Source organism: Serratia myotis (genome assembly GCF_027474885.1).
Taxonomy (GTDB): Bacteria; Pseudomonadota; Gammaproteobacteria; order Enterobacterales; family Enterobacteriaceae; genus Serratia; species Serratia proteamaculans.
This window is the reverse complement of the sequence record NZ_CP099707.1, coordinates 4,138,665-4,196,335: the sequence shown is the minus strand read 5'-3', so window position 1 is coordinate 4,196,335 and position 57,671 is coordinate 4,138,665. Positions and strand designations below refer to the sequence as shown.

At 54.7% G+C, this 57,671-nt stretch carries 52 protein-coding genes and 1 riboswitch (2 of these 53 cut by a window edge); of the genes, 33 read left to right on the top strand and 19 right to left on the bottom strand.

The features are described 5' to 3' along the window. From NHG65_RS19765 to NHG65_RS19705, 13 genes are all read left to right on the top strand, one after another. A protein-coding gene (locus tag NHG65_RS19765; RefSeq protein ID WP_499182579.1) for an alpha-2-macroglobulin family protein crosses the window boundary here: on the top strand, positions 1 to 4,180 show its 3' portion. It extends 812 nt beyond the left edge of the window; only the last 4,180 of its 4,992 coding nucleotides appear in the window; its start codon lies off the left edge, out of view; the stop codon is at positions 4,178 to 4,180. Between the two features lie 61 nt (positions 4,181 to 4,241). Beyond that, the gene (pbpC, locus tag NHG65_RS19760; protein WP_413478455.1) at positions 4,242 to 6,566 is read left to right on the top strand and encodes a peptidoglycan glycosyltransferase PbpC; all 2,325 of its coding nucleotides are present in this window, start codon (positions 4,242 to 4,244) and stop codon (positions 6,564 to 6,566) included. Positions 6,567 to 6,747: 181 nt separating this feature from the next. Continuing rightward, complete coding sequence (gene ndk, locus NHG65_RS19755; RefSeq protein ID WP_012146321.1) at positions 6,748 to 7,173, top strand: nucleoside-diphosphate kinase; 426 nt, start codon at positions 6,748 to 6,750, stop codon at positions 7,171 to 7,173. Between the two features lie 231 nt (positions 7,174 to 7,404). Further along, positions 7,405 to 8,601, top strand: a complete 1,197-nt coding sequence (rlmN, locus tag NHG65_RS19750) for a dual-specificity RNA methyltransferase RlmN (RefSeq protein WP_085118255.1) — start codon at positions 7,405 to 7,407, stop codon at positions 8,599 to 8,601. 87 nt (positions 8,602 to 8,688) lie between these two features. After that, positions 8,689 to 9,438, top strand: coding sequence for a type IV pilus biogenesis/stability protein PilW (gene pilW / locus NHG65_RS19745; RefSeq protein ID WP_499182578.1), 750 nt, complete (start codon positions 8,689 to 8,691; stop codon positions 9,436 to 9,438). Further along, on the top strand, positions 9,428 to 10,402 hold the full coding sequence (gene rodZ, locus NHG65_RS19740; protein WP_099062666.1) for a cytoskeleton protein RodZ: 975 nt from the start codon (positions 9,428 to 9,430) through the stop codon (positions 10,400 to 10,402). The genes pilW and rodZ overlap by 11 nt, the downstream gene beginning before the upstream one ends. 47 nt (positions 10,403 to 10,449) lie before the next feature. Beyond that, positions 10,450 to 11,571, top strand: coding sequence for a flavodoxin-dependent (E)-4-hydroxy-3-methylbut-2-enyl-diphosphate synthase (gene ispG, locus NHG65_RS19735; RefSeq protein ID WP_099062665.1), 1,122 nt, complete (start codon positions 10,450 to 10,452; stop codon positions 11,569 to 11,571). 138 nt (positions 11,572 to 11,709) lie between these two features. Then, complete coding sequence (gene hisS / locus NHG65_RS19730; protein WP_099062664.1) at positions 11,710 to 12,984, top strand: histidine--tRNA ligase; 1,275 nt, start codon at positions 11,710 to 11,712, stop codon at positions 12,982 to 12,984. A 13-nt stretch (positions 12,985 to 12,997) separates the two neighbouring features. Further along, on the top strand, positions 12,998 to 13,618 hold the full coding sequence (locus NHG65_RS19725) for a YfgM family protein (protein ID WP_099062663.1): 621 nt from the start codon (positions 12,998 to 13,000) through the stop codon (positions 13,616 to 13,618). A gap of 11 nt (positions 13,619 to 13,629) precedes the next feature. Beyond that, on the top strand, positions 13,630 to 14,811 hold the full coding sequence (gene bamB, locus NHG65_RS19720) for an outer membrane protein assembly factor BamB (RefSeq protein ID WP_085118245.1): 1,182 nt from the start codon (positions 13,630 to 13,632) through the stop codon (positions 14,809 to 14,811). A gap of 130 nt (positions 14,812 to 14,941) precedes the next feature. Then, positions 14,942 to 16,426, top strand: a complete 1,485-nt coding sequence (gene der / locus NHG65_RS19715; protein WP_085118243.1) for a ribosome biogenesis GTPase Der — start codon at positions 14,942 to 14,944, stop codon at positions 16,424 to 16,426. Between the two features lie 102 nt (positions 16,427 to 16,528). Further along, positions 16,529 to 17,485 carry an AEC family transporter gene (locus NHG65_RS19710; RefSeq protein WP_099062662.1) on the top strand — a complete coding sequence of 319 codons (957 nt, stop codon included), beginning with the start codon at positions 16,529 to 16,531 and terminating at the stop codon, positions 17,483 to 17,485. A 13-nt stretch (positions 17,486 to 17,498) separates the two neighbouring features. Continuing rightward, complete coding sequence (locus NHG65_RS19705) at positions 17,499 to 17,720, top strand: zinc ribbon domain-containing protein (protein WP_099062661.1); 222 nt, start codon at positions 17,499 to 17,501, stop codon at positions 17,718 to 17,720. Between the two features lie 4 nt (positions 17,721 to 17,724). Here NHG65_RS19705 and NHG65_RS19700 read toward each other — a convergent pair whose 3' ends face one another. The 3 genes from NHG65_RS19700 to NHG65_RS19690 form a co-directional block, all read right to left on the bottom strand. Beyond that, positions 17,725 to 18,066 (bottom strand): protealysin inhibitor emfourin, encoded by a 342-nt coding sequence (locus NHG65_RS19700; protein WP_099062660.1) that lies wholly within the window; start codon positions 18,064 to 18,066, stop codon positions 17,725 to 17,727. Then, positions 18,066 to 19,091 (bottom strand): M4 family metallopeptidase, encoded by a 1,026-nt coding sequence (locus NHG65_RS19695; protein ID WP_099062659.1) that lies wholly within the window; start codon positions 19,089 to 19,091, stop codon positions 18,066 to 18,068. The genes NHG65_RS19700 and NHG65_RS19695 overlap by 1 nt, the downstream gene beginning before the upstream one ends. A gap of 82 nt (positions 19,092 to 19,173) precedes the next feature. Next, positions 19,174 to 20,256: a LacI family DNA-binding transcriptional regulator gene (locus NHG65_RS19690; protein ID WP_099062658.1), complete on the bottom strand. Its 1,083-nt coding sequence runs from the start codon at positions 20,254 to 20,256 to the stop codon at positions 19,174 to 19,176. Between the two features lie 365 nt (positions 20,257 to 20,621). Between NHG65_RS19690 and NHG65_RS19685 the strand changes: the two genes are divergently transcribed. Together NHG65_RS19685 and NHG65_RS19680 are read left to right on the top strand one after the other, a co-directional pair. Further along, positions 20,622 to 21,929: an MFS transporter gene (locus tag NHG65_RS19685; protein ID WP_085118233.1), complete on the top strand. Its 1,308-nt coding sequence runs from the start codon at positions 20,622 to 20,624 to the stop codon at positions 21,927 to 21,929. A gap of 11 nt (positions 21,930 to 21,940) precedes the next feature. Further along, positions 21,941 to 24,307, top strand: coding sequence for a glycoside hydrolase family 31 protein (locus NHG65_RS19680; protein WP_499182577.1), 2,367 nt, complete (start codon positions 21,941 to 21,943; stop codon positions 24,305 to 24,307). 6 nt (positions 24,308 to 24,313) lie between these two features. Here NHG65_RS19680 and xseA read toward each other — a convergent pair whose 3' ends face one another. Further along, the gene (gene xseA / locus NHG65_RS19675; RefSeq protein ID WP_207979606.1) at positions 24,314 to 25,690 is read right to left on the bottom strand and encodes an exodeoxyribonuclease VII large subunit; all 1,377 of its coding nucleotides are present in this window, start codon (positions 25,688 to 25,690) and stop codon (positions 24,314 to 24,316) included. Positions 25,691 to 25,860: 170 nt separating this feature from the next. On the opposite strand from xseA, the gene guaB reads away from it, so the two are divergent. The 6 genes from guaB to NHG65_RS19645 all read left to right on the top strand — a co-directional run bounded on the left by guaB (position 25,861) and on the right by NHG65_RS19645 (position 33,357). After that, positions 25,861 to 27,324, top strand: coding sequence for an IMP dehydrogenase (guaB, locus tag NHG65_RS19670; RefSeq protein WP_085118229.1), 1,464 nt, complete (start codon positions 25,861 to 25,863; stop codon positions 27,322 to 27,324). A gap of 101 nt (positions 27,325 to 27,425) precedes the next feature. Next, the gene (guaA, locus tag NHG65_RS19665) at positions 27,426 to 29,003 is read left to right on the top strand and encodes a glutamine-hydrolyzing GMP synthase (RefSeq protein ID WP_099062654.1); all 1,578 of its coding nucleotides are present in this window, start codon (positions 27,426 to 27,428) and stop codon (positions 29,001 to 29,003) included. 855 nt (positions 29,004 to 29,858) lie between these two features. Further along, the gene (locus NHG65_RS19660; protein ID WP_499182576.1) at positions 29,859 to 30,962 is read left to right on the top strand and encodes a DUF262 domain-containing protein; all 1,104 of its coding nucleotides are present in this window, start codon (positions 29,859 to 29,861) and stop codon (positions 30,960 to 30,962) included. Then, positions 30,963 to 32,069, top strand: a complete 1,107-nt coding sequence (locus NHG65_RS19655; protein ID WP_499182575.1) for a DUF3696 domain-containing protein — start codon at positions 30,963 to 30,965, stop codon at positions 32,067 to 32,069. A 41-nt stretch (positions 32,070 to 32,110) separates the two neighbouring features. Continuing rightward, positions 32,111 to 32,941 (top strand): hypothetical protein, encoded by an 831-nt coding sequence (locus NHG65_RS19650; protein ID WP_499182574.1) that lies wholly within the window; start codon positions 32,111 to 32,113, stop codon positions 32,939 to 32,941. 116 nt (positions 32,942 to 33,057) lie between these two features. Continuing rightward, positions 33,058 to 33,357, top strand: coding sequence for a GNAT family N-acetyltransferase (locus NHG65_RS19645; protein ID WP_499183498.1), 300 nt, complete (start codon positions 33,058 to 33,060; stop codon positions 33,355 to 33,357). Between the two features lie 11 nt (positions 33,358 to 33,368). Here the strand turns inward: NHG65_RS19645 and NHG65_RS19640 are convergent, their stop codons facing one another. Further along, positions 33,369 to 33,743, bottom strand: coding sequence for a winged helix-turn-helix transcriptional regulator (locus tag NHG65_RS19640; RefSeq protein WP_261259000.1), 375 nt, complete (start codon positions 33,741 to 33,743; stop codon positions 33,369 to 33,371). A 126-nt stretch (positions 33,744 to 33,869) separates the two neighbouring features. Between NHG65_RS19640 and NHG65_RS19635 the strand changes: the two genes are divergently transcribed. After that, the gene (locus tag NHG65_RS19635) at positions 33,870 to 34,703 is read left to right on the top strand and encodes an enoyl-CoA hydratase/isomerase family protein (RefSeq protein ID WP_499182573.1); all 834 of its coding nucleotides are present in this window, start codon (positions 33,870 to 33,872) and stop codon (positions 34,701 to 34,703) included. A gap of 77 nt (positions 34,704 to 34,780) precedes the next feature. Here NHG65_RS19635 and NHG65_RS19630 read toward each other — a convergent pair whose 3' ends face one another. Together NHG65_RS19630 and NHG65_RS19625 are read right to left on the bottom strand one after the other, a co-directional pair. Next, positions 34,781 to 36,562 (bottom strand): hybrid sensor histidine kinase/response regulator, encoded by a 1,782-nt coding sequence (locus NHG65_RS19630; RefSeq protein ID WP_499182572.1) that lies wholly within the window; start codon positions 36,560 to 36,562, stop codon positions 34,781 to 34,783. Beyond that, positions 36,559 to 37,191: a LuxR C-terminal-related transcriptional regulator gene (locus NHG65_RS19625; protein ID WP_499182571.1), complete on the bottom strand. Its 633-nt coding sequence runs from the start codon at positions 37,189 to 37,191 to the stop codon at positions 36,559 to 36,561. The genes NHG65_RS19630 and NHG65_RS19625 overlap by 4 nt, the downstream gene beginning before the upstream one ends. Positions 37,192 to 37,368: 177 nt before the next feature. Between NHG65_RS19625 and NHG65_RS19620 the strand changes: the two genes are divergently transcribed. Next, complete coding sequence (locus tag NHG65_RS19620; protein WP_499182570.1) at positions 37,369 to 37,683, top strand: putative periplasmic lipoprotein; 315 nt, start codon at positions 37,369 to 37,371, stop codon at positions 37,681 to 37,683. A gap of 208 nt (positions 37,684 to 37,891) precedes the next feature. After that, complete coding sequence (locus tag NHG65_RS19615) at positions 37,892 to 40,912, top strand: autotransporter outer membrane beta-barrel domain-containing protein (RefSeq protein ID WP_499182569.1); 3,021 nt, start codon at positions 37,892 to 37,894, stop codon at positions 40,910 to 40,912. Between the two features lie 20 nt (positions 40,913 to 40,932). On the opposite strand, the gene rluF is transcribed toward NHG65_RS19615, so the two are convergent. Then, the gene (gene rluF, locus NHG65_RS19610) at positions 40,933 to 41,733 is read right to left on the bottom strand and encodes a 23S rRNA pseudouridine(2604) synthase RluF (RefSeq protein WP_099062641.1); all 801 of its coding nucleotides are present in this window, start codon (positions 41,731 to 41,733) and stop codon (positions 40,933 to 40,935) included. A 217-nt stretch (positions 41,734 to 41,950) separates the two neighbouring features. Between rluF and NHG65_RS19605 the strand changes: the two genes are divergently transcribed. Continuing rightward, on the top strand, positions 41,951 to 42,259 hold the full coding sequence (locus NHG65_RS19605) for a YcgJ family protein (RefSeq protein ID WP_099062765.1): 309 nt from the start codon (positions 41,951 to 41,953) through the stop codon (positions 42,257 to 42,259). A gap of 49 nt (positions 42,260 to 42,308) precedes the next feature. After that, entirely contained in the window at positions 42,309 to 42,644 is a 336-nt protein-coding gene (locus NHG65_RS19600; protein WP_283603739.1) for a TonB family protein, read from the top strand. Positions 42,645 to 42,767: 123 nt separating this feature from the next. Here the strand turns inward: NHG65_RS19600 and NHG65_RS19595 are convergent, their stop codons facing one another. Next, complete coding sequence (locus NHG65_RS19595; protein WP_099062764.1) at positions 42,768 to 43,217, bottom strand: winged helix-turn-helix transcriptional regulator; 450 nt, start codon at positions 43,215 to 43,217, stop codon at positions 42,768 to 42,770. 95 nt (positions 43,218 to 43,312) lie between these two features. On the opposite strand from NHG65_RS19595, the gene NHG65_RS19590 reads away from it, so the two are divergent. From NHG65_RS19590 to NHG65_RS19575, 4 genes are all read left to right on the top strand, one after another. Next, positions 43,313 to 44,548 (top strand): MFS transporter, encoded by a 1,236-nt coding sequence (locus NHG65_RS19590; protein WP_499183497.1) that lies wholly within the window; start codon positions 43,313 to 43,315, stop codon positions 44,546 to 44,548. 116 nt (positions 44,549 to 44,664) lie between these two features. Further along, a complete protein-coding gene (locus NHG65_RS19585; protein WP_499182568.1) occupies positions 44,665 to 45,372 on the top strand; it encodes a GntR family transcriptional regulator in 708 nt (235 codons plus the stop codon). Between the two features lie 9 nt (positions 45,373 to 45,381). Beyond that, a complete protein-coding gene (locus NHG65_RS19580; RefSeq protein WP_499182567.1) occupies positions 45,382 to 46,359 on the top strand; it encodes a sugar phosphate isomerase/epimerase family protein in 978 nt (325 codons plus the stop codon). A gap of 108 nt (positions 46,360 to 46,467) precedes the next feature. Continuing rightward, positions 46,468 to 47,733: an MFS transporter gene (locus NHG65_RS19575; protein ID WP_413478548.1), complete on the top strand. Its 1,266-nt coding sequence runs from the start codon at positions 46,468 to 46,470 to the stop codon at positions 47,731 to 47,733. A 41-nt stretch (positions 47,734 to 47,774) separates the two neighbouring features. Here the strand turns inward: NHG65_RS19575 and NHG65_RS19570 are convergent, their stop codons facing one another. After that, positions 47,775 to 48,200 (bottom strand): GNAT family N-acetyltransferase, encoded by a 426-nt coding sequence (locus tag NHG65_RS19570; RefSeq protein ID WP_099062635.1) that lies wholly within the window; start codon positions 48,198 to 48,200, stop codon positions 47,775 to 47,777. A 68-nt stretch (positions 48,201 to 48,268) separates the two neighbouring features. After that, positions 48,269 to 48,360, top strand: a riboswitch (TPP riboswitch). A 36-nt stretch (positions 48,361 to 48,396) separates the two neighbouring features. Here NHG65_RS19570 and thiM point away from each other — a divergent pair. From thiM to NHG65_RS19555, 3 genes are all read left to right on the top strand, one after another. Further along, the gene (gene thiM / locus NHG65_RS19565) at positions 48,397 to 49,191 is read left to right on the top strand and encodes a hydroxyethylthiazole kinase (protein WP_283603733.1); all 795 of its coding nucleotides are present in this window, start codon (positions 48,397 to 48,399) and stop codon (positions 49,189 to 49,191) included. After that, the gene (gene thiD / locus NHG65_RS19560) at positions 49,188 to 49,988 is read left to right on the top strand and encodes a bifunctional hydroxymethylpyrimidine kinase/phosphomethylpyrimidine kinase (protein ID WP_099062633.1); all 801 of its coding nucleotides are present in this window, start codon (positions 49,188 to 49,190) and stop codon (positions 49,986 to 49,988) included. Before thiM ends, thiD begins: the two co-directional genes overlap by 4 nt. 86 nt (positions 49,989 to 50,074) lie before the next feature. Beyond that, positions 50,075 to 50,533, top strand: a complete 459-nt coding sequence (locus tag NHG65_RS19555) for an inhibitor of vertebrate lysozyme family protein (RefSeq protein WP_219016772.1) — start codon at positions 50,075 to 50,077, stop codon at positions 50,531 to 50,533. A gap of 42 nt (positions 50,534 to 50,575) precedes the next feature. Here NHG65_RS19555 and gutQ read toward each other — a convergent pair whose 3' ends face one another. From gutQ to NHG65_RS19510, 9 genes are all read right to left on the bottom strand, one after another. Further along, a complete protein-coding gene (gene gutQ, locus NHG65_RS19550; RefSeq protein ID WP_499182566.1) occupies positions 50,576 to 51,547 on the bottom strand; it encodes an arabinose-5-phosphate isomerase GutQ in 972 nt (323 codons plus the stop codon). After that, a complete protein-coding gene (gene srlR / locus NHG65_RS19545; protein ID WP_099062630.1) occupies positions 51,540 to 52,313 on the bottom strand; it encodes a glucitol operon DNA-binding transcriptional repressor SrlR in 774 nt (257 codons plus the stop codon). Before srlR ends, gutQ begins: the two co-directional genes overlap by 8 nt. 83 nt (positions 52,314 to 52,396) lie before the next feature. Continuing rightward, complete coding sequence (gutM, locus tag NHG65_RS19540; protein WP_129936422.1) at positions 52,397 to 52,753, bottom strand: transcriptional regulator GutM; 357 nt, start codon at positions 52,751 to 52,753, stop codon at positions 52,397 to 52,399. A 52-nt stretch (positions 52,754 to 52,805) separates the two neighbouring features. Then, positions 52,806 to 53,585, bottom strand: a complete 780-nt coding sequence (gene srlD / locus NHG65_RS19535; protein ID WP_261259033.1) for a sorbitol-6-phosphate dehydrogenase — start codon at positions 53,583 to 53,585, stop codon at positions 52,806 to 52,808. A 10-nt stretch (positions 53,586 to 53,595) separates the two neighbouring features. Next, positions 53,596 to 53,958 (bottom strand): PTS glucitol/sorbitol transporter subunit IIA, encoded by a 363-nt coding sequence (gene srlB / locus NHG65_RS19530; RefSeq protein ID WP_099062627.1) that lies wholly within the window; start codon positions 53,956 to 53,958, stop codon positions 53,596 to 53,598. 26 nt (positions 53,959 to 53,984) lie between these two features. Continuing rightward, the gene (srlE, locus tag NHG65_RS19525; RefSeq protein WP_129936420.1) at positions 53,985 to 54,965 is read right to left on the bottom strand and encodes a PTS glucitol/sorbitol transporter subunit IIB; all 981 of its coding nucleotides are present in this window, start codon (positions 54,963 to 54,965) and stop codon (positions 53,985 to 53,987) included. A 15-nt stretch (positions 54,966 to 54,980) separates the two neighbouring features. Then, positions 54,981 to 55,529 (bottom strand): PTS glucitol/sorbitol transporter subunit IIC, encoded by a 549-nt coding sequence (srlA, locus tag NHG65_RS19520; protein WP_004941528.1) that lies wholly within the window; start codon positions 55,527 to 55,529, stop codon positions 54,981 to 54,983. Between the two features lie 266 nt (positions 55,530 to 55,795). Beyond that, positions 55,796 to 56,845, bottom strand: a complete 1,050-nt coding sequence (gene fbaB, locus NHG65_RS19515) for a class I fructose-bisphosphate aldolase (protein ID WP_099062625.1) — start codon at positions 56,843 to 56,845, stop codon at positions 55,796 to 55,798. Positions 56,846 to 57,058: 213 nt separating this feature from the next. Further along, on the bottom strand, positions 57,059 to 57,671 hold the 3' portion of the coding sequence (locus NHG65_RS19510) for a GntR family transcriptional regulator (protein ID WP_129936419.1). The gene runs 74 nt beyond the window's last position; the window shows 613 of its 687 coding nt (coding positions 75–687); the start codon falls outside the window, past its right edge; it ends in the stop codon at positions 57,059 to 57,061.

Genomic DNA, 57,671 nt, shown 5'->3' with positions numbered 1-57,671 from the left:
GGGGGTTTACCTGGCGGTGATGCAACAGGCCGGGCATTACGGTTATACCAACCCGGCGACCCTGTTCACCCTCAGTGATATCGGTGTTTCGCTGCACAGCTACCACGACCGTCTGGATGTGTTTACCCAGGCGCTGGACGGCGGTGCGGCATTGGGCGCGGTGGAACTGCGCCTGCTGGATGAAAAAGGCCAAACGCTGGCCCAGGGCACCACCGATAAGCAGGGCCATGCCCAGTTAGCGAAAAGCGCCAAGGCACGGTTGCTGCTGGCCACCCAACAGGGCCAGACCAGCATGATCGATCTCTCGACGCCGGCGCTGGATTTGGCTGAGTTCGATATCGCCGGGCCGGAAGGCTACAGCAAGCAATTCTTTGCCTTCGGCCCACGTGATTTGTACCGTCCTGGCGAAACGCTGATCGTTAACGGTCTGCTGCGTGACGCCGACGGCAAGCCGCTGCCGGCCCAGCCGGTGAAGGTAGATATCGTCAAGCCGGACGATCAGGTGGCGCGCAGCTTTGTCTGGCAGCCGCAGGACGGCCTGTATCAATACCAGTATTCCATTCCCGAAGGCGGGCCGACCGGTAACTGGTCACTGCGTTTCAACCTGGGCGATAACCAGCCACGGTTGTACAGCTTCAAGGTAGAGGATTTCCTGCCGGAACGCATGGCGCTCGACATCACCGCCGAGAAAACCCCGCTGCGCCCTGACGCACAGCTGGTGTTCGACGTCAGCGGTCGCTATCTCTACGGTGCTCCGGCCTCGGGTAACCGTCTGCAGGGGCAGGTATTCCTGCGACCACAGCGTGAGGCGGTCAGCAGCCTGCCGGGCTATGAGTTCGGTTCGGTGACGGAAGAAAGCCTGTCGCGCAATATGGATGAATTCGATCAGGCACTGGATAACGCCGGTAAGGCGCAGGTGGCAGTAGACAGCAGTTGGGCTGAAGTGAAGTCCCCGTTGAAGGCCATTCTGCAGGCCAGCCTGCTGGAGTCCGGTGGCCGCCCGGTGACGCGCCGCGCGGAACAGGCGATCTGGCCGGCCGATGCACTGCCCGGCATTCGGCCGTTGTTCAGCAAACAACAGATTTATGATTACCGCAGCGACAGTTATCAGGCCCAGCCGGTGGTGGATGAAAACACCCAGGCCGGGTTTGATATCGTCTACGCCAATGCCGCCGGTGAGAAACTGGCGGTCAGCGGGCTGAAGGCCCGTCTGGTGCGTGAGCGCCGCGACTACTACTGGCAGTGGTCAGAAGGCGAAGGCTGGCAGTCGTTGTACGACAAAAAAGATCTGCCACTGGCGGAACAGACTATCGATATCGCCGCCGACGGCAGTGCCAAGGTCAGTTTCCCGGTGGAGTGGGGCGCATACCGCATTGAGGTGGTGGATCCACAGAGCAATCTGATCAGCAGCCTGCGTTTCTGGGCGGGTTACAGTTGGCAGGACAACACCAATGGCAGCGGCGCGGTGCGTCCGGACCAGGTGAAGCTGAAGCTGGACAAACCGGCCTACCAACCGGGCGAAAAAGTGAAACTGCATATCGAAGCACCGGCCGCCGGCAAGGGCTATCTGCTGGTGGAATCCAGCGATGGCCCGCTGTGGTGGCAGGAACTGGACGTACCGGCCAAGGGCATTGATGTCGAGGTGCCGATCAATCAGGAGTGGAAACGCCACGATCTGTACCTCAGCGCATTGGTGATCCGCCCGGGAGATAAGCAACAGCAGTCGACGCCGAAACGGGCGGTAGGGCTGTTGCATCTGCCGCTGGTGGATGAAGGGCGCAAACTGGCACTGACGCTGGACGCGCCGCAGCGTATGCGGCCGAACCAAATGCTGACGGTGAAAGTGAAGGCCGCCCACAGCAGCGGTAAACCGCCACAGCAAATCAACGTGCTGCTTTCCGCGGTTGACAGCGGCATCCTCAATATCACCGACTACGCAACGCCGGATCCGTATCAGGCCTTCTTTGGCCGCAAACGCTACAGCGCCGATCAGTACGATGTGTACGGTCAGTTGATTGAAGGCAAGGGGCGTTTGGCTAACCTGCGTTACGGCGGTGACGGCGATGACGAAGATGCCTTGTCGCGTGGCGGTAAAAAACCGAACACCACAGTCACCATTGTGGCCCAGCAAGCGCAGCCGGTTAAGCTGGATGCCAATGGCGAAGGCGAAATTCAGATTGCCATTCCGGACTTCAACGGCGAACTGCGACTGATGGCGCAGGCGTGGAGTAATGAAGACTTCGGCAAGGCGGAGGGCAAGACCGTTGTTGCCGCACCGGTGGTCGCGGAGCTGGCGACGCCGCGCTTCCTGGCTGGGGGCGACAGTACCCAATTGGCGCTGGATGTCAGCAACCTGTCGGGGCAGCCGCAGACATTAACGGTGAAACTGGCTTCCAGCGGGTTAGTGGCGCTGCAGGGCGCTGCTGAACAACAGATCAGCCTGGCCAACGGCGAGCGCACCACGCTGCAGATCCCGGTGCAGGCGCTGGCGGGCTTTGGTCAGGGTGAAGTTGCGCTGACCGTCAGCGGCCTGGTGCTGCCGGGGGAAACGCTCAAAGACTACCAGCACAGTTGGAAGATTGGCGTGCGACCGGCTTACCCGGCGCAGACCCGCCAGTTTGCCAACGTGATCCACGCCGGTGAAAGCTGGGGCTTACCGGCAGATGCCGCCGCCGGGCTGGTGCAGGCGACGACCGAAGGGCAACTGCTGTTGACCAGCCGTCCGCCAATCAACCTGGCGCGCTACATCAGCGAATTGTACGCCTATCCTTACGGCTGTCTGGAACAGACCACCAGCGGGCTTTACCCGTCGCTGTACACCAACCGGGCGCAGCTTAGCGCGCTGGGGATCAAATCCGGCAGCGATGAAAGTCGCCGCAACAGTATCGACGTTGGCATTGAGCATCTGCTCAGCATGCAGCGCTATAACGGTGGTTTTGGCTTGTGGAATCGCGACAGTCAGGAAGAGTTCTGGTTGACGGCCTATGCTACGGACTTCCTGTTCCGTGCCAGCGAGCAGAACTACAGCGTACCGGCGGATGCCCTGACGGCGGCCAACAACCGTCTGCAGCGTTATTTGCAGGATCGCAGCCAGATCGACGTTGCCTCCACCCAGTACCCGGATCACACCCGTTTTGCCGTGCAGGCCTATGCCGGCCTGGTGCTGGCACGTCAGCAACAGGCACCGCTTGGGGCATTGCGGCAGCTGTTTGAGCGTCGTGCCGATGCTCGATCAGGCTTGCCGCTAGTGCAGCTTGGGGTGGCGTTGAAGTTGATGGGGGATATGCCGCGTGCCAATCAGGCGATCGAGCAAGGGCTGGCGACGCAGCGTAATGCCAAAGATTACTGGCTGGAAGATTACGGCAGCCCGCTGCGTGATGACGCGATGATCCTGGCGCTGTTGACCGAAAATAATCTGCTGCCGGCCGAGCGTGACCAGCGCTTGCTGACGCTGTCTGAGCGTCTCAACGGCGAACGTTATCTGTCTACGCAGGAGAGCAATGCCCTGTTCCTGGCCGCGCGCAACCTGATCGGCAGTGCTGAAACACCATGGCAGGCGCAAACGGCGCAGGGCAAGACGCTGTCCGGCAGCCAGGCGCTGACGCAAAACCTGTCCGCTGAACAGTTGGCGGCTGGGTTGCAGCTCACCAATACCGGCAGCGGCACGCTGTACAGCCGGGTCGATCTGGTGGGCTATCCGCAACAGGCACCGCAGCCGCAGAGCAACGTGCTGAACATCCGCCGTGAATTCCTGGGGCTGGATGGTAAGCCGGTGGATCTGACCCAACTGAAAAGCGGCCAACTGATCCTGGTGCACCTGGATGTCTGGGCCGACAATCAGGTACCGGATGCGCTGGTGGTGGATCTGCTGCCGGCCGGGCTGGAGCTGGAAAACCAGAACCTGGGGGACAGCAGTGCCAGCCTGGGCGAAAGTGCCAGCAGCGTGACCGAATTGCTGCAAGACATGCAGCAGGCCGACATCAAGCATCAGGAGTTCCGTGACGATCGCTATGTGGCGGCGGTGAATATCGACGGCTACCGTCATACCACGCTGCTGTATCTGGCGCGCGCAGTCACTCCGGGTACCTATTTGGTGCCTGCGCCGCAGGTTGAGTCAATGTATGTGCCAGCCTGGCGTGCGCTGGGTGCGACACCGCAACGGCTTGAAATCGCCAAATGATCCTCCTTGCCCCGCCCCGGAGGTTTAGCCGGAGGCGGGGCAAGGGAGTGATAGTTTCCCAATGAATCGACTCCTCACCCATTTACGTCGCCGAGGCGCCCTCTGGCTGCTGGTCATTGTCCTGCTGCCCGCTTTACTGTGGTTGGCGGATCGGCTGTGGCCGCTGCCGTTGAAAGATGCCGAGATGGCGCGCGTGGTGGTGGCGGAGGACGGCACGCCGTTGTGGCGCTATGCGGACAGTGACGGCGTATGGCGCTATCCGGTCAGCCTGCAGCAGGTCTCGCCCTATTATCTGCAGGCATTGCTGACCTATGAGGATCGCTGGTTCTATCAGCACCCTGGGATTAATCCGTTGTCGCTGGCCCGTGCTGCCTGGCAGGACCTGCGCAACGGGCAGATTGTTTCCGGCGGCAGCACGCTGTCGATGCAGGTGGCGCGGCTGATAGATCCCCATCCCCGCACGCTGGGGGGGAAATTGCGACAGGTATGGCGCACCGCTCAGTTGGAATGGCATCTGTCGAAGGATCAAATCCTCGAAATCTACCTTAACCGGGCGCCGTACGGTGGCACGCTACAGGGGATCGGTGCAGCAAGCTGGACTTATCTGGGCAAGCCGCCCTCGGCGCTGACGCGGGGTGAGGCGGCGTTATTGGCCGTGTTGCCACAGGCTCCCAGCCGTTTGCGACCGGATCGCTACCCGGAACGGGCACAGGCTGCACGTGACAAAGTGCTGGAACGGCTGGCGTATTATCAGGTTTGGCCGGCGCAGCAGGTGGCTGAAATCCGTCAGGAGGCGCTGTGGTTGGCCCCGCGCCAGGTGCCACAGTTGGCCCCGTTACTGGCCAGGCGCATGACGCAAAGTAACCGCAGTCAGGTGGTAACCACCACGCTGGACGCCACGTTACAGCGGCGGCTGGAAGAACTGGCACGCGGCTGGAAGAGCCAACTGCCCGAGAAAACCTCGGTTGGTGTCTTGGTGGTTGATCACACCAATATGAAGGTACGCGCCTATCTGGGCTCATTGGATTTGAACGATAACAGCCGCTTTGGCCATGTTGACATGGTGGCCGCCTGGCGTTCGCCGGGCTCGACGCTAAAACCCTTCTTGTATGGGTTGGCGCTGGACGATGGCCTGATCCACGCTGAATCGCTGTTGCAAGACGTACCGCGTCGTTTCGGCGATTATCGACCCGGCAATTTTGATACCGGTTTCCACGGCCCGGTCAGCGCCAGTGAGGCGCTATCGCGTTCGCTTAACCTGCCAGCGGTACAGTTGCTGGAGGCCTACGGGCCAAAGCGTTTTGCCGCCAACTTGCGTAACGTGGGGGTTGAACTGCGACTGCCAGCTCACGCCGAACCGAGCCTGGCGCTGATCCTGGGCGGGGCCGGTGCCCGGCTGGATCAGTTGGTGGCCGGATTCAGCGCGCTGGCTCGTCAGGGCCGGGTGGCACCGCTGCGTTTTACGCCTCAGCAAGGAGTTTACGATCGCCAGTTAATGTCACCGGGTGCCGCCTGGATTGTGCGGCGAATACTGGCGGGAGAGGCGCGCCCACTACCGGATGATGCATTGCCCGCCAGCGTGCCGTTGGCGTGGAAGACCGGCACCAGTTACGGTTACCGCGACGCCTGGGCGATTGGCGTTAATGCCCGCTACACGATGGGTATTTGGGTGGGCCGACCGGACGGCACGCCGGTGGCCGGGCAGTTCGGCTTCGCCACGGCGGTGCCTCTGCTGAATCAGGTCAACAACCTGTTGCTGACATCTCTACGCCAGCGTGGCGAAGGCATTCCGGCCGATCCACGCCCCGCCAGCGTCAGCCGTGCGGTGATTTGCTGGCCGGGCGGCCAGCCGCTTCCAGCGGGGGACAGCAATTGCCGTCAGCGGCGTCTGAGCTGGATCCTCGACGGGACTATCCCGCCGACGCTGCCCGCGCCGGGCCAGGAAAGCCTGCTGGGCAGTCAGCCGCTGATGTGGTTGAACGCGCGTGGATTGCGGGTGGCGGCGGATTGCCCGGGGGCGACACCGCGTCGGCTGGCACTGTGGCCAACGCCGCTGGAGCCCTGGTTGCCTGCGGCGGAGCGCCGTGCTCAGCGCTTGCCGGCTATCGATCCACAGTGCCCGCCGTTGCAGCAACAAGAAGCTCCGCCGTTGTTGATGTTGGGCGTGCGTGACGGCGCGATACTGCGTCGCCTGCCTGGCAACAATGCGCTTGATTTGCGGGTCAGCACCCAGGGGGGCGGCGGACAGCGCTGGTGGTTCCTCAACGGCCAACTGGTGGGGGAAGGGGAGTCGTTGTTGCAGACGTTGACCCAACCCGGCCGTTATCAGCTCAGCGTGCTGGATGAGAGTGGTCAGGTGGCCGTGCGCGAATTTAGCCTCGATTAGGCTGAGTTTTCATAACCTGTGCTCTGGGCCGCAAAGTGAAGAATAAAGATAATGATTTTTTAATGAAATGTTGTTTTTCCCGTAGGCAAGCGTTACCAGCGCACATATAATCTGCGCCACTTGAGAAGGCCGGCACCCTGTTTACAGACCGGCCTGTTTTGGAAGTTATACAGAGGCCATCATGACCGTAGAACGTACCTTTTCCATCATTAAACCAAACGCTGTAGCTAACAACGACATCGGCGCAATCTATGCTCGCTTTGAGCGCGCCGGTTTCAAAATCATCGCATCCAAAATGCTGCGTCTGACTCGCGAACAAGCTGAAGGCTTCTACGCTGAGCACAAAGGCCGCCCATTCTTCGATGGCCTGGTCGAGTTCATGACCTCTGGCCCGATCGTGGTACAGGTTCTGGAAGCGGAAAACGCAGTACAGCGCAACCGTGACATCATGGGCGCGACCAACCCAGACAACGCACTGGCCGGCACCCTGCGTGCTGACTACGCGGACAGCTTCACTGCCAACGCCGTTCACGGTTCTGACGCAGTAGAATCTGCACAGCGCGAAATCGCGTATTTCTTTAACGAAAGTGAAATCTGCTCACGTTAATAATACCCGTCCGAATTCGGTATTCACCGGCTGAAACAATAAAAATGCCCTGAATGCCTTTCAGACGTGGAAAGCTGCTACTAAAATTTGTACAATGCCGCGCCCCTGATAAGGCTTCTTGTCAGGGGCGCGCTTTTTAGCGCCGTCACCGCAATTGATGCGGGTTGAACGACGCACTTACTTTCCACTCTTTCGCGCCGTAACGTGTAACAACGAGGCCAGAGATCAATTATGTTAGAACCCATCACGTCCGAGCACATCGTGTCTGAAAATAATTCGCTGACTACTCAATCCGTTAACGCGGAACAACCGGCTGTGGCCAAAATTAACCTGCTGGATTTAAACCGTCAGCAGTTGCGTGAGTTCTTCGCCAAAATGGGCGAAAAACCCTTCCGTGCCGATCAGGTGATGAAGTGGATGTACCACTATTGCTGCGATGATTTTGAGCAGATGACCGACATCAACAAGGTCCTGCGCAATAAATTGCAAAGCGTCGCCGAGATCCGTGCGCCAGAAGTGGCGGAAGAACAACGCTCAGCCGATGGCACCATTAAATGGGCGATCAAAGTGGGCGATCAGCAGGTCGAAACCGTATTTATCCCGGACGGCGACCGTGCGACCCTGTGTGTTTCTTCCCAGGTGGGTTGTGCACTGGAATGCAAATTCTGTTCGACCGCCCAGCAAGGCTTTAACCGCAACCTGCGCGTGTCGGAAATCATTGGCCAGGTGTGGCGTGCGGCGAAAATCATCGGCGCACTGAAAGTCACCGGCGAACGCCCGATCACCAACGTGGTGATGATGGGGATGGGTGAGCCGCTGCTCAACCTGAGCAATGTGGTACCGGCGATGGAAATCATGCTGGACGACTTCGGTTTTGGCCTGTCCAAGCGTCGTGTGACCCTGTCTACCTCCGGTGTGGTGCCGGCGCTGGACAAGTTGGGCGATATGATCGACGTTGCGCTGGCAATCTCGCTGCATGCTCCGAACGACAAGATCCGCGATGATATCGTGCCGATCAACCGTAAATACAACATCGAAACCTTCCTGGCTGCGGTGCGCCGCTACCTGGCAAAATCCAATGCCAACCAGGGCCGGGTCACGGTCGAGTACGTGATGCTGGACCATATCAATGACAGCACCGACGATGCGCACCAACTGGCTGAAGTCCTGAAAGACACGCCATGCAAGATCAACCTGATCCCATGGAACCCGTTCCCGGGGGCACCTTACGGCCGCAGCTCCAACAGCCGGGTGGATCGTTTTTCCAAAGTGTTGATGGAATACGGCTTTACGACTATTGTTCGTAAAACCCGTGGTGATGATATCGATGCCGCCTGCGGGCAACTGGCGGGTGAAGTGATCGACCGTACCAAGCGTACCCTGAAAAAGAAAATGGCCGGGGAACCTATCTCCGTACGTGCGGTCTGAACCCTATAGCATGATTTTTTTGTTATCTTACAATCTGTTATACCAACAGATTGTAAGGTGACATCAGACAAGGAAATGAATGCAGGCATGAAGCTGACTCTGTGGGGGATGTTGCTGGCAGCCGGTTTACTGGCGGGCTGTTCCGGTTCAACACCGGAAGAAAAAGACGCGCAGTCACAAGCGGGCCAAACGCGTTTGCAACTGGGTCTGGAATATCTGAAGCAGGGCGATTTACCTGCCGCGCGACAGAATCTGGAGAAGGCGGCGGAAGCTGCCCCACAGGATTACCGTACCCAATTGGGCATGGCACTCTATGAGCAGCGGATGGGTGAAAATAGCGCGGCCGAACAGCGTTATCAGCAAGCGCTCAAACTTGCGTCTGGCAATGGCACCGTGCTGAATAATTACGGTGCGTTTCTTTGCAGTTTAGGGCAGTATGTACCGGCACAACAGCAGTTTAGCGCTGCGGCAGTAGCACCGGATTACGGTCAGGTTGCCGACAGCCTGGAAAACGCAGGTTACTGTTTTCTCAAGGCCGGACAGAACGATGAAGCACGCACCTTGTTAACGCGTGCGATGAAGATCGATCCGGACAAAGGCACTCCACTGTTAGTGGAGGCAGAAAAGCAATTTGGAGAAGGGAAGCGCGCGCAGTCGCAACTTTTACTCGATAGTTATCAACATGTTCTGCCGGCTAGCGCCGACAGCTTATGGTTACAGATTCGTTTCGCCGCGTTAGCCGGGCGCCAAGATAGCGTGCAACGTTATGGCAAGCAGTTATCGCGAAGTTTTCCACAATCCAAACAGTACCAGCAGTTCTTAGCTAATGAATACTGAAGCCTCCCAAGATAAAACCGTATCAATGACGACAGGCGAACGTCTGCGTCAAGCCCGTGAACAACTCGGGTTGAGTCAACAGGCCGTTGCAGAACGCCTGTGCCTCAAAATGTCTACCGTGCGCGATATCGAAGAAGACAATCTGTCCGCAGATTTGGCTTCAACCTTCGTGCGGGGTTATATCCGTTCCTACGCCAAGCTGGTGCGTGTACCAGAGGATGAACTGCTGCCGATGCTGGCCAAGCAGGCTCCGCTGAAGGTAGCGAAAGTTGCCCCCATGCAGAGTTTCTCATTGGGCAAGCGCCGCAAAAAACGCGACGGCTGGCTGATGAGCTTCACCTGGCTGATCGTTTTCGTAGTGGTTGGCCTGACCGGCGCCTGGTGGTGGCAAAACCACAAGGCCCAGCAGGAAGAAATCGCCACTATGGCCGATCAATCCTCTGCCCAGCTTTCACAGAATAACAATGAAGGCCAATCTGTGCCGTTGACCGACAGCAATGCCGACAACAGTGCACCTTTGGCTGACAATGGTTCCACGCCGGTTGATACCGGCGTTGCTCCACAGCAGTCGCAGACTCCGGCCGTTACCGGCAGTGCAACCGCGCAACAACCTGCGGTGGTTTCACCAAGCCAGACAACGCTGCCAGAGACCACGCCTGTGGCACCTGCTGCACCCTTGCCAACCGCTGACGCGGGTGTGACTGCAGCGGCGGTTGATCCTAACGCGCTGGTCATGGAGTTCTCCGCCGACTGTTGGCTGCAGGTGAGTGATGCCAGCGGTAAAACGTTGTACAGCGGCAGCCAGAAAAGCGGCGGCAAGCTGAGCCTGGCGGGTACCGCGCCGTACAAACTGACCATTGGTGCACCGGCCGCAGTACAGATTCAATATCAAGGTAAGCCGGTTGATTTAAGCCGGTTTGTTAAGTCAAACCGTGTTGCTCGTCTGACCGTTGCCGCGCAGTAATTGCGCGGCCATTGTCGTTGAGTCAGGGCAACAATGGAGAGTAAGTAATGCATAACCAATCGCCCATCATCCGTCGAAAATCAACGCGAATTTACGTCGGCAATGTGCCTATTGGTGATGGTGCGCCGATTGCCGTGCAGTCGATGACTAACACCCGTACCACTGATGTTGAAGCCACGGTTAATCAGATCAAAGCACTGGAGCGCGTGGGTGTCGATATCGTCCGCGTTTCAGTCCCCACCATGGATGCCGCCGAGGCATTCAGGCTGATCAAGCAGCAGGTCAACGTGCCGCTGGTCGCCGATATCCACTTCGATTACCGTATCGCGCTGCAGGTTGCAGAGTATGGCGTAGACTGCTTGCGCATCAACCCGGGCAATATCGGTAACGAGTCGCGTATTCGCTCAGTGGTAGACTGCGCACGCGATAAAAACATCCCAATCCGTATCGGGGTGAATGGCGGTTCGCTGGAAAAAGACATCCAGGAAAAGTACGGCGAACCTACGCCGGAAGCGCTGCTCGAATCCGCCATGCGCCACGTTGATATCCTCGACCGCCTCAACTTCGACCAGTTTAAAGTCAGCGTTAAGGCTTCCGATGTGTTCCTGGCGGTGCAATCCTATCGTCTGCTGGCTGCACGTATCGATCAGCCGTTGCATCTGGGCATCACCGAAGCCGGTGGCGCACGCAGTGGCTCAGTGAAGTCGGCGATTGGTTTGGGGCTGCTGCTGTCGGAAGGCATCGGCGATACCCTGCGTATCTCGTTGGCAGCCGATCCGGTGGAAGAAGTGAAGGTCGGTTTCGACATTTTGAAATCGCTGCGCATCCGCGCTCGCGGTATTAACTTTATCGCGTGCCCGACCTGTTCACGTCAGGAATTTGACGTTATCGGTACGGTGAACGCGCTGGAACAGCGTCTGGAAGACATCATCACGCCGATGGACATTTCGATTATCGGCTGTGTGGTCAATGGCCCGGGCGAAGCCCTGGTTTCCACGCTGGGCGTGACCGGTGGCCACAAAAAGAGTGGTTTCTACGAAGACGGCGTGCGCCAGAGAGAACGTTTCGACAACGAGCAGATGATTGACCAGTTGGAAGCCAAAATCCGCGCCAAGGCGTCGATGCTGGATGAAAGCAATCGCATCGCGGTCAACCTGCTGGAAAAATAAGCATTATACCGATACGGCGGGCTTTTTAGCCCGCTTGTTTATGAACCCGGGAGCAGAACTCTGCATTCGCGTTGAATACGGGACGGCAAAGTCCCTATAATCGGGTTCATTTTTATAGACAACGGACAGAGAACTCACGTGGCAAAGAACATTCAAGCCATTCGCGGCATGAACGACTACCTGCCGGAAGAAACGGCATTATGGCAGCGTATTGAAGGCATCCTCAAGCAGGTGCTTAGCGGCTACGGTTACAGCGAAATCCGTTTGCCGATTGTAGAGCAGACCCCGTTATTCAAACGCGCGATCGGCGAAGTGACCGACGTCGTGGAAAAAGAAATGTATACCTTCGACGACCGCAATGGCGAAAGCCTGACGCTGCGTCCGGAAGGGACGGCTGGCTGCGTTCGCGCCGGCATCGAACATGGTCTGCTGTACAATCAGGAGCAGCGTCTGTGGTACGTCGGTCCGATGTTCCGCTACGAGCGCCCGCAAAAAGGCCGCTATCGCCAGTTCCATCAACTGGGGGCCGAAGTGTTTGGCCTGCAGGGCCCGGATATCGACGCCGAGCTGATCCTGCTGAGCGCCCGCTGGTGGAAAGCACTGGGGATCTCCGAGCACGTCAAGCTGGAGCTGAACTCCATTGGTTCACTGGAAGCACGCGCCAATTACCGCGATGCACTGGTGGCATTCCTGGAACAGCATCAAGACAAGCTGGACGAAGATTGCAAACGCCGCATGTACAGCAACCCGCTGCGCGTACTGGACTCGAAAAACCCGCAAGTGCAGGCGTTGCTGAACGACGCGCCACGGTTGTCCGAGTATCTGGATGAAGAATCCAAAGCCCACTTCGAAGGTCTGTGTGAACTTTTGGCGCAGGCGGGCATCCCATATACCATCAATGAACGCCTGGTGCGCGGTCTGGACTATTACAACCGTACGGTATTCGAATGGGTGACCACCAGTCTGGGCGCTCAGGGTACGGTGTGTGCCGGCGGGCGTTATGACGGTCTGGTCGAGCAACTGGGCGGGCGTGCAACGCCGGCAGTCGGTTTCGCCATGGGCCTGGAACGCTTGGTGCTGCTGGTTCAGGCTGTTAACCCAGAGTTTAAAGCCGCGGCGACCATTGACGTATACGTGATCTCCTCCGGTGCCGGGACTCAGAGTGCGGCCATGCAGTTGGCGGAGCGCGTGCGTGATGCGGCGCCACAGCTCAAACTGATGACCAACTACGGCGGCGGTAACTTTAAGAAGCAGATCACCCGTGCGGATAAGTGGGGCGCACGCGTCGCCTTGATCCTGGGTGAGAACGAAGTCGCAGCCCAGCAGGTCGTGGTCAAAGACCTGCGCAGTGGTGAACAAGAAACGCTGGCGCAAAGCGAAGTCGCAGTGCGTCTGGCAACGATGTTAGGTTAAGGAGAAGGACACCGTGGAAGTCTATACCACTGAAAACGAACAAGTCGACGCCGTGCGTCGGTTCTTTGCTGAAAACGGCAAAGCGCTGGCAGTGGGCGTGGTGCTCGGAATTGGTGCCCTGGTCGGCTGGCGTTACTGGCAGAGCCACGAAAACTCCAACATGATGGTTGCGTCCCAATCTTATCAGGAAGCCAGCGATCGTCTGGCTCTCGGTAAACCGGACGATGTCGCCGCTGCGGAGAAGTTTGCACAGGCCAACAGCAACAGCTACGGCGTGATGGCCTCGCTGGAGCTGGCGAAGCATTTTGTTGAGCAGAATGAGTTTGCCAAAGCGAGCCAACAACTGGTGCTGGCTCAGGGCCAGACCAAAGATGAAAACCTGCTTTCGATGATTAACCTGCGTCTGGCCCGTGTCCAGGTGCAGGAGAAAAAGCTGGATGACGCGCTGAAAACGCTGGATGGCGTGAAAGGCGAAGGCTGGGCGGCGATGGCGCAAGATACGCGCGGCGACGTGCTGTTGGCCAAAGGCGACACCAAAGGTGCGCGTGAGGCTTACAGTAAAGGCATTGAGTCTAACGCTTCTCAGGCGCTGCAGGTTCTGCTGCGCATGAAATTGAATAACTTGTCCAGCTAAGGGGAATTCCCATGCAATTGCGTAAAACACTCTTGGTCGGACTGGTTTCCGTTGCCTTGTTGAGTGGTTGCTCACTGTTCAACAGTGAAGAAGACGTGGTTACCATGTCGCCGCTGCCGAAAGTTGAAAATCAGTTCACGCCAAACAAGGCGTGGAGTACCTCGGTCGGTGACGGCGTCGGTGAGTTCTATTCTCACCTGCGTCCTGCTTTCCAGGACAACACGATTTATGCCGCCGATCGTCACGGTATCGTGAAAGCGCTGGATGCCGATAACGGTAACGAAAAGTGGAAGGTTGATCTCTCTGAGAAAACCGGCTTCTTCTCCAGCAACCTGCCGGCACTGCTGTCGGGCGGTATGGCGGTCGCGGGTGACAAGGCTTACGTTGGCAGTGAGAAAGCGGTGGTCTACGCGCTGAATACTGCAGACGGTACCGTCGCGTGGCAGACCAAAGTGGCCGGCGAAGCGATTTCACGTCCGGTGATCAGCGACGGTATGGTGCTGATCCACACCACTAACGGCCTGCTGCAGGCGTTGAACGAATCTGACGGCGCGGTGAAGTGGACGGTTAACCTGGACATGCCTTCACTGTCGTTGCGCGGTGAATCCGCACCGGCCGTTGCCTTTGGCGCAGCCATTGTCGGCGGTGATAACGGTCGTGTAAATGCGGTGCTGATGCAGCAAGGTCAGTTGATTTGGCAGCAACGTATTTCCCAGCCGAGCGGCGCGACCGAAATCGATCGTTTGAACGATGTCGACACTACGCCGGTGATTGTTGAGGGCGTTGTCTACGCATTAGGTTACAATGGCAACCTGACGGCGTTGGATCTGCGTTCCGGCCAGATCATGTGGAAGCGTGAACTGGGCTCGGTGAACGACTTTATCGTTGATGCCGGCCGCATCTACCTTATCGATCAGAACGATCGCGTGGTGGCATTGAGCACCGAAGGTGGCGTGACCGTATGGACGCAGAGCGATCTGCTGCACCGCAACCTGACCCCGCCGGTGATGTACAATGGTTTCCTGGTGACCGGTGACTCAGAAGGTTACCTGCACTGGATCAATACCACGGACGGCCGTTTTGTTGCTCAGCAAGAAGTGGATAGCTCCGGCTTCCTGTCTGCGCCAATGGTTGCTGGCGATAAGCTGGTCATCCAGGCGAAGGGCGGAAAAGTTTACGCTTTCACCCGCTAACGCCGATCGTCGCACGGATTGCCAACGGCTCCTGAGTGTTCAGGGGCCGTTTCGTATTTTTATAAGCTGCACTCCTGGTGTCTACCCATGGTGTAGTAACGCTTTGATTATTAAGTAATGAGGCTTCACAATGATACCTGTCGTCGCGCTAGTAGGGCGCCCGAATGTGGGTAAATCCACCTTGTTTAACCGTTTAACCCATACGCGCGATGCGCTGGTGGCGGATTTCCCCGGGCTAACGCGAGACCGCAAGTATGGTCGTGCTGAGGTTGAGGGTAATGAATTTATTATCGTCGATACCGGGGGCATTGACGGCACCGAAGACGGCGTTGAAACCCGCATGGCCGGTCAGTCGCTGCTGGCGATCGAAGAAGCAGACATCGTGCTGTTTATGGTCGATGCTCGCGCCGGTCTGATGCCAGCCGATCTGGGCATTGCCCAGCATCTGCGCAACCGTCAGAAAGCCACCTTCCTGGTTGCCAACAAAACCGACGGTATGGATCCCGACATGGCCACCGCCGATTTCTACTCGCTGGGCCTGGGCGACGTGCATGCGATTGCTGCTTCCCACGGTCGTGGCGTGGCGCAGTTGATCGAACACGTGCTGGTGCCGTTTGTCGGTGAAAAGCCGGAAGAAGTCGAGCTGACCGAAGAAGAGGCTAACGCCGCTTATTGGGCCGAGCAAGAAGGTGAAAACCTCGAAGGCCCGGAAGACGAGCCGGAAGATGACTTCAACCCGCAGGATTTGCCGATCAAGCTGGCTATCGTCGGTCGTCCTAACGTAGGTAAGTCCACACTGACTAACCGTATCCTCGGCGAAGATCGTGTCGTGGTTTACGACATGCCGGGCACCACCCGTGACAGCATTTATATCCCGATGGTTCGTGACGAACGCGAATATGTGCTGATCGATACCGCCGGGGTGCGTAAGCGCGGCAAGGTGACGGAAACCGTAGAGAAGTTCTCGGTAATCAAAACCCTGCAGGCGATCGAAGACGCTAACGTGGTGTTGCTGGTCGTGGATGCACGCGAAGGCATTTCCGATCAGGACCTCTCGCTGCTCGGCTTTATCCTCAATAGCGGGCGCTCACTGGTGATTGTGGTCAACAAGTGGGACGGCATGAGCGAGGAAGATCGCGATCACGTGAAAGAGATGCTCGATATGCGTCTGGGCTTTGTCGATTTCGCCCGCATTCACTTTATCTCTGCCCTGCACGGTAGCGGCGTTGGCAACTTGTTCGTCTCGGTCCTGGAAGCTTACGAGTGTGCGACCCGTCGCGTGAACACCTCGATGCTGACTAAAATCATGCAGATGGCCGCCGATGACCACCAGCCACCCTTGGTACGTGGCCGCCGCGTGAAGCTGAAATATGCGCACGCCGGTGGGTATAACCCGCCGATTGTGGTGATCCACGGCAACCAGGTGACCGATCTGTCCGATTCGTACAAACGCTACCTGATGAACTATTTCCGCCGTTCTCTGAAGGTGATGGGTACGCCAATCCGTATCCAGTTCAAAGAGGGTGAGAACCCGTTCGCCGGCAAGCGCAATCTGCTGACACCGAACCAGATGCGTAAGCGTAAACGTCTGATGAGCCACCTGAAAAAAAGCTGATAATCAGTATGAGGGGCGCGGTATCACTACCGCGCCCCTTTTTTATTGGTCCGAAATCGTTTTATTATCCGTAGATTATCGCCGTCAGCCTGAAGGAACATCATGTCCTGGGAAACCTGGAGTTTTGCATTTAACGTCACTGTCCCCAATCTGTTAATGATGTTGCTGGGCATACTGCTGCGCCACTGGCGTCTGATGGACGATCGGTTTATCGACGGTGCCACCCGGCTGGTGTTCAATCTTGCGCTGCCCTGCCTGTTGTTCTTCAGCATCGCCACCAACCATCCGCAGTTGCTGGGTAACCTGCCGCTGGTGATCTTTGGCGCTGTCGGTACCCTCGTCACCTTCCTGTTGCTGGAAGCGGCGGCTATCTGGCTGGTTAAAGATCCGCGGGAACGCGGTGTCTTCGTTCAGGGGGGCTTCCGCGCCAATACCGCCATTGTCGGCCTGGCTTACGCCATGACCGCTTACGGCAGCGAAGGAATTGCGCTGGGGTCGCTGTACCTGACGGTGACGGTGATCCTGTTTAACGTACTGTCGGTGATTACCCTGACGCGTAGCTTGCAGGGCGGGCAGGGCAAGAGGATCAGTCGCCTGTCGCTGTTGCGCAGCATCGTCACCAATCCGTTGATTATTGGTCTGGTGTGCGGCTTGGCTTATGCGCAGACCGGCCTGGGCATACCTCAGGTGATCCGGCAGACGGGCAGCTACATCTCTGCACTGTCGCTGCCGCTGGCACTGCTGTGCACCGGTGCCAGTTTGGATCTGCGCGCCATGTTCCGTTCGTCCAACGTGGCGGCGCTGTCCTCTTCGGCCAAGTTGTTTATCGTGCCAGTGATAATGACGCTGGGTGGCTGGTTATGCGGCTTTCACGGTGCGGCACTGGGGATTATCTTCCTGTTCTCGGCTACGCCAACGGCGTCTGGCAGCTATGTAATGACGCGCGCCATGGGAGGGAACGCCACGCTGGCGGCGAATATTATCGCCATCACCACCGTCGGATCGTTTTTCACTACCGCGTTGGGCATCTATTTCTTACGCTCATGGGGCGTGATTTAACCTGGGAGTGACTATGGAAGTACAGTGTCCGCAATGCGATCAAACGATGGAGTGGGTGAATGGTCACTACCATTGCGCCGCCTGTAACAGCGATTATCAACGGTTGGCTCACTGCCCGGATTGCGGGCAACCGTTGCAAGAGCTGAAGGCCTGTGGCGCGGTGGACTATCTGTGCCAGAACGGCCATGGGCTGATCTCCAAAAAGCGCGTGCTATTCAGTTATCAGCCGTTGTAAGTGTTCACTCATCGACCTGGCCGGTTTTCCACAGGTCGACTAACGCCTGTGGAGCGCTGGTTTCCGGGATCAACAGCACGATTTCACTGCGCAGGGTTTGGCTGTAATAGCTGATCTGCACGCGAAAATAGCGTTGGTCACCGCAGCCGGGGGAGTCCGGCTGACCCTCTTCCTGGGCATAGGGCAGCGTCTGGTTCAACAGTTGGTTCAGGCGCTGCCGTTGCTCTGGCGTAATGTCGGCCAGCGCAATGCGCCGCTGGCCCGCCAGTTTGGGAATAAAGGCGAAACCGCCTTCACGCGCCAGCTCAATGACCGTATCCTGATTGAGCACCGGCAAAGGTTTCATTATGCCACCCCCACCTGATGCCAGGCCTGCTGTACCTTTTGCGCTACCTTGCTGTCGAAGCGCTGTTCTGCATGCTTCACCGTGGTACGGGCAAAGGTGGCGAAATCAGCGTCCTGCGGCAGTGCCTTATCACACAGGGTGTCGTACCAGATGTAACCGGCTTTCTCCCAGGCATAGCCGCCCAGTGCAGTGGCCGCCAGATAAAAGGCGCGATTGGGGATACCGGAGTTGAGGTGGACGCCACCGTTGTCTTCTTTGGTCTGAATGTAGTCTTTCATGCTGGCCGGCTGCGGATCTTTCCCCAGCAACGGATCGTCGTAGGCGGTACCGGGAGCCGACATCGAACGCAGGCCCTTGCCGTTGATGCCTTTCGCCAACAGTCCCTCGCCAATCAGCCAGTCGGCTTTATCAGCCGTTTGCTTAAGGTGGAACTGCTTGACCAAAGAACCAAACACGTCAGACAGCGATTCATTCAGCGCCCCGGCTTGCTGGAAGTAAATTAACCCGGCTTCGCTTTCGGTAACGCCGTGCGCCAATTCATGGCCGACTACGTCGATGGCGATGGTAAAACGGTTAAAGATTTCACCATCCCCGTCGCCGAAGACCATTTGCTGGCCATTCCAAAAGGCGTTCTGGTATTCCTTGCCGTAATGCACGCTGCCGGTCAGCGGCAGGCCCTGGTTGTCCAGCGAGTTGCGTTTGAAAGCCTGCCAGAAAAAATCGTAGGTGACGCCGAGGTAGTCATAGGCTTCATCCACCGCCACGTCGTGGTTGCTGGCCTGGCCCTCATTACGCACCTGTTTGCCGGGCAGTTGAGTGCTGTTTTCGGCATCGTAAATATCGCGGATGACTTCACCACCGGTCGAGGTTTTCGCCCCGGGGGCCCGCAGTGGCTTGTTGCCGAGCAGGCTCTGAACGTGATTCAGGGTGTGCAATGCGCAGTCGCGCTGCGGTAGGCTGCCGTGCTCAATGATCCGGCGCAGCATATAAGGGGGGATGACCGATCGTGCTGTTAGGGTCGGCATAGTGGCTCTCCTTAGGCAAAAAAGTTACCCGTCATCTTTCAAGCTATAGGGTATCTATAAATATTTTGACACTAAGTGTAGCTCAGACATCGTAAAGACGATGATCGTGGGTGCTGACCGCCGGGTTGGTTTTATGGGCGCTGATGCGTTTGACCGAGGTGCGAACCGCCAGCTTGCCATGCAGCAGCAGGTTGCATGGGGGCGCATCGGCACGCAGCATGCGGCGCTGCAACAGTTGAATGGCCTCATAGCCCAGTTCGTCACGCGGTACATGTACCGAGGTGAGCGGCACGTCATGAATTTCCGCCAGATTAAAACCGTCGGTGCTCATCACCGAGATATCGCCCGGCACGTTCAACTGCAGTTTGTTGAGCGCCTTGACCGCGCCGACCGCCATATAGTCGCCACCGGCGAGAATGGCCGTGGGCAACTGTGAGCGGTGGCTGACCCGATTGATAAAGGTGGTGAGTGCCTGTTCGGCCTCTTCGCTGCCGAAGCCGGAGGTGGTGACCAGATGGCGACCGTCGTCAAAGGCGATATTGTGTCGCGCATAGGCTTGTTTAATGCCCGCCAGCCGCAACTCCATGGTGTGCCGACGCAGGCATTGCAGGTTCAGAATATGGCTGTGGCCCTGCTGGAACAGATAGTTGGCGGAGAACTCGCCAATCAGTTGATGGTCGGGCGACACGCTATCGAGCCGCATCTGACGGTCGCTGCAGTTAATCAGTACGCAGGGTTTGTTCAGGTCGGCGGCTAACTGGTGAATATGTTCGTCATCGATGCCGATAATCAGTGCCGCCTGGGTCTGCGGATCGCTCATCTTTTCCAGAAACAGCGCGCCATCGCTGTGTAATTCCTCAAGCCCGCAATAGCGAATACGGACTTCGTGCTCTGCCAGCGCAGCAGTGATGCCCTGGATCACCTTGTAGTAAAAGATATCGGTGCGCACGTCAAAGGCCCGTTGCGGGGCGAAGACCATCACGTTGTTCAACATCAGTCGGCCGCTGGAAATCCCCTGCAGGATCCCCTTCTGTTGGGCGCAGGTCAGCACCTTCTGACGTGCCTCGGCGCTGGTGTTGGCTTTGCCTGCTAATACGCGTGAAACGGTGCTGATCGACAGCCCGGTTTGGCGGGCGATTTCCTGTATTTTCAGCTTTCCGTTCATTCTGTGATCTCCTTCAAATTTGGTAATGAAAATATTTTCACGGTGTTTTTTCGGCGTACTGTCAGGCTTTGGTCGCCATTATGGCGACCTTTTATCCTGTGTATGAAAACTTTTGCAAAAAACCACGTTTCGCTCACGCTTCCGGCTGGATAGTCTGAATTGGTATGCCAACTTTATAGATTTATCAGTCCAATTAATGGGCTGAATTATAAATAAAATGAAAATAAATCAGGTGGTTGTGAAGACGATATGCCTGCTTCTGTGAGGCGCATCTCAATTTCACGGGTTCCATACCTTCACTAGCCAAACGTACCCTACCAAAAAGCGCGCTGTGTCACCGGGCAGCCGTCGTGGAGAGAAGACAGATGAGTGTTGAAATTAATCAGACGGTCGTTGACAGCGGCCGGCGTAAATTTAAATCGCTGCGCTGGTGGATGCTGGCGCTGTTTTTACTGGGCGTGACGGTCAACTACATCACTCGTAATTCGCTGGGCATCCTGGCGCCGGAGCTGAAAACCAGCCTGAACATGACGACTGAACAGTACTCCTGGGTGGTGGCGTCGTTTCAACTGGCCTATACGGTGTTTCAGCCGATCTGTGGCTGGCTGATCGACGTGATCGGCCTGAAGATGGGGTTCTTGATCTGCGCCAGCATCTGGGCGGTGGTCTGCATGATGCACGCCGGGGCAGGCACCTGGGTGCAGTTGGCGATCCTGCGCTTCTTCATGGGTGGGGCAGAAGCGGCGGCCACACCGGCCAACGCCAAGGCCATTTCCGACTGGTTCCCGAAAAAGGAACGGCCGATCGCTGCCGGCTGGGCGGGCGTCGGGTTTTCTATTGGTGCCATGCTGGCACCGCCGATCATTGTCATCGCCCATGTCTCCTTTGGCTGGCAGGGCGCTTTCCTGTTCTCCGGCGCGCTGGCGCTGGTCTGGGTCGTGCTGTGGTGGCGTTTCTATCACTCGCCGCTGCAGCACCCCAATCTGAGCCAGCAGGAGCTGGATCTGATCCGCGAAGACAACGAGCCCGAGTTACCCCGGCTGCCATTTCTCAAGTCGCTGGCGATCCTGTGCCGCAATAAAAAGTTTTATGGCATAGCCATTCCGGCATTTCTTGCTGAACCGGCCTGGGCGGTATTCAGTTTCTGGGTGCCGCTGTACCTGGCCACCGAGCGCGGCATGGATTTAAAACACATCGCCATGTTTGCCTGGCTGCCGTTTTTGGCGGCGGACATCGGCAGCGTTGCCAGCGGCTATCTCACCACGCTGTACCGCAAATGGTTTGGCTGCAGCCGCGTCAACTCGGTGGTTGCCAGTTCGGTCACCGGCGCATTCATGATGGTCTCGCTGGCGTTTGTGGCGATCACTAAAGATCCCTACCTGGCGATCGCTCTGATCTCGATCGGCGGATTTGGCCATCAGGTGATCTCCTGCATGCTCAGCGCGCTGGTGGTGGAATCGTTCGATAAAAACCAGGTGGCGACGGTCAACGGCATGCGCGGCTCCAGCGCCTGGATCGCCAGCTTCCTGTTTACGCTGTTGATCGGCGCGGTCTCCGATACCGTCGGTTTCAATCCGCTGTTTATCGCCATGGGCTTCTTCGACCTGATCGGCGCCCTGTTCCTGATTGCCTTGATCGCCGAACGCGGCGGTAAAAAAACACTTAATAGTTAAGTTGGATGCCTATGAAAACCTTGAAAAATTGGACGTTGGCCGGTCAGTATGCCGATCGCATTGAACTGTTGGTCGACGAACGTCACCTGTTTTGCCTGTACGTACTGGAAAACGACCTGTTCCGCGTGTTGATCAAACGCAACGGCGAGCTGGCGTTGGATCGCACCTGGAGCATCGCGCCGGAAAGTGACGTGCCCTGGGAAGGACGTGATCGGCTGAGCGTGGCCGGGTTCGGCCTGCCGGGCTATCAGCTGCAGCAACATGACGATCGGCTGGTGGTGGCGACGTCTGCGCTGCGCGTGACCGTGCATCAGCCGTTGTGGCTGGAGTGGGAGCATTGCAACGCCGCCGGGGAATGGCGTCCACTGGCAGCCGATCGGCCCACCAGCGCTTACCTGCTTAATCCGCACGGTGACGGCGTGGCGCATTATCAGCGCCGCCAGACTGCCGAGCGTTACTATGGCCTGGGTGAGAAGGCCGGGGATTTGGAACGCAGTGGCCGTCGCTTTGAAATGCGTAATCTGGACGCGATGGGCTACAACGCCGCCAGCACCGACCCGCTGTACAAACACATTCCGTTTACCATCACCCGCGGTGAAGAGGCCAGTTTCGGGCTGTTTTACGACAACCTGAGCAGCTGCTGGCTGGATCTGGGTAATGAGATCGACAACTACCATCTGGCTTATCGGCGCTATCAGGCGGAGGCGGGGGATCTGGATTATTACCTGTTCCTTGGGCCGAGGGTGCTGGATGTGACCAAGGCGTTCGTGCGCCTGACCGGCAAGACCCACTTTGGACCGAAATGGAGCCTGGGCTACAGCGGATCCACTATGCATTACACCGACGCGCCGGATGCCCAGCAGCAACTGCAGCAGTTTATTCAGCTCTGCCGTCAGCATGATATTCCCTGCGACTCTTTCCAGCTGTCATCGGGTTACACCTCGATTGCCAACAAGCGCTATGTGTTCAACTGGAATTACGACAAGGTGCCGCAGCCCAAGCTACTGAGCCAAGCGTTTCACGACGCCGGGCTGAAGCTGGCGGCCAACATCAAGCCCTGCCTGTTGCAAGATCACCCGCAGTATCAGCAGGCGGCGGATCAGGGGCTGTTTATCCGTGATTCTGAAAGCGACCAACCGGAGCGCTCCAGCTTTTGGGACGACGAAGGCTCGCACCTCGACTTCACCAATCCGGCGACTGTCCGCTGGTGGCAGCAGGGCGTGACGCAGCAACTGCTGGAGATGGGTATCGATTCCACCTGGAATGACAATAACGAATACGAAGTATGGGACGGTGAGGCTCGTTGCCACGGTTTCGGCCGACCGATTGCCATCAAGCATATCCGCCCGGTGATGCCGTTACTGATGATGCGTGCCTCAATGGAGGCCCAGCAACGTTTTGCTCCCGATCTGCGGCCCTATCTGATTTCGCGCTCCGGGTGTGCCGGTATGCAGCGTTATGTGCAGACCTGGAGCGGCGACAACCGCACCAGTTGGCAGACCCTGCGCTACAACATCCGCATGGGGCTGGGCATGAGTCTGTCCGGCCTGTATAACCTGGGGCATGACGTCGGCGGTTTTTCCGGTGACAAGCCGGACGCCGAACTCCTGGTGCGTTGGGTGCAAAACGGCGTGATGCATCCGCGTTTCACCATTCACTCCTGGAACGACGACGCCACGGTTAACGAACCCTGGATGTACCCGGCCGCTACCCCGGCGGTGCGCGAGGCGATTAACCTGCGCTACCGGCTGATGCCGTATTTCTACACCCTGCTGTGGCAGGCCAGTGCCGACGACGAGCCGATGCTGCGCCCAACCTTCCTCGACCATGAGCATGACGAGCAGACCCTAAGGGAAACCGACGATTTTATGATCGGCCGCGATCTGCTGGTGGCCAGCGTGGTGGAACAAGGGCAGCGCCAGCGGCCGGTGTATCTGCCGGATAACGGAGATGGCTGGTACTGCTTCTACAGCGGCCAGTGGTTCAGCGGTGGCCAGACGGTGGTGCTGGAGGCCCCGCTGGAGCGCTTGCCGTTACTGGTACGTGCCGGTGCAGGGTTGCCGCTGTCATCCCGATTGGCTCATGTTGATGTGACGACCGACGATCGGCGCGAGCTTAAACTCTATCCGCTAAAAGGCTGTGGCAGCGCTTCTGGGCTGTTATTTGAAGACGACGGGGAAAGTTATGGCTGGCAGCAGGGCGACGCGCTGTGGCTGCGCTGGGAGATGCTCAGTGACAATCAGCGCATCACGTTGAACATTACTACCGAAGGCCGCTTTAAACCGGCATGGCAAACCCTGACCTTCAGCTTGCCTGCCGGAGAAACGCGCGAGTTGTGGATCAACGGCGTGCCCGGCGAGAGTTTTACGCTGGAATAAGCGGAGTTATTCAGCCGCGCGTTTTTTGCGCGGCTTTTTGGCGACGGTGATGGTTTTCACCTCGCTTTCCACCCAGCCATCCTGCAGACGGGTTTTCAGCAGTTCACCGACCTGAGCCTGCTTGGTGGTTTTCAGCAGTTCGCCGCGCGGGGTTTGCGTCACGCTGTAGCCGCGCGCCAGCGTTGCCAGCGGGCTGACCGCTTCGAGCTGGCTACAGGCGACGCCAAAGCGCTGACGCCAGGCGTTGAGCTGACGTTCCAGCGCCTGTTGCAATCGGTATTCCTGCTGTTGCACACGTTGCTGGTAGCGATGAATGCGTGCCTGCGGCTGCATCTGCGCCAGACGCTGTTGCGCCCGCTCGCTGCGACGTGAAGACACACGCAGTTGGTTCTGCATGCCATCTTCCAACCGCCGTTGCAGTTTGAACAACAGCGTCTGCTGACGCGCCAGGCGCAGGTGCGGATGCTGTTGCTGCAAACGGTGGTTGATGCGGGTGAACTGTTGCTGGCGCTGCGCCAGATAGTAATCCATCGCCATTTCCATCCGCTGTTGCTGGGACTGCAACTGACGCAGCAGCTCCAGCTGATTGCGACTGACCAGTTCGGCAGCGGCGGAAGGGGTTGGCGCCCGCAGATCGGCGACAAAGTCGGCAATGGTGACGTCGGTTTCATGGCCGACGGCGCTGACGATCGGAATGCGGCTGGCGAATATCGCCCGCGCTACGCGTTCATCGTTGAAGCTCCACAGGTCTTCCAGCGAGCCCCCGCCACGGCCGACGATCAGCACGTCACACTCGTCCCGGCGGTTAGCCGTTTCGATGGCGCGCACAATCTGCAATGGCGCTTCTGCGCCCTGCACCGAAGTGGGATAGATAACGATAGGCAGTGAAGGATCACGCCGTTGCAGTACCTGCAACACATCGTGCAGCGCCGCACCGCTGGCAGAGGTAATGACCCCGACGCGTTTGGCCGGGCTGGGCAAGGGTTGCTTGAACTGTTGGTCGAACAGGCCTTCGGCGCTCAGGCGTTGTTTCAACTGGTCGAACTGCTGTTGCAACAGGCCGTCACCGGCAGGTTGCATGCTTTCGGCAATCAGTTGGTAGTCGCCGCGCGGTTCATACAGCGTAATGCTGGCGCGAACCAGAACCTGTTGGCCATTCTGCGGACGGAAAGTGGTGCGGCGGTTGGTGTTGCGGAACATCGCGCAACGGACCTGCGCACGATCGTCTTTCAGCGTGAAATACCAGTGGCCGGAAGAGGGTTGGGAGAAGTTGGAAATCTCTGCGGAGAGCCAAATCTGGCCCATTTCCATTTCCAGCAGCTGTCGAACCGTCTGATTCAGGCGGCTTACGGTAAAAATAGACGGCGAAACAGGTAGCGACATGTGACCCAGATCAAATTTCAAAACAAGCACTTAATTGGTCGATACTACATGGCTGAAAAAGGTAATCAAGAGTTTTTGTGAGAAAGTGCTGGAGGCAACCGATTACGCTCTGTATAATGCCGCGGCAATATTTTATCTTTTTCACAGCCCACTCTGGTGAGATATTGCCCATGCTACGTATCGCAAAAGAAGCACTGACATTCGACGACGTTCTCCTGGTTCCAGCTCACTCTACGGTTCTGCCTAATACCGCTGAGCTCGGCACCCAATTGACCAAAACTATCCACCTGAACATCCCTATGCTGTCCGCAGCTATGGATACCGTCACCGAAGCCAATCTGGCTATCGCGTTGGCGCAGGAAGGCGGTTTGGGCTTCATCCACAAAAACATGTCCATCGAGCGTCAGGCTGAAGAAGTCCGCCGCGTGAAAAAACATGAAAGCGGCGTGGTCACCGATCCACAGGCCGTGACACCGACCACCACCCTGAAAGAAGTGAAAGAACTGACCGCGCGTAACGGCTTTGCCGGCTACCCGGTAGTGACCGAAGAAAACGAACTGGTTGGTATTATTACCGGCCGTGACGTTCGCTTCGTTACCGATCTGAACCAGCCTGTTACCGCCGTGATGACGCCGAAAGAGCGCCTGGTTACGGTGAAAGAAGGTGAAGCGCGTGAAGTCGTGCTGCAGAAAATGCACGAAAAACGCGTTGAGAAAGCGCTGGTGGTCGACGATCAGTTCCATCTGCTGGGCATGATCACCGTAAAAGACTTCCAAAAAGCGGAACGCAAGCCAAACGCTTGTAAAGACGAGCACGGCCGTCTGCGCGTAGGTGCTGCCGTTGGCGCCGGTGCAGGTAACGAAGAGCGCGTTGATGCGCTGGTCGCTGCCGGTGTTGACGTCCTGCTGATTGACTCCTCACATGGCCATTCCGAAGGCGTATTGCAGCGCATTCGCGAAACCCGCGCCAAATACCCGGACCTGCAGATCGTTGGCGGTAACGTCGCGACCGCTTCAGGCGCCAAAGCACTGGCTGATGCCGGCGTTAGCGCAGTGAAAGTGGGTATCGGTCCTGGCTCCATCTGTACCACCCGTATCGTTACCGGCGTAGGCGTACCGCAGATCACCGCTATCGCTGACGCGGTTGAAGCGCTGGAAGGTACCGGTATCCCGGTTATCGCCGACGGCGGCATCCGTTTCTCCGGCGACATCGCCAAAGCTATCGCGGCAGGTGCAGCCTGTGTGATGGTCGGCTCCATGCTTGCAGGTACCGAAGAATCTCCGGGTGAAATCGAGCTGTATCAGGGCCGTTCGTTCAAATCCTATCGCGGTATGGGTTCTCTGGGCGCGATGTCCAAAGGCTCTTCCGACCGTTACTTCCAAACCGATAACGCCGCCGACAAACTGGTGCCGGAAGGTATCGAAGGCCGCGTGGCTTACAAGGGCATGCTGAAAGCGATCGTTCACCAGCAAATGGGCGGCCTGCGCTCTTGCATGGGCCTGACCGGTTGCGCCACCATCGACGAACTGCGCACCAAGGCTGAATTTGTGCGCATCAGCGGCGCCGGCATTCAGGAAAGCCACGTGCATGACGTGACCATCACCAAAGAGTCACCGAACTACCGCATGGGTTAATGCTTTAACTTCTCCTGCGGGGGAAGCCGGGGTGGGGCGTAACGCTTCACCCCGAAAACACTATTTTCGCTCTTTTTCTCTGTTGCTGGAATTCGCCTCACATGACAAAAAATATCCATAAGCATCGCATCCTTATTCTGGATTTTGGTTCGCAATATACTCAACTGGTAGCACGCCGCGTGCGCGAAATCGGCGTTTACTGTGAGCTGTGGGCCTGGGACGTTAGCGAAGAGCAAATCCGCGAATTCAATCCAAGCGGCATCATCCTGTCCGGCGGCCCGGAAAGCACCACCGAAGCCAACAGCCCGCGCGCGCCAGAATACGTGTTCACCGCCGGTGTCCCGGTGCTGGGCGTATGCTACGGCATGCAGACCATGGCGATGCAGTTGGGTGGCCAGGTAGAAGGTTCCAACGAGCGTGAATTCGGTTATGCCCAGGTGGAAATCACCACCGAAAGCGCATTGGTGCGCGACATTGAAGACGCCCTGAGCCCGGCTGGCAAACCGCTGCTGGACGTGTGGATGAGCCACGGCGACAAAGTCACCGCTATCCCGGCTGACTTCGTGACCGTTGCCAGCACCGATACCTGTCCGTTTGCCATTATGGCCAACGAAGAAAAACGCTTCTACGGCGTGCAGTTCCACCCGGAAGTGACCCACACCCGTCAGGGCCAGCGCATGCTGGAGCGTTTCGTACTGGATATCTGCCAGTGTGAAGCCCTGTGGACCCCGGCCACCATCATTGAAGATGCGGTTGAACGTATTCGCCAGCAGGTGGGTGAAGATCACGTGATCCTCGGCCTGTCCGGCGGCGTAGACTCTTCCGTTACCGCCATGCTGCTGCATCGCGCCATCGGCGAACGCCTGACCTGCGTGTTTGTCGACAACGGCCTGTTGCGCCTGAACGAAGCCGACCAGGTACTGGAAATGTTTGGCGACCACTTCGGCCTGAACATTGTTCACGTGGCGGCAGAAGATCGCTTCCTGAGCGCACTGGCCGGTGTTGACGAGCCAGAAGCCAAGCGCAAGATCATTGGTCGCGTGTTCGTTGAGCTGTTCGACGAAGAAGCCTGCAAGCAATCTGAAGTTAAATGGCTGGCGCAGGGCACCATCTACCCGGACGTGATCGAATCCGCAGCTTCTGCCACCGGCAAAGCGCACGTGATCAAGTCGCACCACAACGTGGGTGGCCTGCCGAAAGAGATGAAGCTGGGTCTGGTCGAACCGCTGAAAGAGCTGTTCAAAGACGAAGTGCGCAAAATTGGTCTGGAACTGGGCCTGCCGTACGACATGCTGTTCCGTCACCCGTTCCCGGGGCCAGGTCTGGGCGTGCGCGTGCTGGGTGAAGTGAAGAAAGAGTATTGCGACCTGCTGCGTCGCGCCGATGCCATCTTCATCGAAGAGCTGCACAAGGCCGATCTGTACAACAAGGTCAGCCAGGCATTCACCGTATTCCTGCCGGTCCGTTCGGTTGGCGTGATGGGCGATGGCCGTAAATACGACTGGGTTGTTTCACTGCGCGCAGTGGAAACCATCGACTTTATGACCGCGCATTGGGCGCACCTGCCGTACGATTTCCTCGGCCGCGTCTCCAACCGCATCATCAACGAAGTGAATGGCATTTCCCGCGTAGTTTATGACATCAGTGGCAAGCCACCGGCTACCATTGAGTGGGAATGATTTGACGTTCGACAGCAACTAGCAAAGAACATAACCAAGTCCGCGTAAAAGCGGGCTTTTTTTTGTCTTTATTGTGGCATTTTTTTGCATCGTCCAACCCTCGACTTTATGATAATTTAGGTATTACTCTAACCTATACTATATTTAGCAGTTGCTATCATGATATTTATAGAAAGTCTTTACAGGGTTAAAATAATTAATGTTTTTATAATTGTGAGCGACGCTTTATGAGTTTCAGATTTTCAATATGAACGGGTTGCATAGTGGTGGAAATGTTGAAGAGAAAATTAGTCTTTAATCTGTAAATAATCATTCTTTCAATGCTTGCGTATACACAAAATTACTGTCACATCGTTTTTTCTATGAGTGTATTCTATACGAGTTAGTGTGATATGTTTTACATTTGTCTGTATCTATTGACAGTGTCAGGAAAAATATCTGAACTTTCAGTTGAAAGTTAATTGTCGTACATCGCTATTACTGGAAGATATATAATTTTAAATTGAAAGGCGCATTCTTATCTAGAATACTACAATTATCGAAAAATTCCACATGGTTTTCGATAGACTATAATATTTAGTAGAATGGTTATGATGGGCATTGTTTTGGATTTATTTCTTGCAGAAGAATTACGAGATGGTACGCTGCTTATATATGGTAAGGCAGGCACTAAATGATGTGTTTTCCGGTATTTAAATGGTCTGTAGGTTAAGTGATTTCTAATCCAATGCTCTTCTGTTAATATTTAATGTTAATTGATGCTTTTTATTTTTAATTTTTTTCGTACGCGATTAACTATATTGTTAAGTTTTAAATTTGCTGATACACTAATTGTTAATTATAAAAGGTGATCTTATGAACTATCTTGACCTATATGAGAAAGCAGAGCAGGAGTCTCTGCTAACCTTTAATCCTGCAGACATTAATGTCAAGCAAGAGAACTATAGTTGTGACCAAATTATTGAAATGCTTCAATATAAAGAAATAAATCTAAACACTGAGTTTCAAAGATCATCGGATTTGTGGGATGATGAGCGTATGAGTAAGTTTATTGAATCGATGTTTCTTAAATTACCTATACCACCATTCTATTTCAATATAATTCATTTGGAAAATAATTCGGAAAAAATTTATTGGGAAGTTATTGATGGCTTGCAAAGACTATCTGCACTGCGGAAGTTTTGTTTTGGCGATTTAAATAATAATATGTTGAAGTTATGCGGTCTTGATTTTTATACTGAATTAAATGGTAAATGTTTTGATGAAATACCTAGGCATTTGATCAGGAACTTCAAAGCAAGCCAGTTACAATTGCATCTTGTTTATCCAAATACGCCTTTCGAAATAAAATATAGAATATTTGAAAGGATAAATACGACAAATTTAAAGCTTAAAGATCAGGAGGTTAGACATGCTCTTTATCAAGGTGGGATAATAACCTTGTTAAAAAAAGCAACATCGGATGTTGTTTTTAAAAACAATGTTAACATAAATGATACTCGAATGGATGCTCAGGAGACGGTATTGCGAGCAATTTCATTTTCCTGTTTTGGTTATGCAAGGTATCCGCAAGGAAGTAATCTTAAATTATTCTTAGATCTTTCAATTAAGGCTTTAAGCAATCTTAATGCTCATGATCTAGATATAATATATAGGCAATTTAAAGTTGATTTTGAGTTTTGCTTAAATATACTAGGTCCAGATTGTTTTAAAAATAAATCTAGCAGCCGTAGTGTCTTTAATAAAGGGCTTTTTGACTCATTAATCTATGCTGCATCAAAAGTTAATAATAGTAAAAAGAATAATATTCAGAATTACACTAAAAAAGCAATACAAGAATCGTACACTAATTGTCTGCAAAATGAACGTTTTAAAAAATCAATAAGCAATGCAACAAGTAGGCAGGATAATGTTATTTACCGATTAGAGAAAGCATCGGAAATATTTAGGGGGATATAAATGATTAATAATGTATCAATAATTAATTTCAAATCAATTCAAAGTGAAAGTATCAAGCTCTCATCTTTGAATTTGATAACGGGAGTAAATAGCTCCGGAAAATCGACTTTGCTGCAAAGTATATTAATTTTAAAGCAACTAACACCTACAAAAAAAACATTAATACTCAACGGGAGTTATGTAGAGTTGGGGGCGGTTAGTGATATATTGCATCAATTTTATGTTGATAACAAAATTGAAGTGAATTTTAGTCTGGATGAAAAAGAAATATTATCAGTCTCAATAGATAACCCTGAAAATTGTCTAAAGAAAGATCATGCACCAATAGTTTTTAGTGGAAAAAAACACACGCTAAACTCACTAACTAAACGGATGAAGTATTTATGTGCTGAAAGGATAGGGGCGGAGTTTTCATATAAAATAGATAATTATCTACCTGACCTAGGAAAGAATGGAGAGAATACGGTTTCTTTCATTCACGAAAATAGAAATAAAAAAATAACAATAAAATCATTAATTCACAAAAATGCAAAAAATGTCGAAGGTCTTGAAAGTTCACTTCTAACTAATATAAATGAATGGATGAAGGAAATTTCAACTGGAATAAACTTAGAGTTTGATTCTAACCCGAAAACTAGAAGCTCAAGCATGTCTGCGGTATATTATAGTTCTACATTATTTGATAGTGTAAGCCCAAAAAACTTTGGGTTTGGTATAAGTTACTGCCTCCCGGTAATTACTCTGATCTTATCCTCAAAAGAAAAAGATATTTTACTTATTGAAAATCCTGAGGCACATATACATCCTACAGGACAAACTAAGCTTGGCTATTTATGTGCTATTGCTGCAAGTGCTGGCGTTCAATTAATAATAGAAACACACAGTGATCATTTCTTTAATGGAATAAGATTAGCCATAAAAGAAGGTAAGATAAAAAATGAAAATGTTTTAACATATTATTTTGATAAAGAATTAAAAGGGGAATTATCAAATCAATCGCTTTGTACAAAAATAAGTACCGTGGAGCTTTGTAGTGACGGTAAAATAAAAAGTGCGCCTACGGGGTTTTTCGATGAATGGCAAAACTCATTATTTAAATTATTATGATATATCTTAACACTTTATCCATAATATCATTAGAGAGTATCTTGCTCAATCAGAACTCTCTTAAACAGTCTCTTGCATTTCTAAATTCAATTGAACAGAAGTTTTTACTTTGTGTTCCGTGTAATACCCCAGAGTTTCTTGTAGAGGAAAATATTACATTTAAGCAAGCATTAAGTTCAATTTCAGATAGTGAACTCAGAACATTGTTAATAACAGTATTGGCTAATAGTACTTGTTACCTTGGTGAATATCCTAAAAGTTATTTTCATCAGTCTAGTAATGATTTTTTTAATGCATTTGAAACTTATTTAGGAACGGAACCACCTGAAAAAATAATCCTTTCCGTATATAGTAACATTCAATGGGAAAATAATTCCGTTAGTTTAATTAATGACACTGTTGAATCATGCTTTCCAAATTGCCCATCACTAAGTTTTAATAATTTCATTGATGGAATAAATAAATGGAAAGATATTATTAAGATTTTTATATCGAAAAATGAAAAGATAGAAAGTTATCTTTGTCACGGAGTTTCAGTTAAAAAACTGATACCTAAAATTATTTATGATAAATATTTGGAGGAAATTCAAAATCCCAACCTAAAGATTCAAAACATTCGTGCCATGGCAAAGTTGGTGGCAGAGTGTTGTGAGTATCAATATTCTCACGAGATTTCACAGAGAAATAGATCAGGTTCGGTAATACGTGATATATACTATAATCAAACTAATGAATTATATATTTCAACTGACATAACTCATGGGAGGTTTGAAGTCTTAAATAGTGCTGGTATTCATATTTGTGAAGTTGATTTTGAAGGTAAGCAGACAAAACCACGCGATGTAACTGGGTTGCACAATATAATAATCTAGGGATTATTTATTGATTGGTTTTTTTTTAAACTACCAACTCAGCTGCTGACTATGCCGAAGGCAGAGATTCTCTTCGTTGGGCCATTGTAGATTCGAGTGACGGTTTGCTCGGCACGGTGGGGTTGAACGAAATATCCCGCGAGCATGGCCGGGCTGAAATTGCCTACGATCTTGACCCGCGCCACTGCGGTCGGGGGTTGGCGACTGAGGCGGCGAGTGCCGTTATTTATTGGGCGCACACTGTTCTGGGCCTTCAGCGTGTGCAGGCTACTGTCCTTGATAGCAATATATTGTCCATTGCCGTTCTGGAGCGGGTGGGCATGCAACGCGAAGGCTTGATAAGGCAATACCGTCGCGTGCGCGGGCAGGCCCGAGATTATTGGATGTACGCAGCCATTCATCGCGCAGGAAATTGAGGCTGTCAGCCTCAATTTTCACCCTGTTGGTTTTGCTCATCATATCTGCGTTGACTGTCCTGTATCGACTCCATATTTCCCAGCGTCCAATCAAATAAAATTGAGAACGGCCCCTGCAACGACTCGCCGAGAGGCGTCAGTGAATACTCGACGCCCAGCACTCGGCCATCTAAAACTCTGCGTTTTACCATGCCGTTGCGCTCAAGCTTGCGCAGTGTCTGGGTAAGCACGCGTTGAGTGACGCCATCAAGGCGACGCTTGATGGCATTGAAACGCCGTGGCTCGCGAAGCACTTCCAGCACCATCATTGACCATTTATCCGCGATCTGGTCGAGAATGATTCTGCTTGGGCAGTCAGCGCGGTAAATCGGATCGGTCTGGTTCATCGGTATCCTCCAGCATCCCTGGGATGCTTAAAGTGCGTAATTGACCCTAGGTATGCAAAGTATACCATGTGCTGAACAGCACCCAAACCCGGTGCCAATGTCCCGCAAACCACCCAGGAAATTGACATGACTGATACAGATTTCGGCAGGCTGAGTATTTCCCATGATGCTGGCGTGTCGACGATTACGATCGATAATCCGCCGGTAAATGTTCTTGATGTGTCTTTGATGTCGGAACTTAGCCGCTTTCTTGTTTCTGTTCGTGACGACCCGAATACGCGAGTGCTGGTATTCCAGAGTGCGAATCCCGATTTTTTTATTGCTCATGTCGACATGACCTTAATTGATGAACCCCATGCTTTCGATGAGCTTGCACGTGATGCTCCGGAAGGGCTTAATCCGTTCCAGGCGTTCGGTGAGCTTCTACGCGCGCAGCCACAGGTCACGATCGTCAAGCTGGCCGGGCTGGCACGCGGCGGTGGTGCCGAATTTGTTGCGGCGGCCGATATGGCGTTTGCCGCAGAAGGGCTGGCGGGACTCGCCCAATGTGAAGCGCTGATGGGGATCACCCCCGGCGGGGGGGCGACCCAGTATCTGACCAGCCGGATGACGCGCGGTCGTGCTCTTGAAGTGGTGCTTGGTGCCGAGCTTATCGATGCGGCTACGGCGGAACGTTACGGATGGATTAATCGTGCATTGCCCGCAGGCGAGCTCGATGATTTCGTCGATCGGTTGGCTCACAACATCGCAGCATTGCCTGAGGGCGTTATCGCAGCAGCCAAGCAGGCGATGCCCGCACCAGATCTGCGGGAAGGCTTTTATCGCGAACACGAAGCCTGGGCAGGGCTGTTTGAACGCCCGGCAGCAGAAAAACTCATTCGCGGTGGGCTTAAGGCGGGTGCCCAGACCCGCGACGGTGAGCGAAACCTCGAAGGCTTGATGCGCGGGCTTGAGTTCTAAAAGGGATTTCTCCCCTGAAATCTGACCCATACGGAAACGGAATTCCGGTGTGGGTTCACTGGTTTAAAGCCTCCTCACTAACAGGATGCCCACTGCGACAGCAACACATAGAGTTTTGCAGGTTCCAATGGTTTTCTTAATACCAGATAGCCCTCCTGCTCGGCCTGTTGCAAAGTGGGTGAGTTAAATTCACCGCTGACCATGGCACCGCTGATATCCGGCAGGCGGTCAAACAGGGCTTTCAAGATATCGAAGCCGCTCTCGCCAGAGCGAAGTCGTTGATCGCAGAGTACGGCGAAAGGGCGAAAGCCTTCATCGATAATGGCAAAAGCCTCCTTTGCGGAAGCGGCGCAGCGCACGGTCAGGCCCCAGGTGCTCATCAAACTCGACCAGGCCGAAGTCACCAGCGGATCATCGTCCACGACCAGGCAGGAACCGTATAGCGGCGCATAGCGAGCAGGGGTAACGGTGTTTGAGTAGGTGTTTGCGATTTCGGGTGTTTTGTCTTCCCCGGTGTACAGGGCAAAGCGCATCCAGAAACGGGATCCTTTACCCTCAACGGAGTGCATGCCGTATTTCACCTTCATCAATTTGGCGCAGCGTGCCACGACCGCCAACCCCAATCCATGGCCGGCGCTATCAATTTTCCACGCCAGTTCGGGACGATAATAGGGGGAAAAGACTTTGCCTTTTTCTTCGTCGGCAATACCAACGCCGGTATCCCATACCTCGAACAGGCATTCCCCCCTTTGCGGGCGGATCGCTATCAATACACCGCCTTTTGGCGTGTAACGCAGCGCATTTTGGATCAGGTTAATCAGTGATTGCCTGATGAGTAATTGATCGCCCACCACGAGGATTCGTCGCTTTGGCCGCCAGGTCCGCAGTGATAATTTCCGGCTATTCGCTTCTTCACGAAACAGCGTAATTACCGAATCGAGCACTGTTCCAATATCCACGTGGGTAGTGGCGGTGCTGACGTTGCCGGATTCAATCTTGCTGAGATCGAGTAAAGAATTAAACATCAGGTGCACGGAGCGCACGCTTTGCTGCAGATCCATGAGTTGCGGGGTGAGCGTGGTATCGCGGTTTTTGTGAATGATGGCTTCGATCAAAAAACCCATGGCATGCACCGGTTGGCGTAAATCATGGCTGGCGGTGGTAAGAAATTGGTTTTTATCCAGCAGGGCCTGTTCCGCTTCTTCTTTGGCCTGCCTAAATTGCTCTGCAAGGCGGGAGCTGTTCTCTTCGAGGCGGGCTTGCTGGATGAAGAATTTATGAGAGCTTAACGCGTGGCGGTAGATGGCGAATCCATAAAGCAGATTAAGCATTAATACAATAAACATGACATCGTTTAATCGCCAAATGATACCAATATTCAGCATGCCCCAGCAGGAAAAGAAAAACAGGGTAAAGGTGCTAATGATTGGCGTCAGATGTGTTGCATTTGCCGCGACGATAGCCGCTATGCTGATGTTCAATAATAAGAAGAAATCAAAATTCCCGGTCTGCGGTGTGATTACATATAATGAGGAAATGCCTAAGCCATGAACGAAAGCGACTTTATTAATATGCGGTAGCCAGCGGCGGAGAATAGCCTCTGCGTCTTTTTTCTTGGCTTCATTTTTATAGCTGCGATGCCATACTCTGATAGCCACGGCACAGCAAAGATACAAGACTATCCAGCTAGTAATGGGCCACAGGTTTTCCCCCAGTAAATAAATCCAAATAGCAAAAGGGATGCCGACAAGAGGCACTGCGCTGAAGCTAAATACCAGGCGTAGAAAGGTATTGTCCAGCAGGCGGATTTGCGCTCGTGGAGAGATCCCATCATCCTGTAAAGACTGAATTATTTTCATTCTGATGGAGCCTGTCTGCCATGAAGTAAAGTAATCGCCTCCACCCGGCTGTTAACGCCTATTTTTTTCAAGATATTACTGATGTGTTCTTTGACGGTAGGTTCGGAAATAGAGAGTTGTGTGGCAATTCTTTTATTAGGCAGGCCGCGCATCATCATGGTTAAAACGTCAATTTGTCGTGGTGTTAAATTAAAGTTATGGAAATTATTTTTGACACTGGCGCTATCCATGGAATTATCCAGAGGAAACCATTGTCGATTGTCGGTTAGTACAGAAACGGCTTTTTCAAATGATTCAGGTGGTTCGTTCTTAAGTACAAATCCGTGACCGCCTGCATCACGCACCTTTTGCCATATTTCATTATTCTCATCACCACTGACCACCAGTAAGCGCACCTGAGGATAGAGCTGTTTTATCTCTTTCAGCAATTTCAATGCCGTGCCATCGGATAACCAAAAATCGATAACGATTAAACGCGGTGCGCCATTTTCAAGAATGTGTCGATAACAATTTTCTTCGTTGGTTGCCACATGAACATGCTTAAATCGACAATGCGTATTAAGGAAATTGGCAATGCCACTTGCCACCAAAGGATGGTCATCAACAACCAGTGCATAATCCTGCCCCAAAGCTATCTCCTTTCGCCTAAGCATATCAGATGGTTCTGATGATTTTTATTATTGACCCTCCCTACTTTAGGAGGGTTTTTTCGTTTAGGAAAGAGAAATATATTATGTGGGGATTTGGATAAGATAAAACATAGAGCCATTCAGTGTTTGGATCTGTTTGGTTGAAAAGGATAATTTATGAAGAAACCATTTATCGCTTTAGCCGTTACTTTACTGGTAAGCGGCTGTTCAACATTGAAAACCGATCAGGCAATACCCTTGCTGCAGGCGGAAACGGCAAAAATGCTCGGCTTGGGTTCATCGGACGAAATTACCGTGACCAATGTTAATGGTGCTCAACCCGATGCGCTGGGCGGGCAAAAGCTTTCTTACCGCGCCACCACTGAGAAAGGACGGATCTTCGACTGCTCCTCGATGATGATGCCAGGGTTTTTAGGATCGGCAGCCACACTGAGCACGCCAAGCTGTACCCCAGTTGTTACGCATAAATAATCCACCAACATGATGCCGACAGGGATATTTGGCCTGAAGTCACAATAAGTTTGGTATCGAGACGTTAGCGCTGGGGGGCAATAAGCTGGCGTCTCGATGGCAATCAGTTTGTGCATGCGACATTACGTAGCCTACACCCTCTAATACATTGAATTTTTCATATAAATAATAACTTTGATGGCATCAGGATAATTGAGCCGGAGATAACATGAAAGATAAAATATCGCATCACTTAGCGGTAAGAAAACCGCTTTCCAAAGTTTACCTCGCACTGTTTTCTGCACCACTGATATTGATTGGACCTGCTGATATAGCCCGGGCCGATGATGCTATTTTTGATGGCGAATCCAAAGTTACAGAATCTTTGGCCTACGCCGGTAATGTTTATGTTGGCCGCAATCAAAGTGGGAACCTATTGATCGATAATGGCGAGGTTAATGCCTATAACATCAATATTGGCACCCGTTCAGACGACAAAATTTATGAAAGTCTGGTCACGGTCAGAGGACCGAACGCGGTATTGAGCGCCATCAACGATCAATATGTTCTGCGCGGCAGTTTAAATCTCGGGCAGGGAACATTGCGGGTTGAAGAGGGCGCACTGGCCAGTGCGAAAGAAATTATCGTCGGTACCACCGGCGGTTACGACAGCCATCTGAATGTTAAAGGCGCCGGCTCCAGGGTTATCAGCGACAGGCTTGGCATCGGTTTCGGGCAGGGCGCGCGTTCGACCCTGTTGATTGAGGATGGCGGGGTAGTGACCACCGTGGCCGCCGCCAGAATTGACAGCGGATTCATACCCGATGAGGCCGACAAGCTGGGACCCAAAGCCACGGTGACCGGCAATAACTCTCAGTGGAACATCACTCAGGCGCTCACCGCCAACGGCGATATGGACGTGCTGAACGGTGGGGCGGTCAATGTTGGCAGTGCGCAGATTGCCGGCGTTTCAGGCTCACGCAAAACCGCCGAGTTGTATATCGCTGGCGAGGGCTCGCGTTTTACCAGTGCCAGCAGTGTCAATGTTGGGGACTATGGTAACGGCGTGGTGTCGGTCGTTGATGGCGGCGTATTTTCCACCGGTGCTAACGAACTGCGGTTGGGTGACACAGGATCGGGCTCGAACAGGGGCGCATTAATCATCGGCAGCCGCGGCAATATGGATACTGGCACCGGCTTGACCGAACCCACGCTCGGTGCGGCGGGAGGTGCGGGGACTGTCGATGCCCAAACGGTCGTCAATCTGCGCGGTGGGTTGTTCGGTAGTTACGTTTACTTTAATCACAATTCTGACAACTACGATTTCCGCAACAAAATGATGGGTGAAGGCGAGGTTATCAACACCGCCGGGCAAACGACGCTGAGCGGTGATCTGACTCAACTCAAGGCTAACGTGAGCGCTCGCGGCGGAAAAATCATCATTGGCAGCGATATCAATACGCAGAAAGAAGACAGCCCTTTCGACGTGCAGACGCTCAGCGCCGAAAATGGCGGGACGTTGATCCTGAATGCGACAGCCGGTTCTGACGTCAACAATGGTCAGGGTTACAGCAGTGCTGCATCGATCAAGTCCGGCGGTACCTTGGGCGGCAATGGCACTTTGGGTCAGACGGAAATTCAGTCCGGTGGCCATATTTCTCCCGGTGATGGCAACATCGGCACTTTGACGCTGAAACGCTATCTGAATTTCATTGGTGAATCTTTCTACGACGTCGATATTGCCGGCGATGGCAGCAGTGACAAGCTGGTGGTCACGGGTAAAACCACTATCAGCGATCAGGCGAAGGTGCAGGTGACTGCGTTGGACCCGCAAACCAGCTATCAGACCGGCCAAAGCTACCGTATTTTAACCTCGGAAGGCGGGATCGATGGGCAGTTCGCCGAAGCGGTCTCAAAATCTGCGTTTCTGGACGTGGCGCTCAACCACAGTGCGAATGCCGTGGATCTGACCATTGCGCAGAAAGGTGGTGGTGAGAATCCGGGCGGTGAAAACCCGGGAGGCGAGAACCCAGGCGGTGAGAATCCCGGCGGAGAAAATCCAGGAGGTGAGAACCCGGGAGGTGAGAATCCTGGTGGCGAAAATCCGGGAGAAGGCAGCGGCAAGCCCGGCATTTTCCAAACGGTGGCGCAAACCGGCAATCAGTGGAATACCGCCGGCGCGCTCTCGACTCTGGCACAAGGCGGCCCTTCATTGGCCCTGTACAACTCTCTGTTGTTATTGAGTGCTCCGGAGGCGCGAGAGGCGTTCAATCAACTGTCTGGCGAGGTCTATCCTTCCATGCAGTCTAACCTGATTGCCGGCAGCACCATGCTGTTCAATGTGCTCAATCAGCGTATGTTGCGCGCTTTTGATAACGATACGTTGCCTGTTCCACCATTGGCGATGACGCTGGTTCAACCGGCGCAGGCCGAAAACAGTGGCGTGTGGGGGCAGACGTTTGGCTCATGGGCAAGAAACAGCGGTAACGACAACGTCGGAAAACTTGATGGCAACACCAGCGGTTTCCTGCTGGGTGCAGACCATAAATTAGCGGATAGCAGTGTTCGCGTTGGCGGGTATTTTGGTTATAGCCGCGGTGATTATGATGTCGATAGCCGCCGCTCCAAGTCCGACAGCGATAATTATCACCTCGGTCTGTATGCCGCAGGGCAGCAAGGCGCCTTCTCGTTACGTGGCGCGTTGGGTTACACCTGGCACCGGCTGGAAAATGAACGCAACGTTAACTTCGGTAATTACTCGGATCGGCTCAAGGCAGACTATGATGCTGACTCGCTGCTGGCGTTCACCGAAGCGGGCTACCGTTTTGGGCAGTCGGACGCGAATCTTGAGCCCTTCGTCAATCTGAGTTACATCCGTCTGCATACGGATAACTTCGAGGAAAGTGGCGGTGCCGCAGCGCTGAGCGTGCGTAATGAAACGATGAATACCTTCTATTCCACGTTGGGCGTGCGCGGTACGGTTGAACTGCCGCAGAACGTCAGCCTTTATGGCTCATTGGGTTGGCAGCATGCCTACGGCGATAAAACCACGTCATCACGCATGGCCTTTGCCGGCAGTGACGCGTTTATCACACAAGGTACTGCGGTTGATGACAACCTGATGGTGGCGGACATTGGGGTGAGCGTGAAGTTGTCGCGATCCACCAGCTTGGATCTTGGCTATCAGGGGCAATACGGTTCTGATACTCAGGTAAATGCAGTCAATGCCAACATCAGATGGTCATTCTGATTTTCTAAAGAATTAGGTTTTTATAACGGGGTATCGTTGGGCAACAGGCCATTGTTGCCTGGCGATATCTCGGCTCCCTGCAACTGGTCGCCGTCCTCGGACGAAGAGTGCTCAAGCAGCTTGAATAACTCGGTTCGCTCATCCCCGGTCAAGTCCCGCCATTCGCCCAGCGGCAGCCCTTCCAGAGTGATGTTCATAATGCGTACGCGCTCAAGTTTGGTGACTTCATAGCCAAAGTGTTTGCACATGCGGCGGATTTGGCGGTTAAGCCCCTGAACCAGCGTGATGCGAAATACCTGCGCGGTTTCTTTCTCCACCCGGCATTGTTTCGTCACCGTATCCAGTATCGGCACGCCTGCCCCCATGCCCTGAATAAACTCATCGGTCAGGGGTTTATTGACGGTGACCAGATACTCTTTTTCGTGATTATTACCGGCGCGGAGGATCTTATTGACCAGTTCGCCGTTATTGGTCAGGAAAATCAGCCCCTGAGAAGCTTTATCCAGGCGGCCGACGGGGAAGGTGCGCTGGCTGTGGTTAACGAAATCGCCGATGTTATCCCGCTCATGTTTTCCCATGCTGGTGAGGATGCCAACCGGTTTATTCAGCGCGATCAGCAACAGATCTTCGGCATTGCGTGGCTCAATCAGCTGACCGTTGACACTCACCCGATCCCCGACCAATACCTGCGCGCCCACGTCGGCCAGGCAGTCGTTGATAAAAACCAGGCCCTGCTTGATATGACGATCGGCATGGCGACGGGAACAGATGCCGCTGTCGCTAATGTATTTGTTCAGGCGAATGGATGATTGAGTCAACATGGTTTCCCCGTAAAACGCGGACTATACCTTACCTGGGGAGGCATTGCGAAGGCCGCACCCGTGGGGTGAGCAGAGCGATAACATTGCATTCGCCAGTGATCCCTTTTCTATGGCAGGATAACCTTACAAAACGGATACCCACTCATTAAACGAGGCTGACTCATTGAATAAAATAGCACTTTCGTTCTCACTGACTCTGCTGCTTGCCGCATCCGTGATGCCTGTGCAGGCAAAGCAAAATTCATCCCTCAAGTCACCGGCATCAGGCGTGTTATGTGACCGTTACGCCTGTGCGAATGGCACCGATGGTATTTCCCGTGAATTGACCGAGAAGTATCTCGGCAAGAAAGCCGCCACCAAGCTGTATTCACAAGGTGACTTCGACTCGACCGAGTTCACCTTTGCCAATGGCATTTTCTGCGATGTCAAAGAGCGACTGTGCCGTGAGGATCGCTACTACGGCGAAGGCGGTAAACGCACCGGAGCCGTTTCCAAGAAATACACCGAGCTGCTTTTCGGCCACTAAACTGCCAGAGTCTGGCAGTTGCATTAACTAACTTATGGAGTGAGTTACAATGATAAAACCTGCTGCCAAGATAATGTTGTTAGTGCTTTTTTCGCTATCGCTGACGGCTTGCACCGGCAGTGAGAAGACTGCCAAATCGCCATCAAATTCAGTAACCGACCGGCAGAAGCCACAAACCAATTTCGCCAGGGTTAAATTTGACGTTGATGCAGAGGGGCGTGTCCAGAACATTCGCCTTCTTGAGTCTCATCCCAGCGGTATTTTTGATAATGAGATGAGGATGGCAATGCAGAAGTGGCGTTATGAAAGCGGTAAACCTACGAAAGATCTCATTGTTAACATCCGTTTTAAAAAAGAGAGTTCTGCAGTAGGTGAATCATTTTAGTTTTTTCTGCACTGCTAGCGCAGGCCAACGAGTGAATGGCAAGCTTTGGCTCACCCGCGGCATCAAAGCCGCGTTCTTGCCACTCATCTGACGTAGCGGCTGCAGTGCTTTACTCACACGATTTCATTCATCACCGACCTTCACCACCAAAGTATTCAGCGGCGTAAGAGTTTGCCCGGTGCTGCCGGTCGGCGTCATGCGCGGTATCGGCTGGCCGCTGTCGCTTTCGACCAGCGTTGATTTCGCCTCTGACGCGTCAAACAGATAATCCTCACCCCACTGGCGCAGGCCGACGATCACCGGGAACAGGGCGCGCCCTTTGTCGGTGAGAATATATTCCTGATAGGCGCTGCCGTCCGAGGCGGGTGCAATCTCCAAAATGCCGTGTGCCACCAGGGTGCGCAGCCGGGTAGAGAGGATATTCTTCGCCATCCCCAGTCCCTTTTGAAATTCGCTGAAACGGCGCACGCCGTCGAAGGCATCGCGCACAATCAACAGCGACCACCAGTCACCAATCACATCCAGCGTACGTGCCACCGGGCACTGTGCATCTTCCAGACTTTTACGTTTCACGGTTTTCAATTCCTGCAGCGGGATCGAGTTGCATTATAAAACCATCATGCGTAAAGTTCATTGGGTTTAATAATGAAACCACTTTGGGGCGAATGATGAGTGACAAAATGCTGGATCCGATTTGTGTATCGCCGGGGGGATCGCTGAGCCGGATGCCTGCGGCGTTGGTGCTGTTGCTGGCGGGGGCCAGCGCTTTTAGCGTGGCGAATGTCTATTACGCTCAGCCGCTGCTGGACGCCATTGCCCAGGATTTTAATATCAGCCTGGCGTCGGTGGGCATGGTGATCACCGTTACCCAGTTGGGTTGTGCTTTGGCACTGTTGCTGGTGGTGCCGTTGGGCGATCGGGTTAATCGCCACCGGCTGCTGGCGGTGCAGCAACTGCTATTGATTGCCGCATTGTGTGCGGTCGGCTGGGCGAACAGCAGTTTGTTATTACTGATCGGCATGCTGTTGGTCGGGCTGCTGGGCACGGCCATGACTCAGGGATTGATCGCCTTTGCTGCCACGTTGGCGGCGCCGCATGAGCGAGGGCGGGTGGTGGGGGCAGCACAAGCTGGGGTTGTCCTCGGCCTGTTGCTGGCGCGTACGCTTTCCGGCGCACTGGCGGATTTGGGCGGCTGGCGAGCGGTTTACTTCTTCTCGGCGGCGGTAACCTTGATCCTGTTGCCGATATTGGCGCGTTTGTTGCCTGCACCGCGCACGCCGCCATCAACGCTCAGTTACCCGGCGCTGTTGCGATCAATGCTGACGCTGTTGTGGCGTGACCGTACGCTACAGATCCGCGGCATGCTGGCGCTGCTGATGTTTGCAGCATTCAGTATTTTCTGGAGTGCACTGGTTCTGCCACTCAGTCAGGCGCCGTTTAATTTTTCACATTCGGTGATTGGCGTGTTTGGTTTGGTGGGGGCGGTGGGCGCACTGGCGGCGGTACGGGCTGGGCATCTGGCCGATCGTGGTTTAGGGCAGGTGGCGAGTGGGGTTTGCTTGCTGTTGCTGGTGTTGGCCTGGTTACCACTCGGCATGCTGAGTAACGGGCTGGGGTGGCTGATTGTGGGCATAGTGCTGCTCGATCTGGCCGGGCAGGCCATTCATGTGCTGAATCAGAGCCTGATTTTCAGCGCACATCCGCAGGCCCATAGCCGGTTAGTCGGCTGTTATATGTTGTTTTACGCGGTCGGCAGTGGGCTGGGTGCCTTTGCCAGCACCCACGTATTTGCCCTGGCGGGCTGGTCTGGCGTGTGCTGGCTGGGGGCGGGTGTCAGCCTGGTCGCTCTGTTGTTCTGGGGGCTGACGCTGCGTGCGATGCCCGCCTCAGGCACGGTGCATTAACCGGCATCCTTTCGGTTCTGGGACAGGAGTCACATATAAAATTCAGTACCCCCATTGTTTGTCATAATTCACCGCGATACTGTTGTGCAATCTGGTTTAAACCAATTGAGTGAGCTATGGAAAACAACTCCACCGTTGAACTGGCCAAGCAAAGGCTTAATGACTGGCTGAGTCAGGGCGCGATAGCCCCCGGTGACAAGCTTCCTTCGGAGCGAGAACTGGGGGAATTGCTGAACATTAAACGCATGACGCTACGTCAGGCGCTGCTGTTCCTGGAAAGCGAGTCGAGAATATTCCGCAAGGATCGCCGGGGCTGGTTTGCGGCACTGCCGCGGTTTAACTACAACCCCAACTCGTCTACCAGCTTCAAACAGGCAGCTATTGAGCAGAGGCGTTTTCCTTCCTGGGGCTATATGACCAAGGAGCGGGTCTTGACGGCACCGGCGGCTATTGGCGATTTACTGCAGGTGAGTGAAGGGGCAGAGATCTACCAGATTTGTGGCTGGGGGGCGCTGGATAATCACATCGTGTTTTATCACGAAACCTATATCAATCCGCTGGTGGCTCCCGACTTTATCGAACGTCTGGGTGAGAACTCATTTGCCGAAGTGTGGGAAAACGCCTACGGCACCCCCACTCATACCCGTCACCTGGCGTTTAAACCTACCCGATTATCTGGCGATGCCTGCAAGGTGATGGGCGGCAACGCCAGCACGCCGTCGATTCTGGTAGAGAAGCATCGTGCCGATGCCCAACGCCGTATCGTACAGGTGGATATCGAATACTGGCGCTTCGAGTCGGTGGATTTTTTCATTAACTTATAGGTGAACACCATGGATCGCTTAACGGCGGAGAAAGTCCTTCTGCGGGCGCAGAATTTGCCCCTTTACCTGCATGCCTACGCTTTTCATCTCAATATGCGCATGGAGAAAATCCTGCCAGAGGATCTGCTGACCATTGCTCATCAGCAGCAGTTGCGCGGCGTGAAAGTGCACGTGTTAGACGGAGAAAGTCAGGCGCTTTGCCACGCCGATGATGCCCGCTTACGCAAGTTTGGTGAGCAGGCGCAGCGCTATGGGCTGGATATTCATATCGAAACCAGCGCCTCCGACTCGCAGACTATCGATCAGGCGGTGAATATTGCCCTTAAATCCGGTGCCAGTTCGGTGCGCTTTTATCCGCGCTATCAGGGGCCATTGCATGAGGTGTTGGCACGTATCGCGGCCGATATTCAGTACATCAAGCAGCGTTATCAGCACTCGGGTCTGAGCTTTACACTGGAACAGCACGAAGATCTCAAGAGCCATGAACTGGTTAGCCTGGTTCGGGCGGCGGAGTTTCCTCAACTTTCCCTGTTGTTCGATTTCGCCAACATGATTAACGCCAACGAAGAGCCGCTGTCGGCATTGGCGACAATGGCCGGGGAAATCACGCAGGTGCATATCAAGGATGCACTGATTGTGCGTGAGAAGAAGGGCATGGGGCACCGGGCCTGCATTTCCGGGCAGGGGGACTTACCCTTCCGCGAACTGTTGCTGGGGCTAATTGGTTTGGGCGACGAGCGGCCGCAGGTCACCGCTTATGGGCTGGAAGAAGAAGTCGATTATTACGCACCGCCGTTTCGTTTCACCGATGAGGGCGATAACCCGCCTATCCCATGGCGCGAAATGAGTGAAACCGCTTTACCGGAGCAAGGGCTGGAAGAACGACTGAAAAAAGAGTCTCAGGATGCTTTAAATCAAATTCACCATGTTCGCACCATTATTAACAGTTTGACGCAGCAAGCCCGGGAACGGCTAACCCCGGCATAATATAATAACGAAATTTATAAATTACATATTCTCGCTGATGTGGAGATGTGCTCGTCCCATCACCGAGGTCACAACACCGCTTAATTATCTATTGGCTGTGAGGGAATGATGCTGACTAAAAAAAGATGGGCGCTATTTAGCTTGTTGGTCTTATGTGGCGGGACAATATATAAATTGCCCTCCCTTAAGGATGCTTTTTATGTGCCGATGCAAGAATATTTCCACCTGAGTAACGGAGAAATTGGTAACGCCATGTCGGTCAACTCGATTGTGACCACCATTGGCTTCTTCTTATCGATTTATTTCTCCGATCGTCTGCCGCGTCGCTTTACCATGTCGTTTTCACTGATCGCCACTGGCTTGCTGGGTATTTACCTGTCCAGCATGCCGGGCTACTGGGGCATTCTGTTTGTCTGGGCCCTGTTTGGCGTCACCTGCGACATGCTGAACTGGCCGGTGCTGCTCAAATCGGTGAGTATGCTGGGGGATAATACCCAGCAGGGGCGGCTGTTCGGCTTCTTCGAAACCGGGCGCGGCGTGGTGGATACCGTGGTGGCGTTTTCCGCACTGGCGTTGTTTACCGCCTTTGGCAGCGGCTACCTTGGTTTCAAAGTTGGGATACTATTTTATTCGGCGATCGCCATTATTGTGGGGATTATTATTCTGTTGGTGATGAAGGAAAGCCCGGAGGAGAAAATACCATCGAAAAGCGCAGTGTCAGTCGATAAAAAACCGGGCATGAGTAGCGTATTAAAAAATAAAACGGTCTGGCTGATTGCCTTCAGCGTTTTCTGTGTTTATGCGGTGTATTGTGGGCTGACGTTCTTTATTCCTTTCCTGAGCCATGTTTATGCATTACCGATTGCACTGGTTGGGGCCTACGGGATCATTAATCAGTATTGCCTAAAAATGGTGGGTGGGCCGATTGGCGGTCTGATTGCGGACAAAGTATTAAAATCCCCCAGCAAATATTTATTCTACACCTTTATTATCAGCGCCATTGCGCTGGCATTATTGATCTTGTTGCCGCATGAGCAAATGCCGGTCTATCTGGGCATGGCCTGTACGCTGGGATTTGGTGCGGTGGTCTTTACCCAACGTGCGGTGTTCTTCGCACCGATCGGTGAGGCGGGGATTGATGAGGAACACACCGGTGCGGCGATGGCGCTAGGCAGTTTTATCGGTTACGCCCCGGCAATGTTTTGCTTCAGCCTGTACGGCCACATTCTCGATGCTTTCCCCGGGCTAACCGGCTACAAGATTGTCTTCGGCCTGATGGGCATGTTTGCCTGCGCCGGGATCATCGTGTCGGGGCTGTTGGTCAGAAATATCCGCGCACGCGGCAAATTGACCCCGGCGGTTTCTGCCGCCTGATTTGGGGACTATGGATGGGCACGGTACAACACGCCGTGCCCTTACTTGGTCGGCGAGTGCATCAGGTAATAGTCCTCCGCGCCGTCATTGCCGGTGGTGATCGTCCGCCAGCCGTGTTTATGGTAAAACGCCAGCGCCTTCTCATTCTTGACCAGACATTTCAGCGAGCCGGTGGCGGTAAACGTCTGCTCCGCTGCCTGCAGCAGTGCGCTGCCGACGCCCAGGGGCGGCAGGTGAGGGTCGACATACAGATTGTGAATAAAGTTATCCTGACGATAAATCGAGACAAACCCCAGTCGCTTCCCCTTTTCTTCCGCCACCCAAATATCCTCGCCCAGTGTCGAACGATCGAAATCTTCCAGTCGGTAACCTTCGGTATCACGCCAGGGGAACGCCGCTTTGCGTGATGCCAGATACAGGGTGCGCAGGAACGGACGGTCGGCCTCCTGGTATTTTCTTATTTGCATGGCGTCTCCTTTTTATTTTTTGACACTATAGCGCGATTGACCTCACCGGCGGCAACCCCAATAATGACCGTCTTGACTCGGGGTGCCTCTAGGGGCTGAGATTTTACCCGTATTACCTGATCTGGATTATGCCAGCGTAGGGAAGTCTCGGTGCCCCCACCGGCACCCGCCTTCTTGAACGCCGGTTGGGAGGAATATGTTCGCTCGACCTGATGCTTTACCCGGCGCTCACGCCGCGGCTTGTTTGACCCAATTTAAACGCCAACCCCCTTTGATTCACTGCCTGACCAACGAAGTGGTGCAGGAACTGACGGCAAACGTATTGCTGGCGCTCGGCGCTTCCCCGGCGATGGTGGTGGAACCGACCGAAGCGGCGCAGTTCAGTCGGCTGGCGGATGCTTTGCTGGTCAATATCGGCACCCTCAATGCCTCGCGGGCCGAATCCATGCTGGCCGCGGTAGAGGCCGCCAATGCGGCGGGCACCCCCTGGACGCTGGATCCGGTCGCCGTCGGCGGGCTGGTGTACCGCACTGCATTTGCCCAGCGTTTGCTGGGGGAAAAGCCGGCGGCGATCCGCGGCAATGCCTCGGAGATCATGGCGCTGAGCGGCATGCAGGCGAACGGTCGCGGCGTCGACAGCGCTGACGATTCACTGGCGGCGTTACCGGCGGCACGTGAACTGGCGCGGCTCAGCGGGGCGATAGTGGCAGTGACCGGCGTGGTGGATTACATCACCGATGGCCAGCGTGACTGGGCGGTCGCCGGAGGGGACGTGCTGATGACGCGAGTGGTGGGCACCGGTTGTGCGCTTTCGGCGGTGGTGGCGGCATTTTGCAGCCTGCCGGGCGATCGGCTGGACAACGTAGCCACCGCCTGCCGGGTGATGTCGCTTTGCGGTGAACGGGCGACGCGCCGTGCCGCCGGGCCGGGCAGTTTTACCCCGGCGTTTCTCGATGCCCTTTACCAACTGCGCCCGGAGGACTTGCAATGAAACGGATTAACGCATTGACCATCGCTGGGACCGATCCGAGCGGCGGGGCCGGTATTCAGGCCGACCTGAAAGCTTTCTCTGCGCTGGGGGCCTACGGTGCCTCCGTGATCACCGCGCTGGTGGCGCAAAATACCCGCGGCGTGCAGTCGGTGTATAACATCGAGCCGGCCTTTGTCGCCGCTCAGCTTGATTCCGTGTTCAGCGATCTGCGTATCGACAGCACCAAGATTGGCATGCTGGCCAACGCCGACATTGTGCAGGCGGTGGCGGAGCGTTTACGTCACTATCAGCCGTCGTTTGTGGTGCTGGATACGGTGATGCTGGCGAAAAGCGGTGATCCTTTGCTGGCACCGGAGGCGGTGGAGTCGATTCGCCGCGAGCTGTTGCCGTTGGTGTCGATCATCACGCCGAACCTGCCGGAAGCGGCGGCTCTGCTGGAATGTGCCCCGGCGGAAAACGAAAGCCAGATGCGTGAACAGGGGCGGGCACTGTTGGCGATGGGCTGCCAGGCGGTACTGATGAAGGGCGGCCATCTCAGCGAAAGTGAAAGCCCGGACTGGCTGTTCAGTGTGGGGCAGGAGCAACGCTTTACTGCACCACGCGTAGCGACCCGCCATACGCACGGCACCGGCTGCACGCTGTCTGCTGCATTGGCCGCGCTGCGTCCGCGCCACGACGACTGGGCAGGTACGGTCGCTGCCGCCAAGGATTATCTGCAAAAAGCCTTGCAGCAGGCCGATACGCTGGAAGTGGGGCACGGCATCGGGCCGGTGCATCATTTTCACGCCTGGTGGTGAGTCAACTTTTTAGCCGTGCTGTGGTCTGACTAGATTCAGGCCCGGTTTTGGCCGGGTGCGATCGAATTCAATCAAGGGAGAAGGGCATGACAGGACAAAACGCACTTCGCGGCGCCATCTTCGGCGCGTTACTCAGCTTCAGCGTGGGCAGTTTCGCCCAACAGATTGTCACCACTTCGGACGTGATCCAGCAGCCGGGCTATCAGACCAGTTGGCAGAACATGGTGAAGGGGCAGGCCCGTTTGCCGGGCTGGGCGCGCAAAGGGGTAGGGACTTCAACCCCGGCTCAAAGCCTGAGCTGGAAGGGCCAGGATTATTTGGTGGGCAATGTGTGCAAGCCCCACGACTGTGCCAACAACTTTATGATGGTGGCGTTTAAAGAAGACAAGTCGCAGGCCTGGGCGGTGCGCGTTGAAGTGGCGAATAAGCCGGAAGCGGTTGATCATCCGAAGAAATACGCCAAATACCAATGGCTGGGCAAGCCGGATGAAGACATGAAGGCGCTGCTGAAACAACAGTTCGAGAATAATCCGGACTGGAAATAAGGCGGCCAGGGGCGCAGTGCTCTGCGCCCCTAAATACCACGGTCAGCCGATACCGGCCTGATGCAGGTCGTGCAGGTTGATCGCGCCCACCAGTACGCCATCCAGATTGACCACCGGCGCGGCGCTAATGTGCTGTTCGTGCAACGCTTCCAGTGCTTCTCCGGCGCGCCATTGCTCCGGCAAACGGTAGCCGGGCCGGGTGATCGCCGGGCTTAATGCATCCTGCAGGCTATTGCCTTTCACCAGCCAGCGGCGCAGGTCGCCGTCGGTAAACACTCCCACCACTTTCTGCTGTGCGTCACACACCGGCACTAACCCCAGCCCGGTGCGACTCAGTTCGAGCATCGCTTCCATCACGTTGGCATCTTCACTGACCTGCGGCAGGCGATCGCCGGTGCGCATCAGGTGATGTACCCGATTCAGCAGGCGTGCGCCCAGGCTGCCGCCCGGATGCGAGCGGGCAAAGTCTTCGGCGTTGAAACCGCGTTGACGCATCAGCGCCATTGCCAGCGCGTCGCCCATCATCAGCGTATTGACCGCACTGGAGGTCGGTGCCAGCCCCATCGGGCAAGCCTCACGCTCAACGCTGATGTCCAGCATGCAGGCCGCCGCCTGTGCCAGCGGTGACTCTTTGCCACCGGTAATAGCGATCACCGGGATGTTATTCTCCGCCAGTAGCGGCAGGATCAGATCCAGTTCTTTGGCGCGGCCGGAGTAGGAGATAAACACCACCACGTCGTCGGCACCGATCATGCCGAGATCGCCGTGCAGTGCCTCCGCCGGGTGGACGAAGAAGGACGGGGTGCCGGTACTGGCCAGCGAGGCGGCAATTTTTTTGCCAATATGACCGGATTTACCGATGCCGGAAATCACCGCCTTGCCGCGGCAGTTCAGCAGCAGTTCGCAGGCGCAGACGAAGTTGTCGTCCAGTCGCGCCAGCAGGCGTTGTGCTTCGGTCAACTCAATTTCCAGCGTTTCGCGGGCAAAGGCCAGCAGGGCAGCGGCGTTACTCATCAAAATCTCCTACCAGAATGATATTGATCCCTTTCGCTTGCAGCGCGGCGAGGTAATCCGGGTTGATGTTTTTATCGGTGATCAGCGTGTCTACGGCGCTCAGGTCGCAGACCACGTTCGGGCTTTTGCGGCCAAATTTTGACGAATCCACCAGCAGGATAATACGGCTGGCGGCTTCGCACATCGCCTTGCTGACGTTATGCACTTCGTTAAAGGTGGTGACACCGGCGTTAAGATCCACGCCATCCGCACCGATAAAAAGTTTGTCGAAGCTGAACTGCTGGAAAGCCGATTCGGCCAGGCTGCCGTGGAAGGACGCCGATTTTTTGCGGTAAGTGCCGCCGGGCATCAGGATGGTCTGGTCGTTATCCAACTCTACCAGCGCATTAACGATATGCAGGCTGTTGGTCATCACCGTGATGTTATTGAACTGCGCCAGATGCGGCACCATTTGCAGCACCGTGCTGCCGGCATCGAAAATCAGCGAGTCGCCGTCGTTGATCAGCTTAATGGCGGCGTAGGCGATTTGGCGTTTCTTTTCGGTATTGATGTGGGTTTTGCGGTCGATGGGCTGGTCGCCATCGTCGCGGCTGAGCACCACGCCGCCGTAGGTGCGGATCACCTCGCCTTCGTCTTCCAGCAGGGTGAGATCTTTACGAATGGTGGTGCCGGTGGTGGCGAAATGTGCCGCCAGGGCATCCACTGCCGTTTTGCCATGTCGCTGCAGATATTCAAGGATAGCGGCCTGTCGCTGCTTTGGTTTCATAGCCCGTCCTGTTCACAAGAGTTGAGCATTTCCCTTCAACGAATAATTCAATATGAAAGGTAATGTCTTTTAATGTGAAAATATCATGATTTAGGGGCAATCGCTAACGATAGTGCAGTCTGGCATGCGTGATCCTCGGGGAAGATCACATCCGGGCGCAGATCCCGCTGGTGCAGGCCATGCAGCCGGGCGATCGAACGGGGTTGGGCAAAAATGGTCAGGCCGCGCATCAACATGCTGCCGCAGACCCGTTGTTCGGTGTCGAAGGCCAACGCCAGCACCACCCGTGGCCGAAAGCGCCCGCCAGAACGTCCGACACCGACGCGACCCAGTTGGCAAAGGCCGTCGAAGGCACGGTTGAAACGCTGGAGCTGCCACCAACCGAGCGCGATTTGCAGCAGCCAGGCCAGTACGGCGAAGATGATCAATGCCTGGGTCATAGTGTCTCCTGTTTATTTTCCCTCTCCAGACGGAGAGGGAGGTGTAACCCCATCAGAACATCACCTGACCGCCGGTGATGTTGATCGACTGGCCCGTGCAATAAGACGCTTTATCGCTGGCGTAAAACAGCAGGGTATTCAGCACGTCCTGGTAATCGCAACCGCGTTTCAGCGGCACCTTGTCGGTGTAATATTTTTCAACTTCATCCGGCGCGATCCCCAGTTTTTGTGCGTACTGCGGCAGCAGCGACTGGAACATGGGCGACTTCAGCAGGTTACCGAGCATCAGCGAATGTACGGTGATGCCGTACTCCGCCAGATCGAGCGCCAGTGACTGGGTCAGCCCCACACCGCCGAACTTGGCGGCGCTGTAGCCTGAGTTGTGCTTGCTACCGACCTTGCCGGACTTGGAGTTGATCTGAATGATGCGCCCGGCAACGCCGTCGCGGATCATCAGGCGGGAAAACTCGCGGGCGCAGAGGAAATAGCCCACCAGATTGACCTGCAACGAACGATCGAAATCCCCTAATGGAAAATCGGTGATCGGCGCGGCCTTGGCGATACCGGCGCTGTACACCAACAGATTAGCCTGGCCAAATTGGTTATCTACCGCCGCCGCCAAGGCAATGACGCTCTGTTCATCGGTAGCATCGGCCTGGAAACCCTGCGCGATGCCAGCGCCGTATTGGTGGTTAATCTGCTGCGCCACCTGTCGGGCGTTATCCGCGTTTAAATCGGCTACCGCCACGCGGTAACCCGCCTGCGCCAGTCCCAGGCACAAAAATGCACCTAATGTTTGGCCTCCGCCAATCACTACAGCTACTTCAGACATGGTCTACTCCTTATGCGATAAATTTCAGCGTACTGCCTAACGGGATATCCACCGGTGTGGTACCGGCTACGTGGATAGAACCGGGGAATTCAGCCTGATTTTCCCCGTCAAAACGTACGGTAAGGTGGCCCAGTTCACGCAGGTTTTGGCTGGCGACCTCGCCAACGGCGGTAATCGGATAACGCTGCTCCGCCAGCTCCATCCAGCCGCCGGTCTGCAGTTCGCCGAGGGTATTGCCGTGCCGGTGGATGAAGCAAAACTCTTCGATGTCTGCCGGTGCCCCCTCACGGAAGGTGATCAGCATGTCGTCCAGCAATGCATCGCGGGCACTGTCGCCAATCTGGGTGATGGTAGTTTGGAAAATGGTGTTCATAGCTAGCCCCTGGCAGTAAGTAAAAGTTATTGGTAGATGAAGGCCGAGGCGGCCCAGGCGATCAGCACCGTAGGTGCGCCGGTCAGGAAACGCCCGACCAAGACCGAAGGCACACCGACCCGCACCGTGTCCTGCTTGGCTTCTGCCAATGACAGACCTACCGGAATAAAGTCACAGGCGGCCTGCGCGTTAATCGCGAACAGGGCGGGCAGCGCCAGCTGCGGTGGGATATGACCCAGACCGATTTGCACCCCGACCAGCACGCCAATCACCTGGGCGATCACCGCGCCAGGGCCGAGGAATGGCGACAGCAGTGGGAAAGAACAAATCAGCGCCAGCGTCACCAGGCCAATCGGGCTGCTGGCCAATGGCGTCAGGCCGTGGGCGATAAAATCCCCCAGGCCGGAGGCCATGATGATGCCGATCAGCGCCGAGACGAACGCCATAAACGGCAGAATGGTTTTCAGTACCGTGTCGATGGTGTCGCGGCCAGACTGGAAGAACACCGCCACCACCGATCCCATACCCATGCCGACTTTCGCCAACAGGCCGTCGCTCTGTTCGGTGATTTTTTTGCTGGTGTCGTAATCCCGTCCCTTGGGTTGCGGGGCGGGGGCTGCTTGCGCTGTCTCCGTTGCCGATTCCACCCGGCTGATGTTGCTATCGCGTACCCCGGAGACGTAAATATCCTCGAGGATAAATTTCGCCAGCGGGCCAGATTGGCCGGTAGCGTGGATATTGACCGTCGGAATACGGCGTTTAGGGTACAGGCCACAGCGCAGGGTGCCGCCACAGTCGATCACCATGACGCCAATTTCATCGGCCGGCGGTTCGCCTTCCTTAAAGCCGTCGACGGCCGGCCAGCCGGTCAGTTCGCTAAGCCGATCGACGATCGACGGGCGGGTACCGGCAGTGATGTACACCACTTTTTTTCCCGGCTCGATCGGTAACTGCAACGGGCCACCCCAGCCGCTGGCGCCTTTCTCAATACGGATATAAGCACTCATGCTGTACTCCACGAATTAAAGTTGTACCTGACGGTCCAGGCGGATGCCCATCTTGCGTTCGAACAGGCTGGTGGTGAGATCGGTTACCCAACCGCGGAAAAAGTTGGTAAACAGCCCGACCAGGAAATAGCTCACCGCCAGTGGCCCCAGCGGCAGGCCGAGGGTAGTTAGGCCACTGGCGATCCCGAGGTAAACGAACAGTTCGCCGGGGTTGATATGCGGGAACAGGCCATTCATCGAGTGGCAGCTGTAGGACGCCGCCGCGTAGTAGCTGGGTTTGTATTTCTCGGGCATAAAGCGACCGAGGCTGAGGGTCATCGGGTTGCAAAACACAAAGGTGCCGATCAGCGGCAGCAGCAGATAGCGTGAAACCGGGTTCCCCGCACAGCGCTGCGCCAAGCGTTCGATACGTTCCTGGCCAACAAATTTGATCAGCGCGTTCATAATGACCAACAGGCTGATTAACAAAGGTAAAATGCCGGTCACCATGCCGACAAACACTTCACCGCCTTTCTGAAACAGGCCGATAAACCATTCGGCGCCGTGGGTGATTAGCTCAATCATTATTGTTCTCCTGAGATGGAAGGTATGGCCTGGAGCGAACGGCGGCTCTGTCGCCATGGGCCTTACACTAATCACTTTATGGATTAATTTGTTTTAAATAGATCACAGTTTGAAAGATAAATATTTTATTATGAAAGTTAATTATGAAAGAAAAATAACATTAAAGCGCGGTAGCCGTTAGGCAAGGAGGAAGATGGCAGCAGATTAAGGGCATAAAAAAGCCCGGCGAACCGGGCTGGAGGTAACAGATTTTGCGAGTGACGGGATCAGGCGATGGTGACTTTCTTGTCCAGATAGGTGTCCTGAACCGCGTTGATCAGCGCGACACCTTCTTTCATCGATTTCTTGAACGCTTTACGCCCCAGAATCAGCCCCATTCCACCTGCGCGCTTGTTGATGACCGCGGTGCGCACCGATTCCTGCAGATCGTTTTCACCGGCGGCCCCGCCGGAGTTAATCAACCCGGCACGCCCCATATAGCAGTTGGCCAACTGGTAACGCACCAGATCGATCGGGTGATCGGTAGTCAGCTTGCTGTAGACGCGGTCGTCGGTATAACCGAATTTCACCGCGCGGTAACCGCCGTTGTTTTCCGCCATTTTCTGCTTAACGATATCGGCACCGATGGTGGCGGCAATATGGTTGGCCTGGCCGGTGAGATCGGCGCTGGAATGATAATCCACGCCGTCTTTGGTAAACGCCGGATTACGCAGATAAGCCCACAGCACGGTGACCATACCCAGTTCGTGGGCGCGCTCGAAGGCGCTCGAGATTTCTTCAATCTGGCGGCGTGACTGTTCGGAACCAAAGTAAATGGTGGCACCGACCGCGACGGCACCCATATTGAAAGCCTGCTCGACGCTGGCATACAGGGTCTGGTCGTATTGGGTCGGATAGCTCAGGGTTTCGTTATGGTTCAGTTTGACCAGGAACGGAATTTTGTGGGCATAGCGGCGCGATACCGAAGCCAGCACGCCGTAAGTCGAGGCGACGCAGTTACAACCGGCCTCAATGGCCAGTTCAACGATATTTTTCGGATCAAAGTACAGCGGGTTGGCGGCGAAAGACGCGCCGGCGGAGTGCTCAATCCCCTGATCGACCGGCAGAATCGACAGGTAACCGGTGCCGGCCAGGCGGCCGTGGTTGAGCAGGCTTTGCATCGAACGCAGAACGGTGTTGGGACGGTTATTATCGATCATGATCCGGTCGACAAAGTCGGCGCCCGGCAGGTACAGATTCTCAGCAGGGATGGTAGTACAGCGGTGTTGCAACAGGTCTTCCGCTTCCTTTCCTAACAACTGCGCAATATCAGTCATGATTGTCTCCTGATTAGCTTCTTCATACACCGACAATAAAAACCATAGGGGAGATTTATTCACCGGCGTAGTAAAAAGCGGTGATTGAAGCTGTAAAAACGATAGTAATGAAATCCTGATAGCAAGGAGAAACAATAGATGCGATTGAGAGGAAATGCCATTTGGGAAGCCAAATAGCGGGGGGCGATCGCCCCCTTGAAGGTCAGTGCTTGACTATTCGGCGTCGAACCACTCGGTATTCTGCAAAGCGATGGGGGTAATGGAGTAGATCATCTCTTGCAGGTGCTCATGGATGGCGCGCTCGGCGGCATCGGCATCCTGTGCCTTCAGTGCGGCAAAAATGCGGTAATGTTGCTGGAGCAGGCTTTCCGGTGGCGAAACCTCGCTCAGGCTGAGAAAACGCACCCGGTCCATGGTGGCCTTGATGGTTTCGATGGTCTCCCAGGCCAGCGGGCATTCGGCAAACTGAGTGAGCAACTGGTGGAACTCATCGTCCAGCGCCAGGAACTCACGTGTCTGCTTGTTCTGTGCGGCCAGCTCCTGACGATGCAAATTATGCTCCAGCGTCATCAACTGTTCCGGTGTGATGCGTTCCGCCGCGCGACGTACAACAGCGCATTCTACGGCCTGACGGATAAAACGCCCATCGGCTACCCGTTTGGCCGAAATCTTCATCACGAAAGTCCCGCGCTGCGGCAGGATCTGCACCAGTCCGGCCTCCGCCAGCTTGATAAAGGCTTCGCGCACCGGTTGGCGTGAAACGCTAAAGCGGGTGGAAATCTCTTTCTCTGACAACAGCGTGCCGGGGGGAATGGTGCAGTCGACG

Excerpts from the sequence above, each read along its gene's own strand:
- pbpC (WP_413478455.1), top strand. The coding sequence starts at position 4,242 with ATGAATCGACTCCTCACCCATTTACGTCGCCGAGGCGCCCTCTGGCTG.
- ndk (WP_012146321.1), top strand. The coding sequence starts at position 6,748 with ATGACCGTAGAACGTACCTTTTCCATCATTAAACCAAACGCTGTAGCT.
- rlmN (WP_085118255.1), top strand. The coding sequence starts at position 7,405 with ATGTTAGAACCCATCACGTCCGAGCACATCGTGTCTGAAAATAATTCG.
- pilW (WP_499182578.1), top strand. The coding sequence starts at position 8,689 with ATGAAGCTGACTCTGTGGGGGATGTTGCTGGCAGCCGGTTTACTGGCG.
- rodZ (WP_099062666.1), top strand. The coding sequence starts at position 9,428 with ATGAATACTGAAGCCTCCCAAGATAAAACCGTATCAATGACGACAGGC.
- ispG (WP_099062665.1), top strand. The coding sequence starts at position 10,450 with ATGCATAACCAATCGCCCATCATCCGTCGAAAATCAACGCGAATTTAC.
- bamB (WP_085118245.1), top strand. The coding sequence starts at position 13,630 with ATGCAATTGCGTAAAACACTCTTGGTCGGACTGGTTTCCGTTGCCTTG.
- der (WP_085118243.1), top strand. The coding sequence starts at position 14,942 with ATGATACCTGTCGTCGCGCTAGTAGGGCGCCCGAATGTGGGTAAATCC.
- NHG65_RS19710 (WP_099062662.1), top strand. The coding sequence starts at position 16,529 with ATGTCCTGGGAAACCTGGAGTTTTGCATTTAACGTCACTGTCCCCAAT.
- NHG65_RS19705 (WP_099062661.1), top strand. The coding sequence starts at position 17,499 with ATGGAAGTACAGTGTCCGCAATGCGATCAAACGATGGAGTGGGTGAAT.
- NHG65_RS19700 (WP_099062660.1), bottom strand. The coding sequence starts at position 18,066 with ATGAAACCTTTGCCGGTGCTCAATCAGGATACGGTCATTGAGCTGGCG.
- NHG65_RS19695 (WP_099062659.1), bottom strand. The coding sequence starts at position 19,091 with ATGCCGACCCTAACAGCACGATCGGTCATCCCCCCTTATATGCTGCGC.
- NHG65_RS19690 (WP_099062658.1), bottom strand. The coding sequence starts at position 20,256 with ATGAACGGAAAGCTGAAAATACAGGAAATCGCCCGCCAAACCGGGCTG.
- NHG65_RS19685 (WP_085118233.1), top strand. The coding sequence starts at position 20,622 with ATGAGTGTTGAAATTAATCAGACGGTCGTTGACAGCGGCCGGCGTAAA.
- NHG65_RS19680 (WP_499182577.1), top strand. The coding sequence starts at position 21,941 with ATGAAAACCTTGAAAAATTGGACGTTGGCCGGTCAGTATGCCGATCGC.
- xseA (WP_207979606.1), bottom strand. The coding sequence starts at position 25,690 with ATGTCGCTACCTGTTTCGCCGTCTATTTTTACCGTAAGCCGCCTGAAT.
- guaB (WP_085118229.1), top strand. The coding sequence starts at position 25,861 with ATGCTACGTATCGCAAAAGAAGCACTGACATTCGACGACGTTCTCCTG.
- guaA (WP_099062654.1), top strand. The coding sequence starts at position 27,426 with ATGACAAAAAATATCCATAAGCATCGCATCCTTATTCTGGATTTTGGT.
- NHG65_RS19660 (WP_499182576.1), top strand. The coding sequence starts at position 29,859 with ATGAACTATCTTGACCTATATGAGAAAGCAGAGCAGGAGTCTCTGCTA.
- NHG65_RS19655 (WP_499182575.1), top strand. The coding sequence starts at position 30,963 with ATGATTAATAATGTATCAATAATTAATTTCAAATCAATTCAAAGTGAA.
- NHG65_RS19640 (WP_261259000.1), bottom strand. The coding sequence starts at position 33,743 with ATGAACCAGACCGATCCGATTTACCGCGCTGACTGCCCAAGCAGAATC.
- NHG65_RS19635 (WP_499182573.1), top strand. The coding sequence starts at position 33,870 with ATGACTGATACAGATTTCGGCAGGCTGAGTATTTCCCATGATGCTGGC.
- NHG65_RS19630 (WP_499182572.1), bottom strand. The coding sequence starts at position 36,562 with ATGAAAATAATTCAGTCTTTACAGGATGATGGGATCTCTCCACGAGCG.
- NHG65_RS19620 (WP_499182570.1), top strand. The coding sequence starts at position 37,369 with ATGAAGAAACCATTTATCGCTTTAGCCGTTACTTTACTGGTAAGCGGC.
- NHG65_RS19615 (WP_499182569.1), top strand. The coding sequence starts at position 37,892 with ATGAAAGATAAAATATCGCATCACTTAGCGGTAAGAAAACCGCTTTCC.
- rluF (WP_099062641.1), bottom strand. The coding sequence starts at position 41,733 with ATGTTGACTCAATCATCCATTCGCCTGAACAAATACATTAGCGACAGC.
- NHG65_RS19605 (WP_099062765.1), top strand. The coding sequence starts at position 41,951 with ATGCCTGTGCAGGCAAAGCAAAATTCATCCCTCAAGTCACCGGCATCA.
- NHG65_RS19600 (WP_283603739.1), top strand. The coding sequence starts at position 42,309 with ATGATAAAACCTGCTGCCAAGATAATGTTGTTAGTGCTTTTTTCGCTA.
- NHG65_RS19590 (WP_499183497.1), top strand. The coding sequence starts at position 43,313 with ATGAGTGACAAAATGCTGGATCCGATTTGTGTATCGCCGGGGGGATCG.
- NHG65_RS19585 (WP_499182568.1), top strand. The coding sequence starts at position 44,665 with ATGGAAAACAACTCCACCGTTGAACTGGCCAAGCAAAGGCTTAATGAC.
- NHG65_RS19580 (WP_499182567.1), top strand. The coding sequence starts at position 45,382 with ATGGATCGCTTAACGGCGGAGAAAGTCCTTCTGCGGGCGCAGAATTTG.
- NHG65_RS19575 (WP_413478548.1), top strand. The coding sequence starts at position 46,468 with ATGCTGACTAAAAAAAGATGGGCGCTATTTAGCTTGTTGGTCTTATGT.
- NHG65_RS19570 (WP_099062635.1), bottom strand. The coding sequence starts at position 48,200 with ATGCAAATAAGAAAATACCAGGAGGCCGACCGTCCGTTCCTGCGCACC.
- thiM (WP_283603733.1), top strand. The coding sequence starts at position 48,397 with ATGTTCGCTCGACCTGATGCTTTACCCGGCGCTCACGCCGCGGCTTGT.
- thiD (WP_099062633.1), top strand. The coding sequence starts at position 49,188 with ATGAAACGGATTAACGCATTGACCATCGCTGGGACCGATCCGAGCGGC.
- NHG65_RS19555 (WP_219016772.1), top strand. The coding sequence starts at position 50,075 with ATGACAGGACAAAACGCACTTCGCGGCGCCATCTTCGGCGCGTTACTC.
- gutQ (WP_499182566.1), bottom strand. The coding sequence starts at position 51,547 with ATGAGTAACGCCGCTGCCCTGCTGGCCTTTGCCCGCGAAACGCTGGAA.
- srlR (WP_099062630.1), bottom strand. The coding sequence starts at position 52,313 with ATGAAACCAAAGCAGCGACAGGCCGCTATCCTTGAATATCTGCAGCGA.
- gutM (WP_129936422.1), bottom strand. The coding sequence starts at position 52,753 with ATGACCCAGGCATTGATCATCTTCGCCGTACTGGCCTGGCTGCTGCAA.
- srlD (WP_261259033.1), bottom strand. The coding sequence starts at position 53,585 with ATGTCTGAAGTAGCTGTAGTGATTGGCGGAGGCCAAACATTAGGTGCA.
- srlB (WP_099062627.1), bottom strand. The coding sequence starts at position 53,958 with ATGAACACCATTTTCCAAACTACCATCACCCAGATTGGCGACAGTGCC.
- srlE (WP_129936420.1), bottom strand. The coding sequence starts at position 54,965 with ATGAGTGCTTATATCCGTATTGAGAAAGGCGCCAGCGGCTGGGGTGGC.
- srlA (WP_004941528.1), bottom strand. The coding sequence starts at position 55,529 with ATGATTGAGCTAATCACCCACGGCGCCGAATGGTTTATCGGCCTGTTT.
- fbaB (WP_099062625.1), bottom strand. The coding sequence starts at position 56,845 with ATGACTGATATTGCGCAGTTGTTAGGAAAGGAAGCGGAAGACCTGTTG.